Annotated in this window: 49 protein-coding genes, 1 pseudogene and 1 riboswitch; of the genes and pseudogenes, 17 read left to right on the top strand and 33 right to left on the bottom strand. The window is 68.6% G+C overall.

Translation table 11 applies throughout. The features are described 5' to 3' along the window. Positions 1 to 5 precede the first annotated feature (5 nt). On the top strand, positions 6 to 434 hold the full coding sequence (locus GON04_RS25435) for a barstar family protein (protein ID WP_157400925.1): 429 nt from the start codon (positions 6 to 8) through the stop codon (positions 432 to 434). A 258-nt stretch (positions 435 to 692) separates the two neighbouring features. Here the strand turns inward: GON04_RS25435 and rsmA are convergent, their stop codons facing one another. Genes rsmA through GON04_RS25420 form a run of 3 tightly spaced genes read right to left on the bottom strand, consistent with a single transcriptional unit; the run spans position 693 to position 5,200 of the window. After that, positions 693 to 1,451, bottom strand: coding sequence for a 16S rRNA (adenine(1518)-N(6)/adenine(1519)-N(6))-dimethyltransferase RsmA (gene rsmA, locus GON04_RS25430; protein WP_157400924.1), 759 nt, complete (start codon positions 1,449 to 1,451; stop codon positions 693 to 695). Next, positions 1,452 to 2,813, bottom strand: a complete 1,362-nt coding sequence (locus GON04_RS25425) for a peptidylprolyl isomerase (RefSeq protein ID WP_157400923.1) — start codon at positions 2,811 to 2,813, stop codon at positions 1,452 to 1,454. Between the two features lie 20 nt (positions 2,814 to 2,833). Next, entirely contained in the window at positions 2,834 to 5,200 is a 2,367-nt protein-coding gene (locus tag GON04_RS25420) for an LPS-assembly protein LptD (protein ID WP_157400922.1), read from the bottom strand. 71 nt (positions 5,201 to 5,271) lie between these two features. On the opposite strand from GON04_RS25420, the gene GON04_RS25415 reads away from it, so the two are divergent. From GON04_RS25415 to GON04_RS25405, 3 genes are read left to right on the top strand one after another with little or no spacing between them, the layout of a single operon-like run. After that, positions 5,272 to 6,369 carry an aminoglycoside phosphotransferase family protein gene (locus tag GON04_RS25415; RefSeq protein ID WP_157400921.1) on the top strand — a complete coding sequence of 366 codons (1,098 nt, stop codon included), beginning with the start codon at positions 5,272 to 5,274 and terminating at the stop codon, positions 6,367 to 6,369. 5 nt (positions 6,370 to 6,374) lie between these two features. Next, entirely contained in the window at positions 6,375 to 7,106 is a 732-nt protein-coding gene (locus tag GON04_RS25410; RefSeq protein WP_157400920.1) for a 16S rRNA (uracil(1498)-N(3))-methyltransferase, read from the top strand. After that, complete coding sequence (locus GON04_RS25405) at positions 7,103 to 8,281, top strand: MFS transporter (RefSeq protein WP_157400919.1); 1,179 nt, start codon at positions 7,103 to 7,105, stop codon at positions 8,279 to 8,281. Before GON04_RS25410 ends, GON04_RS25405 begins: the two co-directional genes overlap by 4 nt. Here the strand turns inward: GON04_RS25405 and GON04_RS25400 are convergent. Continuing rightward, the gene (locus GON04_RS25400) at positions 8,278 to 9,117 is read right to left on the bottom strand and encodes an alpha/beta fold hydrolase (protein WP_181653801.1); all 840 of its coding nucleotides are present in this window, start codon (positions 9,115 to 9,117) and stop codon (positions 8,278 to 8,280) included. The two genes, GON04_RS25405 and GON04_RS25400, sit on opposite strands and share 4 nt — an antisense overlap. Before the next feature lie 71 nt (positions 9,118 to 9,188). After that, complete coding sequence (locus tag GON04_RS25395) at positions 9,189 to 10,658, bottom strand: M20 family metallopeptidase (RefSeq protein WP_157400918.1); 1,470 nt, start codon at positions 10,656 to 10,658, stop codon at positions 9,189 to 9,191. Positions 10,659 to 10,837: 179 nt separating this feature from the next. On the opposite strand from GON04_RS25395, the gene GON04_RS25390 reads away from it, so the two are divergent. Both GON04_RS25390 and GON04_RS25385 read left to right on the top strand, forming a co-directional pair. After that, positions 10,838 to 11,611: a DUF72 domain-containing protein gene (locus GON04_RS25390; RefSeq protein ID WP_157400917.1), complete on the top strand. Its 774-nt coding sequence runs from the start codon at positions 10,838 to 10,840 to the stop codon at positions 11,609 to 11,611. 105 nt (positions 11,612 to 11,716) lie between these two features. After that, complete coding sequence (locus GON04_RS25385) at positions 11,717 to 11,911, top strand: DUF3606 domain-containing protein (protein ID WP_157400916.1); 195 nt, start codon at positions 11,717 to 11,719, stop codon at positions 11,909 to 11,911. Positions 11,912 to 11,915: 4 nt separating this feature from the next. On the opposite strand, the gene otnI is transcribed toward GON04_RS25385, so the two are convergent. The 6 genes from otnI to GON04_RS25355 form a co-directional block, all read right to left on the bottom strand. Next, positions 11,916 to 12,737, bottom strand: coding sequence for a 2-oxo-tetronate isomerase (otnI, locus tag GON04_RS25380; RefSeq protein ID WP_157400915.1), 822 nt, complete (start codon positions 12,735 to 12,737; stop codon positions 11,916 to 11,918). A 12-nt stretch (positions 12,738 to 12,749) separates the two neighbouring features. Further along, positions 12,750 to 13,760 (bottom strand): D-erythronate dehydrogenase, encoded by a 1,011-nt coding sequence (gene denD / locus GON04_RS25375; protein WP_157400914.1) that lies wholly within the window; start codon positions 13,758 to 13,760, stop codon positions 12,750 to 12,752. Positions 13,761 to 13,775: 15 nt separating this feature from the next. Further along, on the bottom strand, positions 13,776 to 15,116 hold the full coding sequence (gene chrA, locus GON04_RS25370) for a chromate efflux transporter (protein ID WP_157400913.1): 1,341 nt from the start codon (positions 15,114 to 15,116) through the stop codon (positions 13,776 to 13,778). Continuing rightward, positions 15,113 to 15,697: a methionine biosynthesis protein MetW gene (gene metW / locus GON04_RS25365; RefSeq protein WP_157400912.1), complete on the bottom strand. Its 585-nt coding sequence runs from the start codon at positions 15,695 to 15,697 to the stop codon at positions 15,113 to 15,115. Before metW ends, chrA begins: the two co-directional genes overlap by 4 nt. Further along, positions 15,694 to 16,824 carry a homoserine O-succinyltransferase MetX gene (metX, locus tag GON04_RS25360; protein WP_157400911.1) on the bottom strand — a complete coding sequence of 377 codons (1,131 nt, stop codon included), beginning with the start codon at positions 16,822 to 16,824 and terminating at the stop codon, positions 15,694 to 15,696. The genes metW and metX overlap by 4 nt, the downstream gene beginning before the upstream one ends. Before the next feature lie 121 nt (positions 16,825 to 16,945). Next, on the bottom strand, positions 16,946 to 17,512 hold the full coding sequence (locus GON04_RS25355) for a TMEM165/GDT1 family protein (RefSeq protein WP_157400910.1): 567 nt from the start codon (positions 17,510 to 17,512) through the stop codon (positions 16,946 to 16,948). A gap of 3 nt (positions 17,513 to 17,515) precedes the next feature. Continuing rightward, positions 17,516 to 17,703, bottom strand: a riboswitch (yybP-ykoY riboswitch). A gap of 115 nt (positions 17,704 to 17,818) precedes the next feature. On the opposite strand from GON04_RS25355, the gene GON04_RS25350 reads away from it, so the two are divergent. The 4 genes from GON04_RS25350 (at position 17,819) to GON04_RS25335 (ending at position 20,559) form a co-directional block, all read left to right on the top strand. Then, a complete protein-coding gene (locus GON04_RS25350; RefSeq protein ID WP_157400909.1) occupies positions 17,819 to 19,021 on the top strand; it encodes an ammonium transporter in 1,203 nt (400 codons plus the stop codon). Between the two features lie 59 nt (positions 19,022 to 19,080). Continuing rightward, on the top strand, positions 19,081 to 19,644 hold the full coding sequence (locus GON04_RS25345) for a sigma-70 family RNA polymerase sigma factor (RefSeq protein ID WP_157400908.1): 564 nt from the start codon (positions 19,081 to 19,083) through the stop codon (positions 19,642 to 19,644). Then, complete coding sequence (locus tag GON04_RS25340; RefSeq protein ID WP_157400907.1) at positions 19,641 to 19,844, top strand: zf-HC2 domain-containing protein; 204 nt, start codon at positions 19,641 to 19,643, stop codon at positions 19,842 to 19,844. The genes GON04_RS25345 and GON04_RS25340 overlap by 4 nt, the downstream gene beginning before the upstream one ends. Before the next feature lie 220 nt (positions 19,845 to 20,064). After that, positions 20,065 to 20,559: an RNA recognition motif domain-containing protein gene (locus tag GON04_RS25335; RefSeq protein ID WP_157400906.1), complete on the top strand. Its 495-nt coding sequence runs from the start codon at positions 20,065 to 20,067 to the stop codon at positions 20,557 to 20,559. 84 nt (positions 20,560 to 20,643) lie between these two features. On the opposite strand, the gene GON04_RS25330 is transcribed toward GON04_RS25335, so the two are convergent. The 6 genes from GON04_RS25330 to GON04_RS25305 all read right to left on the bottom strand — a co-directional run bounded on the left by GON04_RS25330 (position 20,644) and on the right by GON04_RS25305 (position 25,122). Continuing rightward, entirely contained in the window at positions 20,644 to 21,363 is a 720-nt protein-coding gene (locus tag GON04_RS25330; protein WP_157400905.1) for an FprA family A-type flavoprotein, read from the bottom strand. Beyond that, complete coding sequence (locus GON04_RS25325; protein ID WP_157400904.1) at positions 21,360 to 21,995, bottom strand: TetR family transcriptional regulator; 636 nt, start codon at positions 21,993 to 21,995, stop codon at positions 21,360 to 21,362. The genes GON04_RS25330 and GON04_RS25325 overlap by 4 nt, the downstream gene beginning before the upstream one ends. A gap of 170 nt (positions 21,996 to 22,165) precedes the next feature. Next, positions 22,166 to 22,939: an SDR family oxidoreductase gene (locus GON04_RS25320; protein ID WP_181653800.1), complete on the bottom strand. Its 774-nt coding sequence runs from the start codon at positions 22,937 to 22,939 to the stop codon at positions 22,166 to 22,168. Positions 22,940 to 22,955: 16 nt separating this feature from the next. Then, entirely contained in the window at positions 22,956 to 23,600 is a 645-nt protein-coding gene (gene lptC, locus GON04_RS25315) for an LPS export ABC transporter periplasmic protein LptC (protein WP_338051059.1), read from the bottom strand. Further along, positions 23,597 to 24,142 (bottom strand): HAD hydrolase family protein, encoded by a 546-nt coding sequence (locus GON04_RS25310; RefSeq protein WP_181653799.1) that lies wholly within the window; start codon positions 24,140 to 24,142, stop codon positions 23,597 to 23,599. Before GON04_RS25310 ends, lptC begins: the two co-directional genes overlap by 4 nt. 2 nt (positions 24,143 to 24,144) lie before the next feature. Then, the gene (locus GON04_RS25305; protein ID WP_157400903.1) at positions 24,145 to 25,122 is read right to left on the bottom strand and encodes a KpsF/GutQ family sugar-phosphate isomerase; all 978 of its coding nucleotides are present in this window, start codon (positions 25,120 to 25,122) and stop codon (positions 24,145 to 24,147) included. Between the two features lie 48 nt (positions 25,123 to 25,170). Here GON04_RS25305 and GON04_RS25300 point away from each other — a divergent pair, with 48 nt between their 5' ends. Next, positions 25,171 to 27,156, top strand: coding sequence for a cation:proton antiporter domain-containing protein (locus tag GON04_RS25300; protein ID WP_157400902.1), 1,986 nt, complete (start codon positions 25,171 to 25,173; stop codon positions 27,154 to 27,156). A 50-nt stretch (positions 27,157 to 27,206) separates the two neighbouring features. Here the strand turns inward: GON04_RS25300 and GON04_RS25295 are convergent, their stop codons facing one another. The 6 genes from GON04_RS25295 to rpmH all read right to left on the bottom strand — a co-directional run bounded on the left by GON04_RS25295 (position 27,207) and on the right by rpmH (position 32,233). Continuing rightward, complete coding sequence (locus GON04_RS25295; protein WP_157400901.1) at positions 27,207 to 27,944, bottom strand: hypothetical protein; 738 nt, start codon at positions 27,942 to 27,944, stop codon at positions 27,207 to 27,209. 145 nt (positions 27,945 to 28,089) lie between these two features. Beyond that, a complete protein-coding gene (gene mnmE / locus GON04_RS25290; RefSeq protein ID WP_157400900.1) occupies positions 28,090 to 29,469 on the bottom strand; it encodes a tRNA uridine-5-carboxymethylaminomethyl(34) synthesis GTPase MnmE in 1,380 nt (459 codons plus the stop codon). 83 nt (positions 29,470 to 29,552) lie between these two features. Beyond that, a complete protein-coding gene (gene yidC / locus GON04_RS25285) occupies positions 29,553 to 31,274 on the bottom strand; it encodes a membrane protein insertase YidC (protein WP_157400899.1) in 1,722 nt (573 codons plus the stop codon). Further along, on the bottom strand, positions 31,271 to 31,543 hold the full coding sequence (yidD, locus tag GON04_RS26970) for a membrane protein insertion efficiency factor YidD (protein ID WP_181653798.1): 273 nt from the start codon (positions 31,541 to 31,543) through the stop codon (positions 31,271 to 31,273). Before yidD ends, yidC begins: the two co-directional genes overlap by 4 nt. Further along, positions 31,540 to 31,767, bottom strand: coding sequence for a ribonuclease P protein component (locus GON04_RS27240; protein WP_338051058.1), 228 nt, complete (start codon positions 31,765 to 31,767; stop codon positions 31,540 to 31,542). The genes yidD and GON04_RS27240 overlap by 4 nt, the downstream gene beginning before the upstream one ends. A gap of 331 nt (positions 31,768 to 32,098) precedes the next feature. Further along, positions 32,099 to 32,233: a 50S ribosomal protein L34 gene (gene rpmH / locus GON04_RS25270; protein ID WP_027101598.1), complete on the bottom strand. Its 135-nt coding sequence runs from the start codon at positions 32,231 to 32,233 to the stop codon at positions 32,099 to 32,101. 183 nt (positions 32,234 to 32,416) lie between these two features. On the opposite strand from rpmH, the gene dnaA reads away from it, so the two are divergent. The 4 genes from dnaA to GON04_RS25250 all read left to right on the top strand — a co-directional run bounded on the left by dnaA (position 32,417) and on the right by GON04_RS25250 (position 39,399). Further along, entirely contained in the window at positions 32,417 to 33,829 is a 1,413-nt protein-coding gene (dnaA, locus tag GON04_RS25265) for a chromosomal replication initiator protein DnaA (RefSeq protein WP_157400897.1), read from the top strand. Between the two features lie 354 nt (positions 33,830 to 34,183). Continuing rightward, positions 34,184 to 35,290: a DNA polymerase III subunit beta gene (gene dnaN / locus GON04_RS25260; protein WP_157400896.1), complete on the top strand. Its 1,107-nt coding sequence runs from the start codon at positions 34,184 to 34,186 to the stop codon at positions 35,288 to 35,290. A gap of 209 nt (positions 35,291 to 35,499) precedes the next feature. Continuing rightward, positions 35,500 to 38,112: a DNA topoisomerase (ATP-hydrolyzing) subunit B gene (gene gyrB, locus GON04_RS25255; RefSeq protein ID WP_157400895.1), complete on the top strand. Its 2,613-nt coding sequence runs from the start codon at positions 35,500 to 35,502 to the stop codon at positions 38,110 to 38,112. Positions 38,113 to 38,472: 360 nt separating this feature from the next. Then, positions 38,473 to 39,399, top strand: a complete 927-nt coding sequence (locus GON04_RS25250; protein ID WP_338051057.1) for a DUF3800 domain-containing protein — start codon at positions 38,473 to 38,475, stop codon at positions 39,397 to 39,399. A 691-nt stretch (positions 39,400 to 40,090) separates the two neighbouring features. Here GON04_RS25250 and eno read toward each other — a convergent pair. Further along, a complete protein-coding gene (gene eno, locus GON04_RS25245) occupies positions 40,091 to 41,377 on the bottom strand; it encodes a phosphopyruvate hydratase (RefSeq protein WP_157400894.1) in 1,287 nt (428 codons plus the stop codon). A gap of 11 nt (positions 41,378 to 41,388) precedes the next feature. Then, positions 41,389 to 42,210 (bottom strand): annotated as a pseudogene (locus GON04_RS25240) (pyruvate kinase); the annotation flags it as partial. A gap of 663 nt (positions 42,211 to 42,873) precedes the next feature. Between GON04_RS25240 and GON04_RS25235 the strand changes: the two are divergent. Next, complete coding sequence (locus GON04_RS25235; protein ID WP_157400892.1) at positions 42,874 to 44,064, top strand: porin; 1,191 nt, start codon at positions 42,874 to 42,876, stop codon at positions 44,062 to 44,064. A gap of 344 nt (positions 44,065 to 44,408) precedes the next feature. Here the strand turns inward: GON04_RS25235 and GON04_RS25230 are convergent, their stop codons facing one another. The 8 genes from GON04_RS25230 to GON04_RS25195 all read right to left on the bottom strand — a co-directional run bounded on the left by GON04_RS25230 (position 44,409) and on the right by GON04_RS25195 (position 54,593). Further along, positions 44,409 to 45,716 (bottom strand): glycerate kinase type-2 family protein, encoded by a 1,308-nt coding sequence (locus tag GON04_RS25230; protein ID WP_157400891.1) that lies wholly within the window; start codon positions 45,714 to 45,716, stop codon positions 44,409 to 44,411. Then, the gene (locus GON04_RS25225) at positions 45,716 to 46,594 is read right to left on the bottom strand and encodes a sugar phosphate isomerase/epimerase family protein (protein ID WP_157401107.1); all 879 of its coding nucleotides are present in this window, start codon (positions 46,592 to 46,594) and stop codon (positions 45,716 to 45,718) included. Before GON04_RS25225 ends, GON04_RS25230 begins: the two co-directional genes overlap by 1 nt. 60 nt (positions 46,595 to 46,654) lie before the next feature. Continuing rightward, positions 46,655 to 49,426, bottom strand: coding sequence for a phosphoenolpyruvate carboxylase (gene ppc, locus GON04_RS25220; RefSeq protein ID WP_232533343.1), 2,772 nt, complete (start codon positions 49,424 to 49,426; stop codon positions 46,655 to 46,657). Positions 49,427 to 49,433: 7 nt separating this feature from the next. Continuing rightward, positions 49,434 to 50,402, bottom strand: coding sequence for a Bug family tripartite tricarboxylate transporter substrate binding protein (locus tag GON04_RS26960; protein ID WP_157400889.1), 969 nt, complete (start codon positions 50,400 to 50,402; stop codon positions 49,434 to 49,436). Positions 50,403 to 50,418: 16 nt separating this feature from the next. Next, entirely contained in the window at positions 50,419 to 51,438 is a 1,020-nt protein-coding gene (locus tag GON04_RS25210) for an amidohydrolase family protein (RefSeq protein ID WP_157400888.1), read from the bottom strand. Between the two features lie 7 nt (positions 51,439 to 51,445). Continuing rightward, positions 51,446 to 52,630 carry a dihydrodipicolinate synthase family protein gene (locus GON04_RS25205; RefSeq protein ID WP_157400887.1) on the bottom strand — a complete coding sequence of 395 codons (1,185 nt, stop codon included), beginning with the start codon at positions 52,628 to 52,630 and terminating at the stop codon, positions 51,446 to 51,448. An 11-nt stretch (positions 52,631 to 52,641) separates the two neighbouring features. Beyond that, entirely contained in the window at positions 52,642 to 53,805 is a 1,164-nt protein-coding gene (locus GON04_RS25200; RefSeq protein ID WP_157400886.1) for a Gfo/Idh/MocA family protein, read from the bottom strand. Between the two features lie 134 nt (positions 53,806 to 53,939). Beyond that, positions 53,940 to 54,593: a TetR/AcrR family transcriptional regulator gene (locus tag GON04_RS25195; protein WP_420821531.1), complete on the bottom strand. Its 654-nt coding sequence runs from the start codon at positions 54,591 to 54,593 to the stop codon at positions 53,940 to 53,942. 233 nt (positions 54,594 to 54,826) lie between these two features. Here GON04_RS25195 and GON04_RS25190 point away from each other — a divergent pair, with 233 nt between their 5' ends. Further along, on the top strand, positions 54,827 to 56,401 hold the full coding sequence (locus GON04_RS25190) for a Re/Si-specific NAD(P)(+) transhydrogenase subunit alpha (protein WP_232533360.1): 1,575 nt from the start codon (positions 54,827 to 54,829) through the stop codon (positions 56,399 to 56,401). Positions 56,402 to 56,469 lie beyond the last annotated feature (68 nt).

Below are 56,469 nucleotides of genomic sequence, written 5' to 3'. Positions count from 1 at the left end.
CGGAGATGGAAACACGCCTTCGCCCTGACATCGCCGACACGCCCCTCAAGGGCGTGCGCAGCAACATCGTGCAGTCGATCCGCGCGTTCCGCGTGCAGGACCTGCAGGATGGCGCGCGCGCCCTGGGCCAGCACTTCCTGTACGCCAACCTGGCCAACGCCCAGAGCAAGCAGGACGTGCTGGACCTGCTGGCGCAGCAGTTCATCCTGCCGGCCCATTTCGGCAAGAACTTCGACGCCCTGTACGACTGCATGACCGACCCCGTGCACAAATCGGGCCCGCAGCCCGGCTTCGTGGTCGTGCTCGAGCAGATCCCCGCCACGGCGAAGTTCGACAAGGAAGCGCGCGAGCAGCTGCTGGACATCTTCCGCGACACGGCGGACTATTGGGCCGACCGGAAGATTCCATTCCGCTGTTTCTATTCTTTTCTGTAGCCCGTTCTGCACAAGCTGGCCAAGCAGAACGGGCGACCGAGGCCCAGGGCACCGATGCCCCCACCGCAGCCCCCGCGGTGACCGAATCCGGCGAGAAGATGCCGACCGACAAGCTGGTCGATGTCTCGCCGCTGGCGCTGCGCATGAGCAGCCCCTTCAACGCCGGCTACTGGCTGGCGGCCGCCTGACGGCGCGACGGGACCCCTGCCCCGTACCAAGCCCCGCTCCGGCGGGGCTTTTTTCATGGCCGACGCCTGCTCAGAGCCGCTGGGCGAGGGCCAGGTACTCGTCCACCGGCACCTCCTCGGCGCGCCGCTGCAGGTCGAAGCTGCCGGCGAAGCCGCGCTGGTCCAGCCACTTGCCCAGCGTGTGCCGCAGCAGCTTGCGGCGCTGGCTGAAGGCGACCTGCACCAGTTCGGACAGGCGCGCCGTGTCGACCGCCACGAAGCTGGCGTGCGGCACCATGCGCACCACCGCGCTGTCGACCCTGGGCGGCGGGTCGAAGGCCTGCGGCGGCACCGCCAGCACGTCCTCCATCGCATAGCGCCACTGCAGCATCACCGACAGCCGGCCGTAGTCGGCGCTGGCGGGCGCGGCCACCATGCGGTCGACCACCTCCTTCTGCAGCATGAAGTGCTGGTCCTGCACCACGCCGATGTGATCGAGCAGGTGGAACAGGATGGGCGTGGAGATGTTGTACGGCAGGTTGCCCACCACGCGCAGCCGGGGCGCGCCCAGCGTCTGCGCCAGCGCGCTGAAGTCGACCCGCAGCACGTCGGACTCGACCACCTGCAGCTGCGGATGCTGGCGCAGGCGTGCGGCCAGGTCGCGATCGAGTTCGACCACCGCCAGCCGGCCGACCCGCTCGACCAGCGGCTGCGTCAGCGCTGCCAGGCCGGGGCCGATCTCCACCATGGGCTCGCCGGCGCGCGGGGCGATGGCGCGCACGATGGCGTCGATGATGGCGCTGTCGGCCAGGAAGTGCTGGCCGAAGCGCTTGCGCGGGATGTGTTTCAACTACTGCGGCGGGTCGCGGTACTCGACGTACGCGCGACCGCGCACCTCCTGCGACCACTGCAAGAAGGCCTCGTCCAGCTTCTTCTCGCGCACCAGGTTGCGCGCCAGCTCGCGCTGTTCGCGGGCCGACAGGGTGGCCTGGCGCCGCTCCAGCAGCTGGATCAGGTGGGCCCCGAAGCGCGACGTCATCGGCTCGGCGATCTGCCCTGGCTGCAGCGTGCCCAGGACCTCCTCGAACTCGGGCACGAACTGGCCCGGGTTGGTCCAGCCCAGGTCGCCGCCGCGCGACGAGCTGGCGTCCTGCGAGAACTCGCGCGCGAGCTGTTCGAAGGTGGCGGTGCGCGATTCGATGCGGCGCTTGTAGTCGGCCAGCCGCGCCCGCGCCGCCGCCTCGGTCAGCTGGGCGCCGGTGCGCAGCAGGATGTGGCGCGAATGGGTCTGGGTGACGGTGGCGCCGGGCAGGCCGGCCTGCCGCCGTTCGACCACCTTGAGCACGTGGAAACCGGCGCCCGAGCGGATCACCTCGCTTACGCCGCCCACCGACAGGCCCTGCACCGCGTCCAGGAACAGCTGCGGGTAGCGCTCGGCCGAGCGCAGTCCGAGCTGGCCGCCACTGGCTGCCGCCCCCGCTGCCTCCGAAAAGTCGCGCGCCAGGACGGCGAAGTCCTCGCCGGCCCGGGCGCGCCGCAGCACGTCGTCGGCCTTGGTGCGCAAGGCCTGCACCTGCGCCTCCGTGGCGTTCTCGGGCACCGCGACCAGAACCTGGGCCAGGTTCAACTCGGTCTGCGACAGGTCGCCGCTGCTGCCCTGCTGCTCGCGCAGGAACTGCTCGACGTCGTTGTCGGTGACGCGCACCCGCTGCTCCACCTCGCGGTCGCGCAGGCGCGACAGCAGCAGCTGGTTGCGCAGGTCCTCGCGGAACGAGGACTGCGAGATGCCGTCCAGGGCCAGCCGGCGGCGCAGCTCGGCGACGTCGACCTGGTTCTGGCGTGCGAAGCTCTGCTCGGCCTGGTCGATCGTGCCTTCGTCGACCCGGATGCCGTTGTCGCGCGCCAGCTGCAGCTGCGCGCGCTCGCTGATCAGGCGCTCGAGCACCATGCGATTGAGCTCGCCGCGCGATGGCAGCGGGGTGCCCTGCTGGGTCAGCTGCTGCTCGAAGCGCAGCAGGCGCGTGCGCACCTCGTTGTTGGTGATCGGCTCCGAATTGACCACGGCCACGATGAAGTCGGCAGCGCGGGGACCGGTCTCGGCCGCCGCCGGCCGGCCGCCCCCCAGCTGGGGAGAGGCGCGCAGCTGCGCGGCGGCGGGCAGCGCGAGCGCGGCGGCACCGGCGAGCAGGAGGGCGAAGGCACGTGGGGTCATGACAGGGGCGCAGTCTCTTCTCAGTCGTAGTTGCTGAACCGGCTCGGCTGGAGCACGTTGGGGTCGCGCAGGAGCTGGTAACGCGGGATATTCTGGCGCAGTGGCGTCACGACGCTGGATCCGAGCCGGCTGAAGCCCACAAACTCGATCTGGAACAGGATGCGGGTGGCGGCGGTGGTCACGGTGCTGGACAACCGCTCCAGCACCACGCGGCCGATCCAGCAGCAGGCGTCGTACTCCAGGCCGACCACCGCATCCACCAGCCGGCGGTCCTTCAGGCTCCAGTTCAGGCGTCCCACCGAGTACCAGCGATTCGGGCCCTGGCCGCGGCCGGGCCCGAGGTCCTGGCCCCGGTCGCCCCACAGGTCGTTGATCGGCCATTGCCAGCCGACGTCGACCTGTTCGCTGAAGTCGCGCTGCAGCCGGTAGGCCGCGCTCACCAGCCGGTAGTTGCTCGGGTTGTAGCGCCCGCCGATGGTGGTGCGCTCGGAGCGTCCGAGGTTGGGGTTGTACTGCAGCGTGGAGTCCAGCGACCACTTGGGGATCCAGTTCAGCGAGGCCCCCAGCAGCAGGTCGGACACGCGCTCGGTCACCGGCGCCACGCCCGGCAGCGTGACCAGCTGGTCCTGGAAGCGCAGGCGCTGGGCGAAGCCGAAGCGGGCCAGCTCGGCGCCGGTGTCCGGCTCGATCAGCCGGCTGGTCACGCCCAGCGTCAGCAGGTTGTTGTCGGCGATGCGGTCGTAGCCGCCGAACGGGTTCTCGGTGTAGATGGTCGCGAAGTTGAAGTCGTTGGCGGCCGAGTCGTAGTTGGGCAGCTGCGACTGGTCGCGGAACGGCGTGTAGACGTAGAAGGCGCGCGGCTCCAGCGTCTGCACCACGGCCCGGCCGAAGAAGGCGGCCGGGCGCTCGAACACCAGTCCGCTGTCCAGGCTGAAGGTCGGCACGGTGCGGGCGGCGGCGGTCTCGCCGTTGGCCAGCGGCGCATCGAAGGAGTAGGTGGCGCTGTGGACCTGGAAGCGGGGCGTGATGAACCAGCCGGGCGCCTGCCAGGGCCGCTCGATGCGGCCGAGCAGGAAGCTGCGCTGCGCGTTCGGCTGCAGGGTCAGCTCGCGCACCGAATTGAAGCGCGTGGTGTCGGCCTCCAGCGACGCCACCAGCCCGTGGTCCAGGTCGGGCCGGGCGTAGCGCGTGTACAGCTGCGGCATGCGGTCGTAGGGCGGCGTGATCGGCGCGGTGACGTCCTGCAGGGTCTGCCACTGCAGCGCGCGCGCGCTGGCGTACCAGTAGCCGCGGGCCCAGGCCAGGATGCCGTCGCTGGGGAGCAGGCGCTGCGTGAGCGAGGCGCTGCTGCGGGTGAAGTCGCGCCAGTAGTCGTCGTCGCTGACCCGGTTCAGGTTCAGGCTCAGCGCCGTCCGGCCGGCGCTGAGGGTCTCCTGCAGCACGCCATCGTGGCGGTAGCTGTAGCCCCAGCGCAGCCGGTCGCGCAGCTTGTCGCCCGGCAGCACGTTGGCCTGCAACTGGCCGTTGTAGCTGGGCTCCAGGTAGCGGAACTCGCCGCCCAGCTCGACGCCGCGCTTGCTCAGCACGCGCGGCAGCAGCGTCGCGTCGCGGTTCGGCGCGATGTTCCAGTAGTAGGGCTGGCGGTATTCGAAACCGCTGACGCTGTCGATGCCGAAGGTCGGCGGCAGGAAGCCGGACTTGCGCCGGTCGCTGAGCGGGAAGGTGATCTGCGGGATCGGCAGCACCGGCATGCTGAAGAACGTGAGCACCGCGTTGGTGGCGGTGCCGGTGTCCTCCTCGTCGTCCAGGCGGATGCTGGCGGCGCGCATGATCCAGTCCGGCGTCCAGCCGGGCAGGTCCTGCGGCCGGCAGGTGGTGTAGGTGGCATTGCGCACCACCGAGCGCTTGTCGTCGATGAAGTCGACGCGGTCGGCCTGGCCGTAGGCGCCGTTGCGCAGGAACTCGTAGCTGGGCTGGTTGAAGAAGCCCTCGAAGGCGTCGACCTTGAGCTCCAGCTGCGGGCCGCGGTAGACGTTGCCCTGGCGGTTGATGCGGACGTTGCCGCGCGCCTTGGCCAGATCGTCGGGCTGGTAGTACTCCAGCCGGTCGGCCTTGATGACCGTGTCACCCCGCCGCAGTTCGGCCCCGCCCTCGACGATGGTCTCGAAATCGGTGCGCCCGGTGACGCGGTCGCCCTGCACGAAGGTGGGCAGCTGGTCCTTCTGGGCCGCCGGCAGCTGCTCGCGCAACAGCGGCGTGCGGCGCAGCGGCACGCCCGCCGCATCCACCGACTCGGACTGGGCCAGCGCAGCGCCGCCATGCACCAGCCAGCACGCCACCAGTGCCAGGGGCGTGGGCGCGAAACGGTTGCGCGGAGTCGGTTTCAAGAGTTGGGAGTCGCAGGTTCGCGCAACAACATGGAAGCCGGCGCAGGGGGCGTTTGTAGAATGGATTATCCATGAGCGATCCCCTGTCCACCCCGGCGCCAGACGCCGGCGCCGGCCCGTCCGTGGCCTGGTCCGACCCCCAACGCGAGCGTGCCTTCCAGCAGTGGCTGGCGGCCGTTGCCGGCCCGCACCAGCTCGATCCGGCCAGCCTGCGCCCGGCGTCGGCCGACGCCAGCTTCCGCCGCTACCTGCGGATCGACGGCGCCGCCGGCAGCCGCATCATCATGGACGCGCCCCCCGACAAGGAGGACTGCCGGCCGTTCGTGCACGTGGCCCGGCTGATGACCGAGGCCGGCCTGCACGTGCCGCGCGTGCTGGCCTGGGATGAGCCGCAGGGCTTCATGCTGCTGGACGACCTGGGCCGGCAGACCATGATCGAGGTCGTCGATCCGCAGCAGCCGCTGGCCAACCTGCCGCTGTACCTGCGGGCGGTCGACGCCCTGGTCGGCTGGCAGCTGGCCTCGCGCCCCGGCGTGCTGCCGCCCTACGACGAGGCGCTGCTGCAGCGCGAGCTGGCGCTGTTCCCCGACTGGTACCTGGCCCGCCACCGCGGCGTCGCGGTCGAGGGCAAGCTGCGCGAGACGCTCGACGGCCAGTTCCGGCTCATCGTCCAGCGCAACCTCGCCGCCCCCACCGTCTACGTGCACCGCGACTTCATGCCGCGCAACCTGATGCTGCCGGCGGCCGCGGACGAGCCGCGCCTGGGCGTGCTGGACTTCCAGGACGCGGTGCACGGGCCGGTCACCTACGACATCGCCAGCCTGATGCGCGACGCCTTCCTCAGCTGGGACGAGGAGTTCGTGCTCGACGTGACGGTGCGCTACTGGGAGAAGGCGCGCAAGGCCGGCCTGCCGGTGGGCGAGGATTTCGGCGAGTTCTACCGCGCCGTCGAGTGGATGGGCCTGCAGCGCCACCTCAAGGTGGCCGGCATCTTCGCCCGCCTGACGCTGCGCGACGGCAAGCCGAAGTACCTGGCCGACACGCCCCGCTTCATCGCCTACATCCGCGCCACCGCCGGCCGCTACCGCGAGCTGGCGCCGCTGCTGCAGCTGGTCGACACCGTCGAGGGCACCGCGGCCCCCAGCGGCTACGCCTTCGGGCGCGTCTGAGCGCCATGCCCCGGCTGCACTGCCCCGGCCCGCTGGTGCCCGGACAGCTGCTCGACCTGCCGGCCACCGCCGCCCGCCACGTGCAGGTGCTGCGGCTGCAGCCGGGTGCGGCGCTGACCCTGTTCGACGGCAGCGGCGGCGAGTGGTCCGCGACCGTCGAGAAGATGGGCCGCACCGACGTCCGGGTCCAGGTCGGCGCCCACGCGGCCGTCGAGCGCGAGGCGGCGCGCGAGGTGCACCTGGCGCTCGGCATCCCGGCCAACGACCGCATGGACTGGCTGGTCGAGAAGGCCGCCGAGCTGGGCGTCGCCAGCCTGCAGCCGCTCACCAGCGAGCGCAGCGTGCTGCGCCTGCAGGGCGAGCGCGCCGAGCGCCGCCAGGCGCACTGGCAGGCGATCGCCGCCGCCGCCTGCGAGCAGTGCGGCCGCAACCGGGTGCCGCCGGTGCACGCGCTGGCCGACCTGGCCAGCTGGCAACCGGCGGTGGCGGCGCGCCACGTGCTGTCGTTCGCCGACGATGCGCGCCCGCTGGCGCAGCTGCTGGCCGACCGCGCGCCGCTGCTGCTGCTGTCCGGCCCCGAGGGCGGCCTGAGCCCGCGCGAGGAAGCCGCGGCGCGCGCCGCCGGCTTCCAACCGGTCACGCTGGGTCGGCGCGTGCTGCGCGCCGACACCGCCCCGCTCGCGGCCCTGGCCGCCTTGACGCTCGCCGGCCCCGGCGCAGGAGACGACACCCGATGAACCGCGCACTGTGGCTGCTGGCCGCCTGCCAGGGGCTGTACCTGACGAACAACATCGTCTTCATCGCCATCAACGGCCTGGTCGGGCTGTCGCTCGCGCCGCAGGCCTGGATGGCGACGCTGCCGGTGATGGGCTACGTGATCGGTGGCGCCCTGTCGACCGGCCTGATCGCGCGCAGCCAGCAGCGCTGGGGCCGCCGGCGCTCGTTCCAGGCCGGGCTGGCGGTCGCCGTGCTGGCGGCGCTGCTGTGCCTGTACGCGGCGACCAGCCGCAACTTCTGGCTGCTCTGCCTGGCCACGCTGGTGGCCGGCTACTACAACGCCAACGCCGGCCTGTACCGCTTCGCCGCCGCCGACCTGGTCGCGCCGGCCCAGCGCGAGAAGGCGGTCTCGCTGGTGATGGCCGGCGGCCTGCTCGGGGCCGTGCTCGGCCCCAACCTGGCCGCGCAGACCCGCGACCTGTTCCCGGTGCCGTTCGCCGGCGCCTACCTGGCGCTGGCCGGCGTCGGCCTGCTGTCGATGGGCCTGATGGCGTTCCTGCGCTTCCCGTCGCCCCCGCCCCGGGACACCCTGCCGGCCGGGCGGCCGCTGGCGGCCATCCTGCGGCAGCCGGTCTTCATCGTCGCCGCCGCCGCCGGCGCCCTGAGCTTCGGCGTGATGAACCTGCTGATGGCCGCCACCCCGCTGGCGATGCAGCAGTGCGGGCTGCCGTTCGCCAGCGCCGCGGTGGTGCTGCAGTGGCACGTGATCGGCATGTTCGCCCCCGGCTTCTTCACCGGCAACCTGATCAAGCGCTTCAGCGCCCTGCCGGTGATGGGCGTCGGCGTGCTGCTGAACGTGGCCTGCATCGCGGTGGCGCTGTCGGGCGTGGACCTGCACGAATTCCTGCTGGCGCTGTTCCTGCTCGGGGTGGGCTGGAACTTCCTGTTCACCGGCAGCACCACGCTGTCGCTGTCGACCTACCGGCCGGAGGAGCGCGACAAGGCCCAGGGCGCGCTCAACTTCTTCGTCATGGCGACGCTGGCCTGCACGTCGCTGGCCTCGGGCGTGCTGGTCACCACCCAGGGCTGGTCGCTGCTGAACTGGGGTTCGCTGGTGCCGGTGGCCGTCACCGCGCTGGCACTGGCCTGGCTGGCGCTGCGGCGGCGGCGCGAGGCGGTCGCGAAACCGGCCTAGTAGCGGTCGTCCAGCCAGCGCTGCAGCGCCTCGTAGACCTTGGACGATTCGGGCTCGTTGAAGATCTCGTGGTACAGCGGCTCGAAGCAGCAGCTGCGCACCACCGCATCCGGCGCCGCCTCGGCGAACGCGTGGCTGCCGGCCGGGTCGACCAGGCGGTCGGAGCCGGCGTACAGCAGCAGGGTGGGCACCGACCAGCCCGCCGCCTTGGCGAGCACGCGCTGGCCCTCGTCGGCGATGAAGCCGGCCAGCCGGGCGCTGATGCGGTCGTGCACCAGCGGGTCGGCCCGGTAGTCGCGCTGCACCTGCGGATCGCGCGAGAGCCAGCGCGGGTCGAGCCCGCTGCCCACCCGCAGGTCGGGCGCCAGCCGCGGCAGGGTGCTCAGCAGCAGGCGCTGCAAAGGCCCGAGCCGCGGGGCCAGCGCCGGCGACGAGAGCACCAGCCCGTCGACCGCACGCGGATGCTCGGCGGCATAGCTGGCCGCCACCAACCCGCCCATGCTGTGCCCGAGCAGGACCAGCGGCAGCTCGCGCGGCGTGCGGCGGCGGGTGCTGTCGACGATCTCGGCCAGGTCGTGCACCAGCCGCCTGGCCACCGTGACGCCGCCGCGCGGGCCGCCCGATTCGCCATGGCCGTAGTGGTCGTGGCCGCGCACCGCGAAGCCCCAGTCGTTGAGCCGCTGGGCCAGGCCGTCGTGGCGGCCGGCATGTTCGCCCAGCCCGTGGACGAGGATCACCACGCCGCGCTGGCGGCGCTCGTCCGCCGCCGGCCAGTCGTGCACGGCGATGTTGTCGCCGTCGCTGGCGGTAAAGGTCGACAGGGTGGAGCGGGACACGGATGAGCCTTGGGGGAGGCCATCTTGTCCCAGCCCGCTGCCGGGCCGCAAGCGGGCGAGTCCCGTCCTGCCTAGGGCATTCGGGCGATGACTTCGGCCACCGCCGCCGTCAGCCGCTTGGCATAGGGCACGTGCAGGAACTCGTTCGGGCCGTGCGCGTTGCTGCGCGGGCCGAGCACGCCGCAGACCATCATCTGCGCCGCCGGGAAGCCTTGGCTCAGCAGGCTCATCAGCGGAATGGTGCCGCCCTGGCCGATGTGCCCGCAGGGCGCGCCGAAGTGCGCCTGCGACGCCGCGTCCAGCGCCTGGCGGAACCAGGGCGCCGTGTCGGGCGCGTTCCAGCCGGTGGCGGCGCCGCCGGAGTCGAAGGTGACGACGGCCTGGTAGGGCGCGTTGTCCTCCAGCAGCGTCTTGAGCTCCTGCACCGCCGCCGCCGCGTCGACCAGCGGCGGCAGCCGCAGCGACAGCTTGAAGGCGGTGTACGGCCGCAGCACGTTGCCGGCATCCTGCAGTGCCGGGAAGCCGTCGGCGCCGGTGACCGACAGGGTCGGGGTCCAGGTGCGGTTCAGGAGCGCCTGCACCGGATCGGTGGTGGTGGGCAGCGCCGTCTGCACCGCCCCGCCGCAGTCGGCATGGGCCCAGGGGAAGCGCTTGTAGATCTCGTCGCCCAGGATCGCCGCCGTGGCGCGGGCCTGCTCGCGGCGCTCGGCCGGCACCTCGCAGTGGAAGCTGGCCGGCAGCAGGCGCCCGCTCTTGCTGTCCTCCAGGCGGTCGAGCACCTGGCGCAGGATGCGGAAGCTCGACGGCACCAGGCCCGAGGCATCGCCCGAATGCACGCCCTCGGTCAGGATCTGGACCTTCAAGGTGCCCGAGGCCATGCCGCGCAGCGAGGTGGTGAGCCACAGCTGGTCGTAGTTGCCGGCGCCCGAGTCGAGGCAGATCACCAGGCCGACGTCGCCGAGCCGCGTGCGCAGGGCGTCGACGTAGGGCAGCAGGTCGTAGGAGCCCGATTCCTCGCAGGTCTCGATCAGGCCGACGATGCGCGGGTGCGGCACGTTCTGCGCCTTGAGCGCCTGCACCGCGGCGATGCTGGCGTAGACCGCGTAGCCGTCGTCGGCGCCGCCGCGGCCGTACAGCTTGCCGTCCTCGTACTTGGGCGTCCACGGGCCGAGGTCGTGGCGCCAGCCGGTGAACTCGGGCTGCTTGTCGAGGTGGCCGTACATCAGCACCGTCTGGGCAGCGGGCCGGGTGGCGGCGATCTCGAAGAACAGGACCGGGGTGCGGCCGGGCAGGCGCACGATCTCCAGCGCCAGCCCCTCGACCTTCTGCGCCTCGACCCAGGCGGCGGCGTTGCGCAGCACGGTCTCCAGGTGGCCGTGCGCGGCCCAGTCCTGGTCGAAGCCGGGCGACTTGGCCGGGATGGCGATGTAGTCGGTGAGTTGGCGCACGATGTCGCCGTCCCACTGGCGGCTGGCGTGCGCCAGCGCCTCGCTGGCATCGAGCAGGGCGGCGGGCATTTCCTTGTGGAGCGGAGCGTTCATGGGGGCTGCGGAGGGCAAAACGCCACTCTACGCCGAACCGCCCGGACCGGCCAAGGAGGCGTACCATGGCCCGCCGTGCCGTCCACCACCGCCCGCGCCGCCCTCCCGTTCCGCGCGCCCCGCCGCGCCGGCTCGCTCGTCCGTGGCGGGGCCGCGGCAGCGGCCCGGGGGACCGCGCCATGACGGCGCCGCGCGTGCGGGTCGGCATCGGCGGCTGGACCTTCGAACCCTGGCGCGGGACCTTCTATCCGCCCGGCCTGCCGCACCAGCGCGAACTGCACCACGCCAGCCGCGTGCTGACCGCCATCGAGGTCAACGGCACCTTCTACAGCACCTTCACCCCGGCCACCTACGGCCGCTGGCGCGACGAGACGCCGGATGGCTTCGTGTTCACCCTCAAGGCGCACCGCTCGATCACGGTGCGGCGCGAGCTGGCCGGCGCGGGCGACGCGATCGCGCGCTTCCTCGGCTCCGGCGTCAGCGAACTGGGACCCAAGCTCGGGCCCATCGTGTGGCAGTTCCAGCCCACCAAGCGCTTCGAGCCGGCCGACTTCGAGGCCTTCCTGGCCCTGCTGCCGTCCAGCGTCGACGGGCTGGCGCTGCGGCACGTGCTGGAGGTGCGCCATGCCAGCTTCGCCGACCCGGCCTACCTGGCGCTGGCGCGCCGGCACGGCTGCGTGACGGTGCACACCGACTCGCCCAAGTACCTCCAGCTGGAGGATGCGCAGGCGCCGTTCGCCTACCTGCGCCTGATGCGCAGCGAGTCCGACCAGCCCACCGGCTACGCGCCGGCGGCGCTGGACGCCTGGGCCGCCGGTGCCCGCGCCTGGTCGAGCGGCCCGCAGGCCCGCGACGCCTTCGTTTTCTTCATCAACGGGGCCAAGGAACGCGCCCCCGCAGCCGCCCAGGCCCTGCTCCAGCGGCTGGGCTCCGAAGCCCTAGCGCCGAGCTAGTAGGAGCCGGATGACACCCGGTTTCGCCACCCGCGCTCAAGCCGCGCTTGGCGCCGGTGGCTCAATGGACCCCGTCAAAAAATATCGCAAACGGGAGTACAGGCCATGGCCTTCGTCTTCGACACGGTGCCCGCCAACCGGGGGCTGATCGACATGAACAATCCGCGCGAGGTCAGCTGGTGGACCAAGCGGTTCGCCTGCAACGAGGCGCAGCTGCGCGAAGCCGTGGAGCAGGTGGGTCCGAACGCCGCCCAGGTGGAACAGCTCCTGGACGGCCAGGAATACATCCTGACCGTGTGAGGGGTCAGGCGGCTGCCGCGCGCCAGCGCCGCAGCCAGTCCAGTCCGTCGCTGGTGCCACCGGCGGTGGCACCGCGCGCGGGCCGGTACTCGCAGCCGATCCAGCCCTGCCAGCCGCAGGCCTGCGCGACGTCGTCGATGACGCCGAACAGGAACGGGTAGTTCAGCTCGCCCAGGTCGGGCTCGTGCCGCTGCGGCACGCCGGCGATCTGGAAGTGGCCGACCCGCCCGGTCGGCAGGTACTGGCGGATCTTGGCGGCGAGGTCGCCCTCGACGATCTGGCAGTGGTACAGGTCCATCTGCACCTGCACGTTGGCCGCGCCGATCGCCGCCACCAGGTCGTGCGCATGGTCCTGCCGGTTCAGGAAGAAGCCCGGCATGTCGCGCAGGTTGATCGGCTCCAGCAGCAGGTTCACTCCGGCGCGCGCGGCCTCGGCGGCGGCCCAGCGCAGGTTGGCGACGTAGGTCGGTCGCAGCTCATCGCGCGTGCGGCCGGACGGTAGCAGGCCGGCCATCACGTGCACGCGCGGGCAGCGCAGCACCTGGGCGTAGCGCAACGCCTGCGCGATGCCGGCGCGGAATTCGTCCTCGCGCCCCGGCAGGCAAGCCAGGCCGCGCTCGCCGCCGTTCCAGTCGCCCGGCGGTGCGTTGAACAGCACCTGCTGCAGGCCGGCGGCCTGCAGCCGCTCGGCGATCACCTCGGGGGCGTGCTCGTAGGGAAACAGGTACTCGACGCCCTCGAAGCCGTCGCGCGCGGCGGCGGCAAAGCGGTCCAGGAACGGCAGTTCCGGGTAGAGCATCGACAGGTTGGCGGCAAAGCGGGGCATGGGGCTTCCGTGTCAGCGCAGCGCCAGCCGGACGGCGTCGGGGTTCTCGCGCGCGTAGTCGCGCACCACCTGCTCGAAGCTGGCGTCCGCCTTCAGGCCCAGGCCGCCGGCGCGATCCCAGCGGACGTTGCCCGGCCAGGTGCTCACCAGCTTCTCGATGGCCGGATCGGGTTGCCAATCCAGCAGGGCCGTGGCCTGCGGTCCGGCGACGGCTTCGAGGGCGGCCGCCATCTCACCGACCGTGATGAGGATGGAGGGCAGGTTCAGGCCGGTGAGGGAGCCCCAGTCGGCCGCCGGGGCCTCGGCGGCACGGATGACGCCTTCCACCGTGCGCGCCGGCGAGGCCAGCGCCACCGGCACGTCTCGCGCCACCGGCACCACGGCGCGCACGCCGGCCAGCGGCTCGCGCACGATGCCGGACAGGAAGCCGGAGGCGGCGCCGTTGGGGCGGCCGGCCCGCACGCTCACGGTCATCAGCCGGACGCTGCGGCCGCGGATGTAGCCCTTGCGGGTGTAGTCGGCGACCAGCTGCTCGCCGATGAATTTCTGGATGCCGTAGCTGCTCTGCGGCGTGGGCAGGGTGTCGTCGCGAATCGGGTCGGGCATGGGCTGGCCCGGCTGCTTGCCGAACACCGCCAGCGAACTGGCGAACACCAGCACCGGCTGCGAGCCGAGCGCGCGGCAGGCCTCCAGCAGCGCATGGGTGGTGGCGAAGTTGCTGCGCATGCCGAGGTCGAAGTCGGCCTCGCATTCGCCGCTGACCGCGGCCGCCAGGTGGAACACGGCGTCGGTGCCGGCGGCCGGCAGCTGGCGCGCGGTGACCAGCTCCAGCAGGTCGCCGCCGACGAAGCGCACCCGCGGGTCGGCGCGCAGATCGGCCGGTGGCTCGGCGCGGTCGGTCAGGGTGAGGGTGTCGATGGCGACGGCGGGCGCGCCGGCGAGGGACAGGCGGCCGGCCTGCAGCAGGGTGCGGGCGAGCCGCGCGCCCAGGAAGCCGCAACCGCCGGTGATCAGGATGTTCATGGGCGGAGGATAGCCTCAGGCCACGCCGGCCAGACGCAGGGCCAACCCTGCCACCGCGCAGCCGGCGATGACCGGCAGCACGCCGATGCGCCAGCGCAGCAGGGCCAGCGCCGCCAGCCCCGCCAGCACCAGTGCCACCCCGTCGACCGGGCCGCCGGCCTGGGGCCGGCCGATGTGGAGCACGAAGAACAGGGCCAGGCTGGCGATCACGCCCACCACCGCCGCCGTGATCGCCGTCAGCGGCGCCGTGAAGCGCAGCTGGCCGTGGGTGGACTCCACCAGCGGGCCGCCGGCCAGGATGAACAGGAACGAGGGCAGGAAGGTGAACCAGGTCGCCACGCAGGCGGCCAGGGCGGCGCCCGCGAACAGCGCGCCGGGGCCCAGCACCTGGTGCGTCCAGCCGCCCAGGAAGCCGACGAAGGCCACCACCATGATCAGCGGCCCGGGCGTGGTCTCGCCCAGCGCCAGGCCGTCGATCATCTGCGGGCCGGTGAGCCAGTGGAAGTGCTCGACCGCACCCTGGTAGACGTAGGGCAACACGGCATAGGCACCGCCGAAGGTGAGCAGGGCCGCCTTGGTGAAGAACCAGCCCATCTGCGCCAGGGTGGCCTCCCGGCCCTGCCAGGCCAGCAGCCCCGCCATCGGCAGCAGCCACAGCAGAGCGCCGACGCCGACCACGGCAGCCAGCCGGCTGCGGCGGAAACGGGCATGGGGCGGCGTCGGCGTGTCGTCGTCGATCAGCGCCGGCCCGTAGTGCCGGTCGGCCGCCGCGTGGCCGCCGCCGGCGTCGAACTGGGCCGGCCACCAGCGGCCGCCGAGCGCACCGACGGCGGCCGCGGCCAGCACCACGGCCGGAAACGGCAGCTGCAGGCCGGCGATGGCGACGAAGCTGGCGAGCGCGATCGCCCACAGCAGCGGCGAGCGCGCCGGGCTGCGCAGCGTGCGCCCGCCGATGCGCCACACCGCCTGCAGCACCAGGGCGGCGACGGCCGGCTTGATGCCGTAGAACAGGCCGGCCACCCAGCCGACGTGGCCGAACGCCACGTAGACCCAGCTCAGCGCGATCAGCAGCAGCAGCGACGGCAGCACGAACAGCGCCCCGGCGGCGATGCCGCCGCGGCTGCGGTGCAGCAGCCAGCCGATGTAGGTCGCCAGCTGCTGCGCCTCGGGGCCGGGCAGCAGCATGCAGTAGTTCAGCGCGTGCAGGAAGCGACGCTCGGAGATCCAGCGGCGCTGCTCCACCAGCTCGCGGTGCATGATCGCGATCTGCCCGGCCGGGCCGCCGAAGCTGATGCAGCCGAGTTTGAACCAGAAGCGCAGGGCAGCGCCGAACGGGACCGGCGCCGGCGTGCTCATCCCCGCTCGAACTTGAACACCGCCGTGCCGGCGCGCAGGTTGGGCAGCCGCCGCACCTCGCGGCCCTCCTGCAGCCCGAAGGCGTCCAGGATGGCCAGGTCGTTGCGGGTCGCCAGCACCTCGAAATCCTTGAAGGTGCCGACGCGGATGTTGGGCGTGTCGTACCACTGGAACGGCAGCCGCTTGGTGACCGGCATGCGGCCGCGCAGGACCGACAGCCGGTTCGGCCAATGGGCGAAGTTGGGGAAGGCGACGATGCCCAGCTTGCCCACCCGCGCGGTCTCGCGCAGCATGGTCTCGGCGTTGCGCAGGTGCTGCAGGGTGTCGATCTGCAGCACCACGTCGAAGCTGTCGTCGCCGAAGATCGACAGCCCCTCGTCGAGGTTGAGCTGGATGACGTCGACGCCGCGCTTCGTGCCGGCCAGCACGTTGGCGTCGGCGATCTCGATGCCGTAGCCGGTGCAGCCGCGCTCGCGCTGCAGCAGGTCGAGCAGGGCGCCGTCGCCGCAGCCCAAATCGAGCACACGGGCGCCGTGCGGCACCAGCCGCGCGATCGACTCCATGGTGGCGCGGTCGCTCATCGCCCCACCTCCTTGCCGATGCGGTCGAACCAGGCGCGCACCAGCGCCAGGTAGCGCGGGTCCTCCAGCAGGAAGGCGTCGTGGCCGTGCGGGGCGTCGATCTCGGCGTAGGTGCAGCTGCGCCGGTTGTCCAGCAGGGCCTTGACGATCTCGCGGCTGCGCCGGGGCGAGAAGCGCCAGTCGGTGGTGAAGCTCACCAGCAGGAAGTTGGCCGTCGCCGCCGCCAGCGCCTTGGACAGCTGGCCGTCGTGCCGGCGCGCCGGATCGAAGTAGTCGAGCGCGCGGGTGATCAGCAGGTAGGTGTTGGCGTCGAAGTACTCGCTGAACTTGTCGCCCTGGTGGCGCAGGTAGCTCTCGATCTGGAACTCGATGTCCTGGGTGGTGTAGTGGATGTCCAGGCCGTCGCGCAACTGGCGCCCGAAGCGCTCGTTCATCACGTCGTCCGACAGGTAGGTGATGTGGCCGATCATGCGGGCGATGCGCAGGCCGCGCCGCGGCACCACGCCGTGCTCGTAGAAGTGGCCGCCGTGGAAATCCGGGTCGGTGACGATGGCGCGCCGCGCCACCTCGTTGAAGGCGATGTTCTCGGCCGTCAGGTTGGGCGCGCTGGCGATCACGGCCGCGTGGCGCACCCGGTCCGGGTACTGCAGCGTCCACGACAGCGCCTGCATCCCGCCCAGGCTGCCGCCCATCACGGCCGCCAGCTGCCGCACCTGCAGCCGGTCCAGCAGGCGGGCCTGGGCGTCGACCCAGTCCTCCACCGTCACCACCGGGAAGTCGGCGCCCCAGACGCGGCCGGTGTCGGGGTTGACGTGCATCGGGCCGGTGGAGCCGAAGCACGAGCCCAGGTTGTTGACGCCGATGACGAAGAAGCGGTCGGTGTCGACCGGCTTGCCGGGCCCGATCATCGAGTCCCACCAGCCCTCCGAGTGGTCCTGGCCCGGATACACCCCGGCGACGTGGTGCGAGGCGTTGAGGGCATGGCAGACCAGCACCGCGTTGGAGCGGTCGGCATTGAGCGTGCCGTAGGTCTCGTAGGCGAGGTCGTAGCCGTGCACCGCGGCGCCGCTGCGCAGCGGCAGCGGCTCGACGAAATGCATGGCCTTCGATTCGGCGATCAGCGTCATGGCAACAAAAAACCCGGCTCGCTGCAGAACGAGGCCGGGTTTGACGCGGGGCTTCGTCTTTAGCTGAACTTGTTGAGCGCCCGCAAGCGGAAGCAAATCGGCGCTGTGAGCGGGCAGTATATCAACCGGCACCCAGCAGGGCGGCCGCCCCGAGGACCAGGAAGATCACCGCCGACACCAGGTGCACCAGCCGGATCGGCACCCGGCGCACGATGCGGTCGCCGAACCAGACCACCGGTGCGTTGGCCAGCATCATGCCCAGCGTGGTGCCGGCCACCACCGAGGCCCAGGCGCCGAAGCGGGCGGCCAGCATGACGGTGGCGATCTGCGTCTTGTCGCCCATCTCGGCCAGGAAGAACGCCACCAGCGTGGTCGCAAAGACGCCCAGGCGGCTGCCGCCGGCCGGCGCGTCGTCCTCGTCGAGCTTGTCGGGCACCAGCATCCAGGCCGCCATGGCGAGGAAGGAGGCGCCCAGGATCCAGCGCAGGGTCTGCGGCCCCAGCCAGTCGGTGATCCAGGCGCCGACGGCGCCGGCCAGCGCGTGGTTGGCCAGGGTGGCCACCAGGATGCCGGCGACGATGGGCCAGGGCTTGCGGAACCGGGCGGCCAGCAGCAGCGACAGCAGCTGCGTCTTGTCGCCCATTTCGGCGAGGGCCACCAGCCCGGTGGAGACGAGGAAGGCTTCCATGGAGAACTCCGGCCGGGGCGACGGACGCACCAATGACTGCGCAGCGCCCCGGCCATACAGGAGGGCTGCGCAGTCAAAGGTCTCGCCAAACCGAAGTCGCGGGCGCCATGGGCGCGAGGCCCAAGTCTGTTGACGCACGCCCCTTCCCCTTGCGGGAAGGGAGGCTACTCCCCAATGACAGCCACCATTGTACCCGGCCAGAGGAATCGCACTCTTCTGGCGCGTTTATTGCTTAGCTTTGGTGCGCATGCGGCCGGATCGGTCCATGCGCACCAAAACAAAGCAGTTTCATCCGGAGTACCCCCCATGGAAGCACTCAAACAGGGCTCGGACGCCCTGTTCATCCTGCTCGGCGGCATCATGGTGCTGGCCATGCATGCCGGCTTCGCCTTTCTCGAACTGGGCACCGTGCGCAAGAAGAACCAGGTCAACGCCCTGGTCAAGATCCTCAGCGACTTCGCCGTCTCCACGGTGGCCTACTTCCTGGTCGGCTACAGCGTCGCCTACGGCACCAGCTTCCTGGTCGGCGCCGACCAGCTGGCGGCCCGCAACGGCTACGAACTGGTGAAGTTCTTCTTCCTGCTCACGTTCGCCGGCGCCATCCCGGCCATCATCTCGGGCGGCATCGCCGAGCGGGCCCGCTTCGGCCCGCAGCTGGCGGCCACCGCGGTCATCGTCGGCGTGGTCTATCCGCTGTTCGAGGGCGTGGCCTGGAACCGCTCGTTCGGCATCCAGGACTGGATCCAGGCCGCCACCGGCGCCGACTTCCATGACTTCGCCGGCTCGGTGGTGGTGCACGCGGTGGGCGGCTGGATCGCGTTGCCGGCGGTGCTGCTGCTGGGCGCACGCAGCAACCGCTACCGCAAGGACGGCGCCGTCTCGGCCCACCCGCCGTCCAACATCCCGTTCCTGGCGCTGGGCGCCTGGATCCTCACCGTGGGCTGGTTCGGCTTCAACGTGATGAGCGCCCAGACGATCGACAAGATCTCCGGCCTGGTCGCCGTCAACTCGCTGATGGCGATGGTGGGCGGCACCCTGGCCGCGCTGGCGCTGGGGCGCAACGACCCCGGCTTCGTCCACAACGGCCCGCTGGCCGGCCTGGTGGCGGTGTGCGCCGGCTCCGACCTGATGCACCCGCTGGGCGCGCTGGCGGTCGGCGGGGTGGCCGGGGCAGTGTTCGTGGTGATGTTCACCATCGCCCAGAACCGCTGGAAGATCGACGACGTGCTGGGCGTCTGGCCGCTGCACGGGCTGTGCGGGCTGTGGGGCGGGCTGGCCGCCGGCATCTTCGGCAGCAAGGCGCTGGGTGGCCTGGGCGGCGTGAGCCTGGGCGCGCAGGCGCTCGGCAGCCTGCTGGGCGTCGGCTGGGCGCTGCTCGGCGGCTTCGCGGTCTACGGCGTGCTCAAGCTGGTGGTCGGCCTGCGCCTGTCGCAGGAGGAGGAGTACGAGGGCGCCGACCTGGCCATCCACCGCATCGGCTCCACGCCCGAGCGCGAAGCCACCTGGTGAGGCGCCCGGCAGCCGGCGCGCGCTGGGACTAGCATCCGCTCCGGCCCCGCTGACCGCCCATGCCGTTCGAACTCGACGTCGCCGAGCACCGCAGCTACCTGCTGCGCTATGCGCGCCTGCAGCTGCGCAACGACGCCTGGGCCGAGGACGCGGTGTCCGAAACCCTGCTGGCGGCGCTGTCCCGGCCGCAGGCCTTCGACGGCCGTTCGCAGCTGCGCACCTGGCTGGTCGGCATCCTCAAGCACAAGGTGATCGACTGCCTGCGCAGCCGCCGGCGCGAGGTCGCGCTGGACAGCGAGGAGGGCGATGGCAGCGCGGAACTGGAGGCGCTGGTGTTCCGGGCCGACGGCCACTTCGCCGCCCCGCCGGCCGACTGGGGCGATCCGGAGCGGGCGCTGGCGTCGCGCCAGTTCTTCGAGATCCTGGAACTGTGCGTGCAGAAGCTGCCGCCGGCGATGGCCCGCGTGTTCCTGATGCGCGAGTGGCTGGAGCTTTCCAGCGACGAGATCTGCAAGGAATTGGCGCTAACGCCGACCAACCTCTATGTCCAGCTGCACCGGGCCCGGCTGCGCCTGCGCGAGTGCCTGGACCTGAACTGGTTCCACACCCCGTCCGCCCCATGATCCTGCGCCGCACCTGCAAGGAAGCCGCCGCCCTGCTGGTGGCACGCGAAGACCGCGCGCTGTCGCTGCCCGACCGGGTGGCGTTGCGGCTGCACCTGGCTGCCTGCGAGGCCTGCCCGCGCTTCGCGCGCCAGCTTCAGCTCATGCGTGAGGCGTTCGGGCGCTGGCGCCAGCAGGCTGGCGACGACGCCCCTGGCTGATGCATTCGCTCACAAACATCCTGCCCTTGCCGGCAAAAAGCGCGGGGCGCGTGGGCTTGCCCCCCTTGCGTGACGCCCGGGTATCTGCTCCATAATGACTCGACGTGGATTCGCAGTGCCACGCGGTTTGCGGTGAACAGGTCACTTTCGCTTCTGGTTTTGATGCGTTTTCGGGACTCCATCGCTTTCGTTCAATCGGTTTTTTCAGGAGTCCCAGCAGATGGGCAACAAACTTTACGTGGGTAACCTGCCCTACTCGGTGCGCGACAGCGACCTCGAGCAGGCATTCAGCCAATTCGGCGCCGTCACCAGCGCCAAGGTCATGATGGAGCGCGACACCGGCCGCTCCAAGGGCTTCGGATTCGTCGAGATGGGCAGCGATGCCGAAGCGCAAGCTGCCATCAACGGCATGAACGGCCAGCCGCTGGGCGGCCGTAGCGTGGTGGTCAACGAAGCGCGTCCGATGGAATCGCGTCCGCGCACCGGCGGCTACGGCGGCGGTGGCGGCGGCTACGGCGGCGGTGGTGGCGGCGGCGGCTACGGTGGTGGTGGCGGCGGTGGCGGCTACGGCGGCGGCGGCGGTGGTGGCCGCAGCGGTGGCGGCGGCTACGGCGGCGGCGGCGGTGGCCGCAGCGGTGGTGGCGGCGGCGACGGCGGCTTCCGCAGCCCGTACGGCTCCGGCCCGCGCGGCGGCGGCAACCGCGGCGGTTACTAAGCACTGCGCGATCCCGGCGCCGCACCCAGGCGCCGAACGACAAAAGCCCGTCCCCGGACGGGCTTTGTCGTTTCCGGCCCGCCGTCAGTGGGCCAGTGCCGTCCCCAGGCTGCGCAGCAGGGCGGCGCCATCGCCCTTCCAGGCACTGCCGTGCATGCAGGCCAGCAGCGAGGGCTCCAGCCGGGCCAGCTTCTCGACCATCGTCTGCGCATCGCGGCTGTGGGAGAAGTAGTCCATCTCGCGCCGGAAGGCCTCGCTGGGGCCCAGGATGTCGTGCGTCACCAGCGCCACGTCGCCGGTGCCCGGCTGGGTGAACAGGTCGCCGCAGAACAGCGTGCCGGTGGTGCGGTCGAACAGGTAACCGCATTCCCAGCCGTGCGGCAGGTGCGGCGTGTCCTGCCACACCAGCTGGTGCCGCCCGAGGTCGAGCACCTGGCCATCGTCCAGGGCCACCGGCTCGACGTCCACCAGGTCGCTGATCGAGACCATGGCCGCCACACGGCCGCACACCGGCCGGGCCTGCGGCGCCAGCGCCAGGAAGTCGGGCAGGGCGCCGCACTCGTCGGCTTCCACGTGCGAGAAAGCGATGTAGCGCAGCTGGTCGACCGGCAGCACCTTCTCGATCTGCTCGCGCACCTGGCCGAACAGCTTCTTGGGCCCGGTGTGGAAGAGCAGGGGCCGCTCGTCCACCACCAGGTACTGGTTGAAGGAGAACCCACCCGGGAACTGGCTCGGCGGGACTGGCACGCTGATGCGCCAGATGTCCTGGCCGACGGGTTGGATGGAGGCAAGCGGTTCGGTCATGGGGCAGGCTTTCGTGTCGGACGCGCGGGGGTCGCTGCAGGCTGCGGTCCGGTGACAGCCAGCAGGAGTTCAGCGGTGGTGCGCCGCACCGCGGCGCGCGGCAGGCCGTGGTGGCGCACCAGGCCGTGCCAGAAATCGAAGTCGAGCAGCGCCTGCCAAGCGGCCGCGATGCGGTCCGGCTCGGCCAGCCCGGGCGCGCAGCGCAGCAGCACGGCGCGGCACAGCCCGGTCAGCTCGGCCCGCTGCGTGTCGGCAAAGCGCGCCACCGCGTCGAGCGTCCGGTGCTCGCCCCATGCCAGCCAGGGCTCGTAGTAGGCGTGCAGCCGGTCCATCGCCTCGACCAGATCGGCCACGGCGGCCGCCAGCTCGGTGTGCGCCAGGATGCGCTCGGCCGGCAACGGCGGGGCACCGCGCGCCGCGTGGCCGGTGCAGGCCGGGATCAGGCTGTCGTAGTCGGGGAAGTGCTTGTAGACGGTCGGCAGCGACACCCCGGCCTCCTGCGCGATGGCGGCCCAGCTGGTGCCCTGGGCACCGCGCAGCGCGTGCAGCCGCGCCGCCGCCGCCGCGATGCGGTCCTTCAGCGCGGCCTGCTGCTGCAGGCGGGTTTCGCTGTGGTAGGCGCGGGGTGCCATCGGTCGTCTCCTGAATTGAATTCAATTTAGATCAACGCAATTCAATGACAAGCTCAGCCGGGGACGGGTTTGGCAGGCGCCGACGAACGGCGCGCCGGCCCGGCCGCCCGTGCCGGCGGCACCGTCGCGTCTGTTGGTGGTGGTCGGGGCCCGCCGCGCGGGCGGCGCGCTCAGCCGCCTTGGCGGTGCTTGCGCGGACGGCCGGCCAGCAGGCGGTCGAACAGCGGGTCGGGCAGCAGGCGCAGCAGCTTGGCGACCACGCCCATCGGCCAGGGAATGACGCGGTAGCTGCGGCCGGCCGCGATGGTGCGGAAGGCCTGGTCGGCGAACGCCGGCGGCGCCATCAGGAACGGCATGCGGTAGCGGTTCTGGCGCGTCAGCGGGGTGTCGATGTAGCCCGGGCTGATGGTCACCACCCGCACCCCGGCCGGGCGCAGCTCGCCGCGCAGGCTCTCGCAGTAGGCGATGACGGCGGCCTTGCTGGCGCAGTAGGCCCCATGGCCCGGCAGGCCGCGGATGCCGGCCACGCTGGCGATGCCCACCAGCGTGCCGGCGCGTCGCGCCGCCATGGCCGCGATGAAGGGATGGAAGGTGGCCGCCAGGCCGACGTTGTTGGTGGCGAAGGTGCGCGCGATCACGTCCAGGTCGGCGCGCTCGGCGCTGTCGACGCCGAGGCTGATGCCGGCGTTGGCGATCACCACGTCGGGCAGCCCCTGGCTGGCGAGGCACTGCCGCCCGGCCGCCACGATGCTGTCGGTTTCGGCGACGTCGGCCGCGTAGATGCGGCAGCGCCCGGGATCGATGCCCTGCTGCGCCGCCCAGGCCTGGATCTCGCCACTGCGCCGCGCCGCCAGCGCCAGCGACCAGCCGGCCTGGTAGTAGCGCCAGGCCAGGGCCTGGCCGATGCCGCTGGAGGCGCCGGTGATGAATACCAGCCCGCTCACGCGCGCGTCCCGCGTCTCATGGCGCCGGCTTGCGGCCCTGGGGCATCAGCACCCCGCGCACGCGGCCGCGCAGGTCCATCACCCGGTCGAGGTTGTCGTAGTCCATCTGGTCGGCGATGAAGCGGTCGGTGCCGCGGATCAGCGTCACCGGCAGGTGCGACTTCACCCGCTCGGTGTTGACGAACACGTGCAGGAACTCGCCGCGGAACTCCATCCGCGGCGTGTTCGTGTCCGGCAACGCGTCGCGCACCACGACCGCGTCGCCCATCAGCTGGGCCTCGCTGCCGTCGCCGTTGCTGATGCCCTTGCGCGCCGTCGCCACCGTCACCGCGCCCTTCTCGTCGTAGGAGCGGATGCGCACCTGGTCGATCTCCAGCGTGTCGGTGTCCGGGTAGTGGCGCGCCTCGGTGCCGAAGATCTCGCTCTTGAGCCGCCCGGTGGGGTCGTAGGTCTTCACCGAGAAGCCGCGCATGAAGTAGTCGGGATCGTGGGTCGGCGTCTTCTGCGCATCGGAGGCGCCGAAGAAGGTCGGCGTGTTGCTGGCCAGCCAGTAGGTGCCCAGGGCCAGCAGCCCCATCAGGATGACCGGCAGGTAGATGGCCAGCCGGTCGCCGGTGGCGCGCAGCCACTGCCAGCCGGCGACGGCGCGCGCCTTGTTCACGCGTAGCGGTCCAGCAGCTGGACGTAGCGCCCACTGGCCACCAGCAGCAGGTCGCAGAACTCGCGCGCCGCGCCATGGCCGCCGGCGGCGCTGGTGACGTAGCGGGCCTGCGCCTTCACCTCGGCATGGGCGTTGGCCGGCGCGGCCGCGAACGCGCAGCGGCGCAGCACCGGCAGGTCGGGCCAGTCGTCGCCGATGGCCGCGGCCTGCGACCAGCCCAGGCCGAGCGCCGCCAGCGTCTTCTCGGCCGCCGGCGCCTTGTCCTCGGTGCCGTAGTGCACCTGGTCGATGCCCAGCGCCGCCAAGCGAGTCCGCAGCGGCGCCGAGTCGCGCCCGGTGATCACGGCCGGCGTGATGCCGGCGCGCTGCAGCAGCTTGAGCCCGAGCCCGTCGAGGATGTGGAAGCGCTTGAGCGACTCGCCGGCCTCGGACAGGTAGAGCCCGCCGTCGGTGAGAACGCCGTCGACGTCGAAGAACGCCACCCGCACACCCTGGGCGGCGAGCAGCAGGTCGGGCGGGAAGGTCAGGGCCGGCGCAGCCACCCTCAGATCACCTTCGCGCGCATCAGGTCGTGCGTGTTGACCGCACCGATCAGCACGCCGTCGGCATCGACCACCAGCGCGCTGGTGATGCGGTACTGCTCCATGAGTTCGGCCGCCTCGGCGGCCAGCGCGTCCTGGCGGATGGTGCGCGGATGGGTGTGCATCACGTCGCGCGCCAGCACGGTGCGCAGGTCGACGCCCTTCTCGATCAGCCGGCGCAGGTCACCGTCGGTGAAGATGCCCAGCACCCGGCCGCCGGCGTCGACGATGGCCGAGGCGCCCAGGCCCTTGGCGCTCATCTCGCGCATCAGTTGCGGGAAGGGCGTGTCGGGCGGCACGCGCGGCACGTCGGCGCCGGTGCGCATGACGTCCGACAGGTGGGTGAGCAGCTTGCGGCCGAGCGCGCCACCCGGGTGCGAGCGCGCGAAGTCCTCGCTGCGAAAGCCCCGGGCGTCGAGCAGCGCCACCGCCAGCGCATCGCCCAGCGCGAGCTGGGCCGTGGTGCTGGCGGTCGGCGCCAGGTTGAGCGGGCAGGCCTCCTGCTCGACGCCGCTGTCGAGCACCATGTCGGCGTGCCGCGCCAGCGTCGACTGCGCATTGCCGGTCATGGCCACCAGCGGCACCCCCAGGCGCTTGAGCACCGGCAGGATGACGGTGATCTCCTCGCTCTCGCCGCCGTTGGAGATCGCCAGCACCAGGTCGATCGCCTGGATCATGCCGAGGTCGCCGTGGCTGGCCTCGGCCGGGTGCACGAACAGCGCCGGCGTGCCGGTGGACGCCAGCGTGGCGGCCACCTTGCGGCCGATGTGGCCGCTCTTGCCCATGCCCATCACGACCACACGGCCCGGCACGTCGAGGATGGCCTGGACGGCGCGCGCGAACGTCTCGCCGGTGCGCTGCTTGAGCCCCAGCACCGCCTTGGCTTCGATGTCGAATGTCTCCTGGGCCAGGCGCAGCGCCTGGGCGGGGTCGAATGGCATGGGCGGATTCTAGGGGGGTGCCCGTGGCCCTGCCTTAGCATCGGGACCATGTCCACGCTGGAACTCACACTGCTTTACCTGTTGGCCGCAGTGCTGGGCGTGGTGGCCTGCCGCTCTCTCAAGCTGCCGCCGATGCTCGGCTACCTGGTGGTCGGCGTGGTCATCGGCCCGAACGCACTGGCGCTGGGCGAGAACGCCGAGGGCGTGCGCTACCTGGGCGAGTTCGGGGTGGTGTTCCTGATGTTCGTCATCGGGCTGGAGTTCAACCTGCCCAAGCTGCGCGCCATGCGCAGCCACGTGTTCGGCCTCGGCCTGTTCCAGGTCGTGCTCACCGTGCTGATGGGCATTGCCGGCAGCCTGTTCCTGGCGGCGCTGGCGCCCACCCTGTGGAAGATGGACTGGCGCACCGCACTGGCCCTGTCGGGCGCGCTGGCGATGAGCAGCACCGCCATCGTGGTCAAGCTGGTGGCCGACCGGCTCGAGCTCGAGTCGGAGCACGGCAAGCGGGTGATCGGCGTGCTGCTGTTCCAGGATCTGGCCGTGGTGCCGCTGCTGGTGCTGATCCCGGCGCTGGGCAGCAAGCCGGAGACGATGCTGGCGGCGCTGGGCGTCGCGGCGCTGAAGGCCGTTGCGCTATTGGCCATCCTGCTGACCGGCGGCCAGAAGCTGATGCGCTGGTGGCTCACCATCGTGGCACGGCGCAAGAGCGAGGAACTGTTCGTCCTGAACCTGCTGCTGATCACGCTCGGCCTGGCCTGGATGACCGAGCACGCCGGCCTGTCGCTGGCGCTGGGCGCCTTCATCGCCGGCATGCTGATCTCGGAGACCGAATACAAGCACCAGGTCGAGACCGACATCCGGCCGTTCCACGACGTGCTGCTGGGCCTGTTCTTCATCAGCATCGGGATGATGCTCGACTGGCGGCTGGTGGCCGATCGCTGGGCGCTGGTGCTGCTGCTGCTATCCGCGCCGGTGCTGTTCAAGCTGGCCCTGGTCACCTGGCTGGCCCGGCAGTTCGGGGCCACCACCGGCGTGTCGCTGCGCACCGGCCTGTACCTGGCGCAGGCCGGCGAGTTCGGCTTCGTGCTGCTCACCCTGGCGCAACAGAACGCCCTGGTGCCGCCGCAGCTGCTCAACCCCATCCTGGCCAGCATGGTGCTGTCGATGCTGGCCACGCCCTTCATCATCCTGTACAGCAACCGCATCGTGATGAAGCTGGTGGCGGGCGAATGGCTGCAGCAGTCGCTGCAGATGACCACCATCGCGCGCCGCTCGATCAACGCCAACAAGCACGTGATCATCTGCGGCTACGGCCGCTGCGGCCAGAACCTGGCCCGCATGCTGGAGCGCGAGCGCATCCCCTACATGGCGCTGGACCTCGACCCCGACCGGGTGCGGCAGGCCGCCGCCGCCGGCGACTCGGTGGTGTTCGGCGACGCGGCCCGGCTGCAGGCGCTGATGGCCACCGGCCTGGCGCGCGCCAGCGCGGTGGTCGTCACCTACCTGGACGTGCCCGGCGCCCTCAAGGTGCTGGCCCACACGCGCGCACACGCGCCGCAGGTGCCGGTGATCGTGCGCACCCAGGACGACCACGACCTCGAGAAGCTGCAGGACGCCGGCGCCACCGAGGTGGTGCCGGAGGCGCTGGAGGGCTCGCTGATGCTGGCCAGCCACGCGCTGGCGCTGGTGGGCGTGCCGATGCGGCGCGTCATCCGCATCGTGCAGGACCAGCGCGACGCCCGCTACAACCTGCTGCGCGGCTACTTCCACGGCGCCGACGACGACACCGTCGACGAGCTGCAGCAGGAGCGGCTGGCCACCGTGACGCTGCCGCTGGGCGCGCGCACCATCGGCACCCCGCTGGGGATGTTCGCGCTGCACGCCATGGGCGTGCGGGTCATGAGCCTGCGGCGCGCCGACGGCAAGGCGGCGCCGCTGGAGACCGATCCGCGCCTGGAAGGCGGCGACACGCTGGTGCTGTCGGGCCGGCCGGAACCGCTGGCCGTGGCCGAGGAGAAGCTGCTGGCCGGCTGACCCGGCGGCGCGTCAGTGCCGGCCGCCGGCCGGCGTCTCGGGGCGAAGCCTCAGCGCAGGTCGCCGTACTGCGAGCTGCTCAGCGAGGGCGGACGGCGCTGCTCCTGCGGCAGCTCGGTGTCCTCGTAGCCGGTGAGCAGGGCGTAGTTCTGCGTTGCCTCCGGCTCGGGCCGCACCGGCCGCTGCAGGCCGGCCGCCAGGGCCTGGCGGAACGCGGCCACCTCGTCGGCGTCGATCGGGTCGAAGGGCGAACGCGCCGGCGCCGCCGGCTTGGCCGGCTTGGCCGGCGCACTGGCCGCGGGCGTTGCCACCGCGTGCGGCGCGGCTGGCTTAGCGGCGTCGGGTGCGAGCGGCCGCACCGGGCTGGCCTGCAGCCCCACGGCCACGTGCTCGTTCTGGCGCCAGTAGACCGCCTTGACCACGATGTCGTCGCGCGCCTTGGCGGCCTGGGCGATGGTGGCCTCGATCTCGGCCAGCGCCGAGGCCCTGGTGTCGGCGCTGCCGGCCAGGTCGATCATCACCAGGAACAGCCGGCCGCGCTTGTCGAGCGACAGCACCTTGAACTTGTAGCTGGAAGACAGCACGCCGGCCCGGTTCATGCACTCGCGCACCACCGCGTAGAGACGCTCGCGGTGCGCCAGCCGCTCGCTCTTGCGGTTGGCCGCCAGGCCCAGGGCCTGGACCTCGGCCCGACCGAGCGGGCGGGTCGCCTCGGTGCGCGACAGGCCCGAGGTGGGCGGAGCGGCGTCCGCCGGTTGGCGGCGCGAGAACCAGCTGAGCAGGGACATGCAACCTTCCGTTCGACGCGCCGCCCGGGGACACCGGCGACAGCGGGCCGGGGGCACGGTTGCGGACCAGTGTAGTGGCCGGGTTTGCGGCCGGCGCCGGGCCGGGCGCTGCGCGGCAGGCGGCGGGCGACGTGCGGTCAGCCCGTCACTTTCCGATACAGAACTTCGAGAAGATCACCCCGAGCAGGTCGTCGGCCGTGAATTCGCCGGTGATCTCGCTCAGCGCGTTCTGCGCGAGGCGCAGTTCCTCGGCCAGCAGGTCCAGCGCCTGGCCGCCGCCGGCCAGGTGGGCGGCGGCTTCCATCAGGTGGCCGTCGACCCGCCGCAGGGCCTGCAGGTGGCGCGCGCGGGCGATGTACACCCCTTCGGGCGCCGCCTGCCAGCCGGCCACCTCCAGCAGCCGCTGGCGCAAGGCCTGCAGGCCGTCGCCCAGCTTGGCCGACAGCCGCAGGCCCTCGGCCGGCACCGCCGCAGCGGGTGCGGCATCGGCCTTGTTCCACAGCTGCAGCACCGGGACCGCGGCCGGCAGGTGCTCGCGCAGGGTGGCCAGCAGCCGGGCGTCGGCGGCGCCGTCGGCCGCGTCGCCGCTGCGCGTGAGGTCGTGCAGGAACAGCACGGCGTCGGCGCCGCGGATCTGCTCCCAGGCGCGCTCGATGCCGATCTTCTCCACCGGGTCGTCGCTGTCGCGCAGGCCGGCGGTGTCGATCACGTGCAGCGGCACGCCCTCGACCTGGATGGTCTGGCTCACCACGTCGCGGGTGGTGCCCGGGATCGGCGTCACGATGGCCAGCTCGGCGCCGGCCAGCGCGTTCAGCAGCGAGCTCTTGCCGGCGTTCGGCTGGCCCGCGATCACCACCTTGATGCCCTCGCGCAGCAGGGCACCCTGGCGCGCCCGCTGCAGCACGCCGGCCAGCGTGGCCTGCAGCCGGTCGAGCTGCCCCTGGGCGTCGGCCTTCTGCAGGAAGTCGATCTCCTCCTCGGGAAAGTCCAGCGTCGCCTCGACCAGCATGCGCAGCTGGATCAGCGCGTCGCGCAGCTGGTGGATCTCGCGCGAGAAGGCGCCGGCCAGCGAGCGGCCGGCACTGCGCGCGGCCGCCTCGGTGCTGGCGTCGATCAGGTCGGCGATGGCCTCGGCCTGGGCCAGGTCGATCTTGTCGTTCAGGAAGGCGCGCTGGGTGAACTCGCCCGGCTCGGCCACCCGCAGCCCGAGCGCCGTGCCGGCCTCCAGGCAGCGTGCCAGCAGCAGCTGCAGCACCACCGGCCCGCCGTGCGCCTGCAGCTCCAGCACGTCCTCGCCGGTGTACGAGTGCGGGGCCGGGAAGTGGATCGCCAGCCCCTGGTCGATCGGCGAGCCGTCGGCGGCGCGGAACGGCAGGTAGGTCGCCTCGCGCGGCCGGAGCGCGCGGCCGCACACCGCATCGACGATCGCCTGCACGCTGCGCCCCGACACCCGCACGATGCCGACCGCGCCGCGCCCGGGCGCGGTGGCGATGGCGGCGATGGGGTCGGCGGTGCGCGGCAGCATCCCCCGATGCTAGCCGCGCGCCGGATCGCGCCAGGACGGACGCGGCGCAGAAAAAAGGGCCGCATCGCGCGGCCCTTCGGGGGTCAGGTCCTGCCGAACTTGGGCAGGTTGAACTCGGGTGGCACCCCCATGCGGGTGTTGATCAACCACTGCTGCGCGATCGACAGCACGTTGTTGGTGATCCAGTACAGCACCAGGCCGGCCGGGAAGAAGAAGAACATGACCGAGAACGCCAGCGGCATGATCCACATCATCTTGGCCTGCATCGGGTCGGGCGGCGCGGGGTTGAGCGCCGTCTGCAGCATGGTGGTGAGCGTCATCACCACCGGCAGGATGAAGTAAGGATCGGGCGCGGCCAGGTCGCGGATCCAGCCGATCCAGGGCGCGTTGCGCATCTCCACCGTGGACAGCAGCACCCAGTACAGCGCGATGAACACCGGGATCTGGACCATGATCGGGAAGCAGCCGCCCAGCGGGTTGACCTTCTCCTCCCGGTAGATCTTCATCATCTCCTGCTGCATCTGCTGCGGGTTGTCCTTGTAGCGCTCGCGCATGGCCATCACGCGCGGGTTGATGGCCTTCATCTTGGCCATGCTCTGGTAGCCCTTGGCCTGCAGCCAGTAGAACGAGATCTTGATCAGCAGCACCAGGGCCATGATCGACCAGCCCCAGTTGCCGATGAAGGAGTGGATCTTGTCGAGCAGCCAGTACAGCGGCTTGGCCAGGATGGTGAGCCAGCCGTAGTCCTTGACCAGGTCGAGGCCGGGCGCCACGTGCTCGAGCATCTTCTCTTCCTGCGGGCCGGCGAAGAACCGGGTCTCGACGGCCTTGCTGGCGCCGGGCGCCAGGGCGTCCACGCCGGTGATCATGCCGACCGCGTACAGGTTGTTGTCGACCTTGCGGGCGAACAGCTGGCGCTTCACACCGTCGGGCAGGATCCAGGCGCTGGCGAAGTAGTGCTGCACCATGGCCACGTAGCCGCTGCTCGACTCCTTGACGAAGTCGGCCTTGTTCTTCTCGATGTCGCCGAAGTCGATCTTCTGGTACTTCTTCTCTTCGGTGTAGACCGCCGGGCCGGTGAAGGTGGAATAGAACGACGACTCGCCGGGCAGCTTGTTGCCGTCGCGCACGATCTGCAGGTACAGCTGCGGCGACACGGCCGCCGTGCCGGTGTTCACCACCTCGTGCTTGACCGCCACGTCGTAGGCGCCGCGCTTGACCGTGTAGGTCTTCACCAGCTTGACGCCGTTCTTCTCGGGCGACTCGAAGCGCACCGACAGCTCGCGCGCACCGTCCTTGAGCTGGCGCTCGCCGCTGGCCGTCATCACCGTCTTGTGGTTGGGGAAGTCACCGCCGATCAGGCCGGTCTGGGCGACATAGACGCGGTTGGCGCTGTCGTCCAGCAGCACGTAGGTGCTGGTGACCTTGTCGGCCGAGGAATCGGCCGCGACCTTCAGCAGCTCGGTGCCGACCAGGGAGCCGCCCTCGGTGTCGAAGGTCAGACGCAGCAGGTCGGTGGTGACCGCGAACCGCTCGCGCGGGGTGGCGGCCGGCGCGGCCGCTGCCGGGCCGCCGGTGGGCGGCACCGCCGGGGCGGTGGCGGCGGGCACGGCGCTGGGCACCGGTGCGGCGCCCGACGGCACGACGGGCGCCGAGGCCTTGCCGGCCGGCGCCGTGGCCACGGCCTTGTTCGACTGCGGGAAGAAGGTGGCCGGCTTGCCGTTGTGCACCTGCCATTGGTCCCACAGCAGCACCATGGAGAAGCCGAAGATCACCCACAGGACGGTGCGGCGAATGTCGTTCATGAAGACGTCTTTTGGTTGGAGGCGGCCAGGAAGCGGCGGAACAGGGCCGGCGGCTGCGCCGGCACCTCGTCGACGCCGCCGGCGCACCAGGGATGGCAGCGGGCGATGCGTGCCACCGTGAGATAGCTGCCGGCCGCGGCGCCGTGGCGCTCGAGGGCATGCAGTGCGTAGGCCGAGCAGGTGGGCGTGAAGCGGCAGGCCGAGCCGATCCAGGGCGACAGCAGCAGCCGGTAGCCGCGGACCAGGCCCACCAGGGCGGCGCGGATCACCGCCGGACCCCGGCGAACAGCCGCTGCAGCTCGAGCCGCACGGCCTTCTTCAGTTCGGGCGAGGTGGCGCTGCGGAACAGCGTGCGGTCGAAGCCGGCGCGCAGCCGCACCACATGCGCGGCAACGGGCAGCTCGGCTTCGACGTCCTGGCTCACGGTGTAGATCTGGCGTTTGATGGCGTTGCGGGTGACGGCGCGGCGGGCCCAGCGCTTTGGAACGATCACGCCCAGCCAAGGTTCCGTGCGCACAGCAAACAGGGCCGTCGAACCTTTGGTTCGCGGCCCTGCGGGCAGTCCATCAAGGCGACCTTCGGTCGCAGCCGCTTCGGACCGCGGCCCTGGGGGCTGCACTGACGAGCGACCTTGGGTCGCGGGCTGCTCCGGCGAAGGCTCTGACGAATCAACCGGACGCCTGACGATGTCCAGTGAAGCCGCGTGCAGCGCAAAGTGCTCTGTGCGGCTGACGGTGCGGCCCGCGGCCATGACGGCCTCGAACTGCGCCCGGGTCTTCAGCCGCTGCACGGGCAGTGCCTGCCGCTAGCCGCCCGCAGGCGACTCAGACGGCCAGGCGCTTGCGGCCCTTGGCGCGGCGGGCGTTGATCACGGCACGGCCGCCGCGGGTCTTCATGCGGACCAGGAAGCCGTGGGTGCGAGCGCGGCGCACTTTCGAGGGTTGGTAGGTGCGTTTCATGTTGGTGCTTTCCGAGGAACCCACGATTATCGCTGATTTGCGCCACCCCAGCAAGGAACGGGGTGCGTGTCAAGACGTTGCGAGGCCCCCGCGCCCCGCAAAAACCCGGTGTGGATAACGCCTTGAGAACTTACAATGCAGCGTTTGCGCGCATGAAAACTATCCACAAGGTGACGGAGGGGTATGAGTGAGGGGTTCAGCGACAGCCTGGCCGCCGGCGGCGCCCTGAACGCGGGCGGTAGCCTGTGGCAGGCCTGCATGGACCAGCTGGCCCAGGAGTTGCCCGAACAGCAGTTCAACACCTGGATCAAGCCCCTCGCCGCCAAGGTCTCCGACGACTTCAGCAAGGTCACGCTGTTCGTCGCCAACCGCTTCAAGCTCGATTGGGTGCGGGCCCAGTACGCCGGCCGCATCGCTGCCACGCTGGAGAAGATCTACGGCCAGCCGGTGCAGCTTGAGTTAGCGCTCGCTCAGCGCGAAAGCCCCGCCAAGACTTACGCCGCGCCCACCCAGGCAGAGCTGATGCCGGCTGCCGAACCGGCCGACATCGCCGACGACAACCAGTCCGGCCAGTTCAAGAACCGGCTCAACACGGCGCTCACCTTCGACACCCTGGTGGAGGGCACGGCCAACCGCATGGCGCGCGCCGCGGCCATGCACGTGGCCGGCATGCCGGGCCAGCTCTACAACCCGTTGTTCATCTACGGCGGCGTCGGCCTGGGCAAGACCCACCTCGTCCATGCTGTGGGTAACAAGCTGCTGGCCGACCGCCCGGGCTCCAAAGTTCTCTACATCCATGCCGAGCAGTTCGTCTCGGATGTGGTCAAGGCCTACCAGCGCAAGACCTTCGACGAGTTCAAGGACAAGTACCACTCGCTCGACCTCCTGCTCATCGACGACGTCCAGTTCTTCGCCAACAAGGACCGCACCCAGGAGGAGTTCTTCAACGCCTTCGAGGCCCTGCTGGCCAAGAAGAGCCACATCGTGATGACGTCGGACACCTATCCCAAGGGCCTGGCCGACATCCACGAACGGCTGGTCTCGCGTTTCGACTCGGGCCTGACCGTGGCCATCGAGCCGCCCGAGCTCGAGATGCGCGTGGCCATCCTGATCAACAAGGCCCGCGCCGAGAGCGCCGAGATGCCCGAGGAAGTGGCCTTCTTCGTGGCCAAGAACGTGCGCTCCAACGTGCGCGAGCTCGAAGGCGCCCTGCGCAAGATCCTGGCCTACAGCCGCTTCAACCAGAAGGACATCTCCATCCAGCTGGCCCGCGAGGCGCTGCGCGACCTGCTGTCGATCCAGAACCGGCAGATCAGCGTCGAGAACATCCAGAAGACGGTGGCCGACTACTACAAGATCAAGGTCGCCGACATGTACAGCAAGAAGCGGCCGGCCTCCATCGCCCGCCCGCGCCAGATCGCCATGTACCTGGCCAAGGAGCTGACGCAAAAGAGCCTGCCCGAGATCGGCGAACTCTTTGGCGGCCGCGACCACACCACCGTGCTGCACGCGGTGCGCAAGATCGCCGCCGAGCGCCAGACCGTCACCGAGTTGAACCAGCAATTGCACGTGCTGGAACAGACGCTCAAGGGCTGACCGCGATGGCCTGCCGTCGCCCCGTCGCAGCGCCCGCCAGCACCCCCGTCGGCCGCCGGCCGGGCACGGCCTCCCTCCACGTCATTGCGGGCTCGACCCGCAATCCATCCCCGGTTGCCCGCGCCACCCGGTGCGCGTTGCAGGCCCTGGTTCTCGGCACGCCCCGGAGATGGATGCCGGGTCGAGCCCGGCATGACGGCGTTGCGGGCGCAAGCACCCCTGCCAGCGGCGTCGCGGGCACGGCAAGTGCTTGATGAAAAAGGGGAAAATGGCGTTTGTCCAGCGCGGACGCGCTCCCTGCCCAGCGACTACCACCCTTCGATAAAGAATGCATAAGAGGAACAGAGGAAGACCATGATCGTCCTGAAGGCCACCCAAGACAAAGTGCTCTCGGTCCTGCAGTCGGTTGCGGGCATCGTGGAGCGCCGGCACACCCTGCCGATCCTGGCCAACGTGCTGATTCGCAAGACGGGTGAACAGGTGCAGCTGACGACCAGCGACCTCGAGATCCAGATCCGCACCACCGCCGACGTCGGCGGTGACACCGGCAGCTTCACCACCACCGTGGGCGCGCGCAAGCTGATCGACATCCTGCGCACCATGCCGGCCGACCAGACCGTCAGCCTGGAGTCCAGCGCCAACAAGCTGCTGCTCAAGGGCGGCAAGAGCCGCTTCACGCTGCAGACCCTGCCGGCCGAGGACTTCCCGCTGGTGCAGGAGGCGGCCTCGTTCGGCCCCGCCTTCAGCGTGCCGCAGAAGACCCTGAAGGACCTGCTGGCCCAGGTGTCGTTCGCGATGGCGGTGCACGACATCCGCTACTACCTCAACGGCATCCTGTTCGTCGCCGAGGGCAAGCAGCTGTCGCTGGTGGCCACCGACGGCCACCGCCTGGCCTTCGCCAGCGCCACGCTCGACAAGGAAGTGCCCCGCCAGGAGGTGATCCTGCCGCGCAAGACCGTGCTGGAGATGCAGCGCCTGCTGTCCGACGCCGAGGGCGCCATCGAGATGCAGTTCGCCAGCAACCAGGCCAAGTTCTCGTTCGGCGGCATGGAGTTCGTCACCAAGCTGGTCGAGGGCAAGTTCCCCGACTACAACCGCGTGATCCCGAAGAACCACAAGAACTCGGTCACGCTCGGCCGCGCGCCGCTGCTGGCCAGCCTGCAGCGCACCGCCATCCTGACCAGCGAGAAGTTCAAGGGCGTGCGCCTGAACATCGAGCCGGGCACGCTGCGCGTGGCCAGCAACAACGCCGAGCAGGAAGAGGCGGTCGACGAGCTCGACATCGACTACGGCGGCGACGCCATCGAGATCGGCTTCAACGTCACCTACCTCATCGACGCGCTGGCCAACATGGACCAGGACATGGTGAAGATCGAGCTGGCCGACAGCAACAGCTCGGCCCTCGTCACCAATCCGGAAGACGCCAACTTCAAGTACGTGGTGATGCCGATGCGGATTTGACCGGTCCGGACCGCGCGGCGCCCACCGCCGCCCACGCCCCCTCGCACCTCCGTCATGCCGGGCTCGACCCGGCATCCATCTCCGGGAGGTGGAACGGGCAGGGGATGGATGGCGGGTCAAGCCCGCCATGACGCGGAAATGAGCCGACATGACAGGACCCGCCGAAGCCGGCGGGTTCCGTCCTTCAAGAGATCGAGAGAGTTGCCTGTATGTCTGACCCGAACCAAGTGAACACCGGCCCCGCGGGCGAGGAAAGCTCCAACTTCCAGCCGACCATCGACACCAACCAGGCCGGCGCCAGCGCCGCCTACGGCGAGTCGTCGATCCAGATCCTGGAAGGGCTGGAGGCCGTGCGCAAGCGCCCGGGCATGTACATCGGCGACACCTCCGACGGCACCGGCCTGCACCACCTGGTGTTCGAGGTGGTCGACAACTCCATCGACGAGGCCCTGGCCGGCCACTGCGACGACATCGTGGTGACCATCCACAGCGACAACTCGATCAGCGTGGTGGACAACGGCCGCGGCATCCCCACCGGCATCAAGATGGACGACAAGCACGAGCCCAAGCGCTCGGCCGCCGAGATCGCCCTGACCGAGCTGCACGCCGGCGGCAAGTTCAACCAGAACAGCTACAAGGTCTCGGGCGGCCTGCACGGCGTGGGGGTCAGCTGCGTCAACGCACTGTCGAAGATGCTGCGCCTGACGGTGCGCCGCGAGGGCAAGGTGCACGTCATGGAGTTCAGCCGCGGCTTCCCGCAGAACGCCGTCACCGAGCTGCGCGACGGGGTGGAAGTGCGGCCGATGCAGATCCTGGGCGACACCGACAAGCGCGGCACCGAGGTGCACTTCCTGCCGGACACCGAGATCTTCAAGGAGAACAACGACTTCCACTACGAGATCCTGTCCAAGCGGCTGCGCGAGCTCTCGTTCCTGAACAACGGCGTCAACATCAAGCTGGTGGACGAGCGCTCGGGCAAGAGCGACGACTTCTCGGGCGCCGGCGGCGTCAAGGGCTTCGTCGACTTCATCAACAAGGGCAAGACCGTCCTGCACCCGAACGTGTTCCACGCCATGGGCGACCGCCAGAGCGACCAGAACACCAACATCGGTGTCGAGGTGGCCATGCAGTGGAACAGCGGCTACAACGAGCAGGTCCTCTGCTTCACCAACAACATTCCGCAGCGCGACGGCGGCACCCATCTCACCGGCCTGCGCGCCGCGATGACCCGCGTCATCAACAAGTACATCGACGACACCGAGCTGGCCAAGAAGGCCAAGGTCGAAGTCACCGGCGACGACATGCGCGAGGGCCTGACCTGCGTGCTGAGCGTCAAGGTGCCCGAGCCCAAGTTCTCCAGCCAGACCAAGGACAAGCTGGTCTCCAGCGAGGTGCGCGGCCCGGTCGAGGACGTGGTGGCCCGCACGCTGGGCGACTTCCTGCAGGAGCGGCCCAACGACGCCAAGATCATCGTCGGCAAGATCATCGAGGCGGCGCGCGCCCGTGAGGCGGCGCGCAAGGCGCGCGACATGACGCGCCGCAAGGGCGTGCTCGACGGCATGGGCCTGCCGGGCAAGCTGGCCGACTGCCAGGAGAAGGACCCGGCGATGTGCGAGATCTACATCGTCGAGGGCGACTCCGCCGGCGGCAGCGCCAAGCAGGGCCGCGACCGGAAGTTCCAGGCCATCCTGCCGCTGCGCGGCAAGATCCTGAACGTGGAGAAGGCGCGCTACGAGAAGCTGCTCACCAGCAACGAGATCCTGACGCTGATCACCGCGCTGGGCACCGGCATCGGCAAGGCCGGCACCGCCAACAGCAACGGCAAGGGCGACACCGACGACTTCAACGTCGCCAAGCTGCGCTACCACCGCATCATCATCATGACCGACGCCGACGTCGACGGCGCCCACATCCGCACGCTGCTGCTCACGTTCTTCTACCGCCAGATGCCCGAGCTGGTGGAGCGCGGCCACATCTACATCGCGCAGCCGCCGCTGTACAAGGTCAAGGCCGGCAAGGAGGAGCTGTACCTCCAGGGCCAGAGCGACCTCGACAGCTTCCTGCTGCGCATCGCGTTGAACGGCGCCAGCGTCAGCACCGGTGGCGACAACCCCACCGTCATCAACGGCGAGACGCTGGCCGAACTGGCGCGCAAGCACCAGGTCGCCGAGGCCGTCATCGCCCGGCTGGCCAACTTCATGGACCGCGAGGCCCTGCGCGCCATCGCCGACGGCGTGCACCTGAACCTCGACACGGTGCAGGAAGCCGAAGCGGCCGCCATCGCGCTGCAGACTAAGCTGCAGGAACTGGACAAGGTCAGCAACGCCACCCCGGCCGAAGTGGCCAGCGAGTTCGACGCCCGCACCGACAAGCCCATCCTGCGCATCAGCCGCCGCCACCACGGCAACGTGAAGTCCAGCGTCATCACGCAGGACTTCGTGCACGGCGCCGACTACAAGGCCCTGGCCGAAGCCGCCGACACCTTCCGCGGCCTGCTGCACGAGGGCGCGCGCGTACTGCGCGGCGAAGGCGAGCGCCAGAAGGAAGAGAAGGTGAACGACTTCCGCCAGGCCATGCGCTGGCTGATCTCGGAAGCCGAGCGCTCCACCGCCCGCCAGCGCTACAAGGGCCTGGGCGAGATGAACCCCGAGCAGCTGTGGGAAACCACCATGGACCCCAACGTGCGCCGCCTGCTGAAGGTGCAGATCGACGACGCGATCGAGGCCGACCGCGTGTTCACGATGCTGATGGGAGACGACGTGGAGCCGCGCCGGGACTTCATCGAGACCAACGCCCTGCGGGCGGCGAACATCGACGTCTGAGTGAGTTGTCGAAGCGCGCAAAGATTTGCCGAAGTTCGTGTCTAACTTTTGCCGCTCTTCAGAAGGCGACCAAATGTTAGTATGCACACACTACCGCGCTGGGCCGCTCCTCTTTAGAGCTGGGCCTTCGAGGGGGCATTTCTCGGGATATGGGTCGAGCCTTCCGGGATACCCCGCGGACATGGCCGTCTCCCCCATGCCACTCCGCGCGTCGGCAGCCCCTGGCCTATTTCGACGAGTTCCGTCGGATGGGCGACGAGGTACCGCGCGGCACGGACTTCATCGAGAGCAAACCGCATTCGCCCTGACAAATGACGTTGCGCGGGGCAGTGTAGGTAGGCCCAAAACGTGAGAAAGCGCGTGGCAAAAGCTGAGAATGACGCTCAGTTCTCCAGCGCTGTCACCGACAGTAAGCGCTCACACCAATACCAGACTGAGGTTGCGCAGCAGTTTGCGCTGTTCGAATCGGAGCGACCGGGTCCAGCGGAGATCGCCGGTGCGGCGCCCCCTCCAGGAAAGTTCAGCAACTTCATCGTCTATGTTGACGAGAGCGGTGATCATGGCTTGACCACGCTGGACACGAACTATCCCGTGTTCGTCCTCGCGTTCTGCGTGTTCTACAAGAGGCACTACAGCGAAAAGGTGCTGCCCTCGCTCCACAAGTTCAAGTTCAACCATTTCGGGCACGACTTGGTTGTTCTGCACGAACATGAGATTCGGAAGGAGAAGGGGGACTTCCGATTCTTCTCAAGTCGGCAGCACAAGAACAAGTTCTTGACCGAGCTGACCGACATCATCGAGGCCAGCAACTTCATCTTGATAAGCTGCGTGATCGACAAGGCCAAGCTCCGCGAACGTGGGGAGGCCAACAATCCATACCACGTAGCTCTTGGGTTCTGCCTCGAGACCCTCTACGAGTTCATGCAAGAGAAAAGGCAGGACGGTGCGCTGACCCACGTTGTCGTCGAGTGCCGTGGCAAACGCGAAGACGCCGAACTCGAACTGGAATTTCGACGCATGTGCGACGGCGCAAATCGTTTAGGCCGAGCACTACCGTTCGACATCATCTTTGCCGACAAGAAGGTGGACTCGCCTGGCCTGCAGCTGGCAGACCTCGTTGCGCGCCCAGTCGGAATGAACTATCTCCGGCCTAGCCAAGAGAACCGAGCATTCGAGGTTCTCAAGCGCAAGTTCTACTGCAGCGGTGGCCGGGCGAATGTCGGAGAGGGCTTCGAAAATTGGGGGTTAAAGGTTTTCCCGCCGCCACAAAGCGAAAAGCCCCGATGAAGCTCACCGAGGCTATGACGCCGACCGGGCACTCCCAGTCCACTTGAATCAAGTATAACGACTTTCAAAGGCAGGATGCAACTGCTCCGGAACTCAGCCGAGCCGGGGCCCCGGCCAGCGCTAGCAGCTAGCCTACTCGCTTCGTGCGGTTGTGTTCAAGTTCAGTACTGCAGGATGCGGCGCTCAGCTGCACCTTGAGCGGCCGCCAGGTCTGGCCCGGGGCACCCTTACTACGGGCGCGGCAGCAAGGTCCCGTTGAATGGGCCTCCCACGACCATGCCGCCTTTGCCTCCCGGCAAGAGAGTGCCGTTAAGTGGACCGCCGACAACCATCCCGCCTCCTCCAGCCGGAAGGAGGGTGCCGTTGAGGGGACCTCCAACAACCATTCCACCTTTTGGACCAGGGAGCATCGTCCCATTGAGAGGACCGCCGACCACCATCCCCCCCAGCAAATGCGGAGTGGTGCAAACAGCACGCCCCCAAAATGGTGTCGTCGAAATCCGAGTTTGAACTCTCGTACCCCTCCCATTGGCTAGCGCCACGGTACGCGATGATTATCGCGAACGTGGCAGGGCTGCTCGCACCAACGCCACGCCGGCCAAAGCTGCTAAGCACCCAAGGGACGACTGCCCCGAAAGTCCCCTATCAATCTCCGACGACAATCCAACCCCAAGATCGACGTCAGCGATGCTCAAGACCGCTGAGAGCGAATAGCCGCTGATCCAGCGAAGCTGACATCCGGTCCGAGCTCCGCTTCGATAAGCAGAAGCCGGTTGTACTTGGCGATCCGATCCGAGCGGGACAGTGAGCCTGTCTTGATCTGATTGGCCGCAGTGCATACGCTCAAGTCGGCAATCGTGGTGTCTTCCGTCTCTCCCGATCGGTGCGAGACCACCGAGGCATAGCCGGCCGCTGCCGCCACGGAGATCGCCGCCAGTGTTTCGGTGAGCGTGCCGATCTGGTTGGGCTTGATCAGGATGGCGTTTGCAACGCTGCGCTGAATGCCATGCCGGAGGATTTCGGTATTGGCGACGAACAGGTCGTCGCCCACCAGCTGCACCCGCCCGCCCAGCTTTGCGGTGAGCAACTCCCAACCATCCCAGTCGTCTTCCGCCATGCCGTCCTCGATCGTCACGATAGGGTAAGCGTCAACCCAGCGGGCCAGGTAGTCGACGAACTGGGCTGAATCGAAGCGCTTGCGCTCCGAGGCGAGTTCGTACAGCCCGTCGCGGTGGAACTCCGAACTCGCCACGTCCAGGCCCAGGGCGATGTCCGTGCCGGGGTTGAACCCGGCCTGCGCGATGGCGGCGAGGATGACTTCGATCGCAGCTTCATTCGACGGAAGGTCGGGCGCGAATCCGCCCTCATCGCCGACGGACGTGGCCAGGCCACGCCCCTTGAGCAGGCCCTTGAGCGCGTGGAACACCTCGACCCCCCAGCGCAGCGCCTCCGATAGGCTGGGCGCGCCGACCGGCACGATCATGAATTCCTGCATGTCGACGCTGTTGTCGGCGTGGGCGCCGCCGTTGATGATGTTCATCATCGGCATGGGGAGGCGCGGCGCGCGATTCCCGGCCAGATGCGCATACAGCGGTCGACCGGCGGACGCGGCCATCGCCTTGGCCGCAGCCAGCGACACCGCGAGGATGGCGTTGGCCCCCAGCCGTGACTTGGTGGGCGTGCCATCCAGTTCGATCATCAGGCGATCCAAAGCAGGCTGGTCTTCGGCCGCGCGTCCAACGAGTGCCTGCCGCAATTCGCCGTTGGCGTTCGCCACCGCCTTGAGCACCCCCTTGCCGCCGTAGCGCTTGGCATCGCCGTCGCGCAGTTCGATGGCTTCGCGGGCGCCCGTCGAAGCGCCGGAGGGAGACGCTGCGTAGCCGTGGGACCCGTCGGAGAGCAGCACTTCCGCTGCCACGGTGGGATTGCCGCGCGAGTCGAGGATCTCGAAGGCGCGGACGTTCTGGATACTGGCCATGGATGGCTCCTTCAGTTCATCTGCGCGATGCGCAGCAGGTTAGTCGTGCCGGGGGTGCCGAAAGGCATGCCGGCGGCGATCACGACGGCCCGGCACGGATCGGCGAAGCCCAACTGCGTGACGGTCTTGAGCGCCACTTCCGTCATCTCGTCGACGCTCATCACGTCGTGGCACAGGAATGGGTTGACGCCCCAGACCAGCGCCAGACGACGCGCCGTGGAACGACGGGGCGTCATGCCGATGATCGGCACCCCTGATCGTTCGCGCGCCATGCGCAGCGCCGAGGCGCCCGAGCTGGTGTAGGCCACCATTGCCGCCAAATCCAACAGACCGGCCACGGAGCGCGCCGCCAGGCCGATCGCGTCCGGGATGTTGACGCCGGGCGGGGTGTGGCCGGCCTCGATCGCGTCGCCGTAGTAGGGATCGGCCTCGGTTTGGCGGACGATCGCGTCCATCATCGCCACCGATTCCACCGGGTACTTGCCCGAAGCCGATTCGGCGGACAGCATCACGGCGTCGGCACCGTCGTAGATGGCGGTGGCAACATCCGAGGCTTCGGCGCGAGTGGGCACGGGCGCGCCCACCATCGACTCGAGCATCTGCGTGGCCACGATCACCGGCTTGCCCAGGCGCCGGCAGGCCCGCACGATCCGCTTCTGGATGGCCGGCACTTGCTCGGCGGGCATCTCGACGCCCAGGTCGCCGCGCGCCACCATCACCGCGTCGGTTTCGGCCAGGATCGCCTCCAGGCTCAGGATAGCGGCCGGCTTCTCCAGCTTGGCGACGATGCCGGCGCGGCCCTGGATGATGGCTTTGGCTTCGAGGATGCTCTCCTTGATCGCATCTACCGGGCGCCGCCGCTGCAATTGACGGCTTGGGACTTGCGCGGGAGTAGCAGGTACCGGCTTAACAACGGGCTCTCTTCATGCGCGCGGGGCTGTCAAGGCGACGGTCTTACTCCTTTGCACGGACCGCATCGCTCGCCACACCACCGGCGAAGTCCGTCCTCTTCCGTGCGACGACGACACATGCCGCATCTCGCATTCAACTTCGCCGGGAACAAAGCCGCAAAGACATAGAAACCGGGCAGTCTTGATCGCCTCTGGGCCGGGTCGCGGAACACCGCGGGCAGTAGTCATGTGAGAAATCCCTTTACCTTGTCGATCTGGGTGTGGCATTCGTTCAGCACCCTACCGCGCAGGGCGCGTCAAGGCTGGAGTGCATTGGAGACCCCGGAGACCGCACCGGGTGGCCCCCTAAGCCACGCTCTGCTTGGAAGCAACATCACTGCCGCACACCCCGCGCCAGTGGCCGTTACTCACTATCGGTGAATTATCAGGGTAAATAGGCGCTGCACAACCCGCAATGCGCGCCAGAAGTCTGCAACAATTCACTGTTCGTGAATCATCCGGTGAGCGCCCGCGGGAAGGCCCCCTCAGCGGTCGACCAGCGAACAAGCAATCAGCAAACAAGCGCCTTTCCCTGGAGAAACCTGAATGAAAAGAACCTTGGTCGCCACGGCCACGCTGGCCTTGACCACCCTCGCTGCGCATGCGCAGTCGTCAGTCACCCTCGGTGGCATTCTGAAGGAAGGGGTTGCCAACACCCGCTTCTCCAATGCTCCGGCGCCCGCCGTAAACGGCAGCAACACGGCGCTTATCGATAGCGGCTCCTCACGCATCCTGATCAGTGGAACCGAGGACTTGGGCGGGGGACTGGCGGCCTTTTTCCAGATCGACTCTCGCTTCCGTATGGACGACGGCACCGCCGGCGCCAGCCGGCTGGGCAGCGGCAACACCTTCATCGGCTTGCGCGGCGGCTGGGGTGCGTTCCAAGCTGGTCAGATGGACACCCACTACTGCACGAGCGTCAACGACGATATCGCCGGCAACGGTACCGCCATTGCCCTGCAAGCGTCCAGCTGCGCCCTGCAAGGGTTCGTGAACGGTTCGGGCGGCGCTGGCCGTTCGATCGCCGTGACCTCGCGTTCGCAGAACACCTTGCGCTACGTCACGCCCAACCTGAGCGGCTTCACTGGCCAGGTTTCGTACAGCTTCAACCCCTACGGTTCCGAGCGTTCGGTCGCCGCCACCACCCCCCGTGGTAGCGCTGCCCAGCTGGGCCTGAACTACGACCAGGGCCCCCTGGCTGTCCGCTTCTCGTACTACCGTCACACCGCCAACGGAGGCACGGTTGCCACGACCGGCGACAACGCCGCCACGGGTACCGCCGCTTCGCAACGCGCCTACACCCTGGGCGCTGGCTGGGACTTCGGCATCGCCAAAGTCGGCCTGACCTACGACCGTTCCGAGCTGCGTGACCTGACCGCTGCCGCTTCGCCCTCGGTGGCTGGCGTCGGCACCGCCCAGCGCACCACCTGGATCCTACCGGTCACCGTCCCGCTGGGCACCGGCTCCTTGATCGCCAGCTACGCACGCGCGAGCGACACGAAGCTGGGTACGGGGGCCACCGTCGCCAGCTCCGGAGCGCGGCATCTGTCCGTGGGCTACAACTATCCGCTCTCGAAGAGAACGTCCGTCGGCGTATCCATCACGAGACTGGACAACGGCTCGGCAGGTGTCTATCAGCTGTACACCAACTCGTCCTTCGGCAACTCCGGCACGCCCGTCGTCGCGGCGGGGCAGGACCAACGACTGACCTACGTCGGCATTCGCCACGTTTTCTAAGAGTCAGGGGCGCCAGTCGCCACAACAAGTTCCAAGGTTCGGGCCCGCTGTCGCGGGCCCTTTTTTAAGAACGTCGCGCGCTTGCCAGGATATGCCGCGCGCGCATTCCTATTGCTCGCGACCATGGTACGGTTCCAACGGCATCGTCCGTGCGTCGGCCCGAACTCGCGGCACTCGAGAAACGCCCGAGCCAGGCGCTGGTCTCGCGCGCGTCAAAGCACTCATCGCCTAGCGCAGTCCCGTCCTAGGGATCGACTTCGAAAAGAGGGGGTCAGTTGCGTAGTAAGCAGCAAGGCGCTGCGCTTCACATAGTGTGCCGCAGCGAAGCCTGCGGCTTGAAACAACTACGCGATGAGGACGGAACGGAAGTCATTCACGTTGGTGAAAGTCGGGCCGGTGACGACGAGGTCATCGAGGGCGTGGAAAAATCCATAGGAGTCGTGCGCAGCAAGGGCGTTATCGATTCGCAACCCCAACGCAGCTGCGCGGTGCAGGGTATCTGGGGCGACGAAGGCCCCCGCATTGCTTTCGACGCCGTCGATCCCGTCTGTGTCCGCCGCCAGCGCCCAGATTCCGGTCCGTCCTTGAAGTGCCTGGGCGATCCCAAGGGCGCACTCGCCGGCACGGCCACCTCGCCCCGATTTTTTGGAATCGTGCGGGCGCACGGTCACTGTCGTTTCCCCGCCCGAGAGGATCACGCATGGGGTCGCAAAGGGCAATCCATGCATCCGCACGGACTGCGCGATCGCTGCATGGACTTTTCCGACCTCACGCGCTTCCCCCTCGATTGCGTCACCCAGGATGTGCGCCGGCACGCCGAGCTCCCGCGCCACCCGCGCAGCCGCCTCCAGAGAGCTGCGGGGGGTGGCAATCACGTGCACCTCATGCCCAGAGAACCGGACGTCGCCCGGCTTGGGAGTCTCGGAACGGCCGGAGTCGAGCAGAGCTCGAATCCGTGCAGGGATGTCGATGTTGTGGCGTCGGAGCACCTCTAGCGCGTCCTGACAGCTCGTTGAGTCGGCAATGGTGGGCCCACTGGCAATGACCGCCGGATCGTCACCAGGAACATCGCTGATCGCCAGAGTGACCACCTTGGCGGGATAGCAAGCGAGTGCCAAGCGGCCACCCTTAACCGCCGACAGGTGCGTGCGCACACAATTCATCTCCCCGATGGACGCGCCAGACAAAAGCAGCTGGCGCGTGATCTGCTGCTTGTGGCCTAGGTCGATCCCGGCGGCAGGACTGCACAGGAGCGCGGAGCCACCGCCGGAGACAAGGAAGATGACGAGATCGTTGGCCGTAAGGTCGCTTGCGAGGTTCAACATCCTTTGCGCAGCGAGCAAACCAGCGGTATCCGCCACCGGGTGAGCGGCCTCGATGCCCTCGATCCGTCGCGTCGCCGGAGTGGGCGGCGTGTGGTCGTAGCGGGTGACAACCAGTCCTGACAGAGGCTTGTCGCACGGCCAGAGGGCTTCTAACGCCTGCGCCATCGCGGCGGCTGCCTTACCTGCGCCCAGAACCAGAGTCCGCCCAGAGGGCGGCTGCGGCAGATACTCGCGCATGTTGTGCGCGGGAAGCGCGCGCTCGACGGCGGCACGAAAGAGTTCAGTGAGGAACCTCTTGGGCTGAATCCCTTGCGGCAGATGGGACATCACACGCTCGACATGTGACGCTCGATGCAGGTGCTCAGCACCTCCTCGTGAGGCCGCTTCCACCAGTTGTCGCGCGAGAAAATCTCTACTTCGCTGTAACCGGCGAAGCCCTGGGCCTCCACCCATGCGCGAATACGCGGAATGTCGATGACGCCGTCGCCCATCATGCCGCGGTCGTTCAGCAGATCCTGGGTAGGCGTCAGCCAATCACACACGTGGAAGGCCAGCAGCCGACGTCCTCCGGCGCGTTCGATCTGCTGCTGCAGCTTCGGATCCCACCATGTGTGGTACACATCCACCGCGACGCCGATGCTGCCGCTCCGGTAGGGATCCAGTTCATCGCAGATGTCCAGGGCCTGTTCCATCGTGTTGACGCAGGCGCGGTCCGCCGCGTACATGGGGTGCAAAGGCTCAATCGCGAGTGGCATCGATGCGGTACGGGCGTACTCGAGGAGCTCGCCGATCCCGTCAACCACCTGGCCGCGCGCGAGGCCTATGTCCTTGTGCGCGGCTTTTCCCGCCAACGCTCCGGGCAGCGCTCCAACCACGAGGACCAGGCATGCTGCACGCAATTCCGCGGCCTCTTCGACAGCACGGCGGTTGTCCTCACGAGCGAGTTTCAACCCCTCGGCATCGGTGGCCGTGAACATGCCTCCACGGCAGTAGCCCGAGAGGGACAGCTCTAGATCCTTCACCATCCTTGACACGCTGGACAGCCCGATCGCGGCGACCTGGTCGCGCCAGGGTGACACAGCGCGGATGCCCCGCCGGGCGCACGCCTCCAGGATGGCGGGCAGTGGAAGCTCCTGGCCGGCGCTCTTGCGAACGGTAGCGGTGTTGATGGAAAGCCACCGGTGGTCGCGCGAAAAATCGCGCAAGGGATTGCTGAACATGGTCTTGGAAGGTGAGGACAACAGAACAGCGCCGCTGCGGCGCGTTCAACCCGTATTGCGAACGCCTGCTGCGATGCCGTTGATGCACAAGTGGATGCCGCGCTGAGCGCGCTCGTCGGAGCTATCCGCGCGGCGCCGGCGCAGCAGTTCCACCTGCATGTGGTGAAGAGGATCGATGTAGGGAAACCGATGGGTCACGGAGCGCGCCAGCGCTGGATCTCCTGCAAGGCGCTCAAGTTCGCCCGTGATGGTTTCCAGTGCGCACACCGAACGTTCCCATTCGCGCTTAATCTCGCCGAAGATCTTCTCGCGAAGGTCCACGTCCGGAACCAGCTGCGCATACTGCGAAGCCAGGCCGAGATCCGTCTTTGCCAGCACCATGTCGATGTTGGAAAGCAGCGTACGAAAGAATGGCCAGTCGCGGTACATGTCGCGCAGCAGCTTTGTACGGGCAGCAGCGTGCTCGCCGTTCTGCACGAACGCATCTACCGCCGAACCGAATCCGAACCATCCGGGCAGCGCGAGGCGACACTGCCCCCAGCTGAAGGTCCAGGGGATCGCCCGCAAATCTTCGATGCGCTGGTTCGCCTTGCGGGAAGGCGGGCGCGAGCCGATGTTCAGTTCGGCGATTTCACGAAGCGGTGTCGCGGATAGGAAGTAGTCCGCGAACCCCGGCGTCTCGTACACCAAGTGGCGGTACGCCTTCATGCTCGCATCCGAGAGATCGGATGCGGCCTTCAGGAACTCCGAAGACGGCGGATTGGGCGGATGCAGCAGCGTTGCTTCCAGCATGGCTGCAACCAGCGCTTCCAGGTTCTGTTTGCCGATGGCGGGGTTGCCGTACTTGGAAGCAATCACTTCCCCCTGTTCGGTCAGGCGCAACTGACCATTGACCGTTCCAGGCGGTTGCGCCAGGATGGCTTGGTAGCTCGGGCCGCCACCGCGGCCGACCGTACCACCGCGCCCATGGAACATCCGTAGACGAACACCAGCTGCCATGGCGGGTTCGGCGAACAACCGCGCGAGCCGGACTTCGGCTTGGTACAGCTCCCAATTGCTGGTGAAGATTCCACCGTCCTTGTTGCTGTCGCTGTAGCCGAGCATGACCTCCTGCTCGCCGCCGGAGCGGCGGACCATGTCCGCAATGCCAGGCAGAGAATAGAACTCGCGCATGACCTGGTCGGCCATCCGAAGGTCGGCGATCGTCTCGAAGAGTGGCACCACGACGAGATCGCACGTCGCCTCGCCATCCAGCGCCCCGCGCAGCAGGCCCGTTTCCTTTTGCAGCAACAGCACTTCGAGCAAGTCGCTCACGGCCTCCGTGTGGCTGATGATGCAGTGGCGGATTGCCCCGGCTCCAAATCGGCCACGCAACTCGTAGGCAGCTTCGAAAATAGCCAGTTCAATGAGCGCCTCGGCACCATAGTTCGCGCCGGTGACACGCAGCGGCCGGGCGTCAGTGAGCATCCGAATCAGGATGCGCCGCTTGGCATCCTCATCAAGCGCGGAGTAGTCGGCTTCGACGCGCGCATGCCGCAGGAGTTCTGCGACCGCGAGCTCGTGCTGCTCGGAATTCTGCCGCAAGTCCACCGTCGCCAGATGGAATCCGAAAACCTCCACAGCTCGCATGAGCGGGCCAAGGCGCCGGCGCACCAGTACGTCACCGTGGTGAGTTTCGAGCGACTCGCGCATCGTGGAGAGATCCGCCAGCAGATCCTCAAAGAAGTCGTAGCACGCGCCCATTGACGGCATTGCGACCTTGCCCGTCAGCTGCTGCAGTGTGGCTGTTAGGCGATGGCTGATGGCGTCGATCGCCCGCCGGTACGGCTCGTCGCGGCGATGCTCTTCGCCGTCCTTTGCGCTGTCGGCCAGTGCTTGCAGCGCCGGCGTGACCTGGACCAGAACGTCCGACAGCGACAGCTCCTCGCGCAAGCGGCCCAACTGCGCAAGGTAGTGTCGCAGCACGATCTCGCCTTGCCGTCTCAGTGCGTACCTCAGCGTCTCGGCAGTCACGTTCGGATTGCCGTCCCGGTCCCCGCCGGTCCACTGCCCCATACGAAGGAAACTGGCCACCGGCCGCCCAAGTTCGCGCTCCACCTGCTCGTAGATCTGTGGAACCACCTGCAGGAAGGTGCACCGGTAGTAGCTCAGCGACGTCTCAATCTCGTCGAAGACGCTGAGCTTGGAGAACCTGAGAAGTCGCGTCTGCCACAGCTGCAGCACCCGCGCGCGCACGTTCTCCTCATTGTCGGCCAGCTCCTGCGCGGCCACTTCGTCGGCGGCCCACATCCTCATGCAAAGGGCGTCTCGCTCCTCCAGGAGGCGGGCGATGTCGCGCTCTGCATCGAGGATGGACTGGCGTTGCACCTCAGTGGGATGGGCGGTCAGCACCGGCGACAGGCAGGCCTGCGCCAAAGAGCGCGCGACGACCTCAGGCCCCACACCAGCTTCGCGCAGGCGAGCCAGTGCAGCGGCGAGGGTCGCTTGCTGCAACTGGCCCGATCCCTCCTTCATTGCACGCCGGCGGAGCTGGTGCCTGTCTTCGGCCAGGTTGGCTAAGTGGCTGAAGAAGGTAAACGCGCGGATTACCTTGACGGCGACAGCACTGTCCATTGCGCCGACCAGCTCACGCAGGCTCTGCGCTTCAACCGCGCTCCCCAGCCGCGCGGCAACCGCATGCTGGCGGATGCTCTCCACCAGCTCGAAGACCGCGGCCCCTTCCGTCTGCTGGATAACCTCCCCGAGTATGCGGCCCAGGAAGCGGACGTCCTGCAACAAGGAATGGTCCTTGTCTTCTAGGTGAATGGATGCGCCCATCGGTCGATCACTCGGCAGTGATGTTCGCGTCTTTGACGATGCGCGAGTAGGTGGCCAGTTGGCCGGTGAGGAAGTTCGCGAACTGGTCGCCAGCGAGCACCTTGGCGTCGAAGTTCTGGGGCGCGAGGCGTTCATTGACGGCCTTCGACGCCATTGCCTTCTGCACGAGCCCCTCGAGCTTCTTCGCGATCGGCTCGGGGAGGCCTTGCGGCGCCCACAGGCCGTACCACGACAGCATCTCGAAGTCAGGATAGCCGGATTCAGCGACGGTAGGCACGTTCGGCAGCGCGGCGATACGTTTCGCCGTTGTCACCGCCAATGGCTTGAGCTTGCCCGAGGAGATGTGGGCGGCTGAGGACGGAATCGCATCGATCATTCCACTGATCTGGCCTCCCAGCGCGTCGTTGAGTGCCCCGGCGGTCCCCTTGTAGATGATGATGGGGATCTCCAGACCGCCTGCCTTCTTCAATGCCTCTTGCGCCAAGTGCATAGGAGAGCCAAGCGCCGAGGTGCCAAAGGAGTACCTTTTTGGATCCTTTCGAGCCAGCTCCATGAACTCTTTGAGGTTCTTGGCAGGCACGGACGGGTGTACGGTGAGCACCATCGGCACCGATCCGAGCATCGCTATCGGGCGGAAGTCCCGGATCGGGTCGTAAGGCACGCGCCGGTTGATCAGTGCGTTGGCAAGCAACGTCGGCGACTGCACCAGCAGGGTGTAGCCGTCCGGCGAACCCTTGGCTACCAGGTCGCTACCGATCGCACCGCTGGCGCCTGCGCGGTTGTCGACGATGAACTGGGTGCCTGTCTGCTCGCTGAGGCTCTGGGCGAGAACCCGGGCCACGAGATCGACAGTTCCGCCTGCCTGGTATGGCACCACGATGCGCACCGGCTTGTCCGGCCAGGCCTGGGCCGACGCGGGGGCGGTGAAGCCCAGGACAGCCGCAAGCGCGAGCGCGAAGAGAGCGAGTCGTTTCATCCTTGTCTCCTTGATTTCAGCAATCGCATGGAAGCTTCAGCAGGCGAAGCGCGTTTCGGAAATAAATACCTTCTTGATCCGACTTGCTCAAACCGAGTTCGTCGATCGCTCGGGGGATCGTGCGCAAGAACATGGGTCCGCCTTCCGGGTCGAACGGACAGTCGGTGGCAAAGACCACCTGCTCAGCACCGAAGAATTCCAGGCCGCACCGAATGCCGCTCTTGCCGCCAGCCAAGGCAGTATCGGCGTAGAACTTGCGGAAGTAGTCGATGGGACGCTTTGCCATGCGCTTGAGCATCCCCTCGTAGTCCTCGTCCGAAGTCCGGCTGCCGAACTGGTCCAGGCCTGGCCCGACGCGGCCATCGAAGAAGGGGATCATCGCGCCCATGTGGTGCGTGATCACCTTCATCTCCGGCAGGCGATCGAAGAACCCCGAGAACACCATGCGAGTCATCGCTGCACTCGTCTCATAGGGCCATCCGAAAGTCCACCAGATCTCGTACTTGGACTTCTTTTCACTGGCGTAATCCGGCATGCCCGCCCCCCGGGCAGGGTGCATCCAGATCGGCACGTCGTAGCGCTTCACCGCAGCCTCGAAGATCGGCCAGAACTCTTCGTCGTCGAGCGGACGGCCATTTACGTTTGTGAAGACCTGGATGCCGCGGGCGCCGAGCTGCGTGATGGCACGCTCCATTTCTTCCAGTGCAGCCGGCACGTTGTTCATCGGCAGCGATGCCACGAACGCCGGGAACTTGTCTGGATGGTCATCGCGGATCTGCGCCATGCAGTCGTTGGCCAGGCGCGCCATCGCGGGGGATTCTTCAGGCCCGGCGATCATCTCGATGGGCGGGTTTGAGAGCGTCAGCAACTGTTGATAGCCGGGGAAGCTCTCCATCATCTTCAGTCGCGCGTCCAAGTCGTAGAGGACGGGGATGGTCAGCCATCGCTTGATGGCAGCCTTGTCCTTGGCCATGTCGGCCATCTTGTCGAAATAGGGGCGCGGGAGGATGTGGGCGTACGCGTCGATTCGTCTCATAGGTGTTTCATTCGATGCCATGCAGGGCCAGCAGTGTCTTCATGCGCCGAGCTGCCGCATCGGGTAGCTCCAGCAAGTTGGCTGCATCGGCCAGGCGAAACAGCTCCGCGAGGTGCGGCAGGCTGCGTGTGCTTTGCTGGCCACCTACCATGGTGAAGTGCTTCTGGTGACCGTTGAGCCAAGCCATGAACACGACGCCCGTCTTGTAGAAGCGGGTCGGGGCCTGGAAAATGTGGCGCGACAGCGGGACCGTGGGCCCCAGGATGGCGTGAAAGCGCTCGACGTTGCCCTGGGCCAGTTCGCCGAGGGCGGCAGCAGCCGCGGGCGCGATGGCGTCGAAGATGCCCAGTAGTGCGTCGCTCTTGCCGTGCGTGGGTTCGCTGCCAAAGCCGTCGCCGGCGATCAGCTCGGCGTAGTTGAAGTCGTCGCCGGTGTACATGCGCACGCCCGCGGGCAGGCGCCGGCGCATGGCGATTTCCTTGTCCTTGTCGAGCAGGGAGATCTTGATGCCGTCGACCTTGGACGGATTCGCGGCGATGACGCCCAGCGCAGTGTCCATGGCGCGGTCGGCGTCCGAACTGCCCCAGTAGCCGGCCAGTGCGGGATCGAACATGTCGCCCAGCCAGTGCAGGACGACGGGCTGCTTCGCCTGCGACAGGATGCGGCCGTAGACCCGTTCATAGTCGGCGGGCGAGGTCGCCACGCGCGCCAGCGCCCGGCTGGCCATCACGATCAGCTTGCCTCCGAGCTTTTCGATGGCCGCCATCTGCTCTTCGTAGGCGCGGATTACGTCGTCGACGCTCCTCGCGTTTTCCACGGCGAGGTGGTCCGTACCGCAGCCAGAGGCGACCAACGCGCCCGGAACGTCACGCGCCGCATCCAGCGAGCGCCGGATCAGCTCCAGCGAGGTAGGCCAGTCCATGCCCATGCCGCGCTGCGCGGTGTCCATGGCTTCGGCGACGCCGAGGCCAAGTTTCCACAGATGCTGGCGGTAAGCAATGGTGGCGTCCCAGTCGACCGCGCAATCCAGCCAGGGATTCACCGCAGCGAGCGGGTTGGCCACCACGTGCGCCGCCGAATACGCGATGCGATTGAACTTCACACCAACGGCGGGCTTCGTTGGAGGAGTCCCGCGAATGCTGTACGTCTCCAGCGCGCCCGCAGCAGTCGGTAGCTTCAAGGTCAGAGCCATGACTCCGCTCCTCAGAAGCCCAGGGAAGGCACGTCGACGAAGCGGCGTTCCTTCCAGCTTTGCAGCGCGGCTTCCACCAGCTGCACGCCCTTGGCACCTTCGGGCAGGGTCCACTTGTACGGCTCGTTCTCGACGACGTGCCGGATGAAATGCTCCCACTGAATCTTGAAGCCGTTGTCGTAGAACTGCGAGTCCGGCACTTCCTGCCACTGCTCGTGGAAGTTCATGGTCTGCTTGACGTCCGGGTTCCACACCGGGCGCGGCGTGTTGACGCGGCTCTGCGCCTTGCACTCGGTCAGCGTGGCGACGGCCGAGCCGTGGGTGCCATCGACGTGGAAAGTCACCAAGTCGTCGCGGTTCACGCGGGTGGCCCAGGACATGTTCAGCTGCGCGACCACGGGTTCACCGCTGTGGCCCACGAGTTCCGCGATGGCGTAAGCTGCGTCGTCGGCGGTCGCCTTGTAGGGCTTGCCGGCTTCGTCCCAGCGCTCGGGGATGTGCGTGGCGCCCAGGCAGGAGATGGACTTCACCTCGCCGAACAGGTTATCCAGCACGTAGCGCCAGTGGCACATCATGTCCAGGATCATTCCGCCGCCGTCTTCGGCGCGGTAGTTCCAGCTCGGACGCTGGATCGGCTGCAGGTCGCCTTCGAACACCCAGTAGCCGAATTCGAGCCGCACGCTCAGCATGCGGCCGAAGAAGCCGGCGCGGCGCAGCATGTCGAGCTTGCGCAGGCCGGGCAGGAACAGCTTGTCCTGCACGGCGCCATGCTTCAGGCCGGACTTTTCGGCGACCTTGGCGATCTCCACGGCCTCGCCCAGGGTGGTGGCGATGGGCTTCTCGCAGTACACGTGCTTCTTCGCGCGCAGCGCCTTGGCCAGCAACTTGGGACGCATCTGCGTTGTGCCGGCGTCGAAGAACACCGTGTCGTCGGGGTTCGCCAGGGCGGCGTCGAGGTCCGTGCCCCAGCGGCCAATGTTGTGCGCCTTGGCCAAGGCCTCGATCTTTTCGGCGTTGCGGCCGATCAGGATCGGGTCCGGCATTACCTTGTCGCCGTTGGACAGCGTCACGCCGCCCTGGTTGCGGATGGCGACGATGGAGCGGATCAGGTGCTGATTCATGCCCATACGGCCGGTGACGCCGTGCATGATGATTCCGAGACGTTGGGTGCTCATTGGGGGCTCCGGGAAGGGCGGCGCAAAGGCCGGGCCGCCTGCGGCAAAACGAACGAACAAACGACGCTCAATTCACGATTGGTGAATTATGGGCCAAAAAAAGGGAGGCGCGCAACCCCCCTCCTGCTGCTCCGTCAGCGCACCACGTAGGCAGTCACCACCTCGACGATGTGCACCATCCGCTGTGTCAGCAGCTTCGGCGAGGCCAGGTCGCGGTCGAATCCGACCGACAGCGTGTGGATGTTGGAGAGATAGAAGTACGCGCAGCCTGCGATGGTGATGTACAGCTGCATGGGGTCGATGCCCTCGCGAAACAGGTTCTCCTTTTGTCCGCGGGCGATGATGTCCGAGAGCGTCTGGAGCAGTGGCGAGTTGAGCTCCCGGATCCTGGGCGCTGCAGCGAGGTGCCGTGCCTTGTGCAGGTTCTCGCTGTTAAGGAAAGTGATGAACTCGGGGTGCGCGATGTAGTAGTCCCACGTGAATTCGACCAGCCGACGTAGTGCTGAAAGGGGCGGCAAATCCTGGAGGTGCAGGTAGAGCTGCGCGTCTCGGATCTCCGCGTACACGGCCTCCAGCACGGCGGAAAACAGTCCGTCTCGGTCCTTGAAGTAGTAGTAGACCAGGCGCTTGTGGACGTTTGCTTCCGCGGCGATGCGCTCCACCCTTGCCCCGCCCAGCCCGTGCTCGGAAAACTCCTTCCGCGCTGCGGCCAAGATCGCGCTTCGTGACCGCTCTGCGTCCCGTGTTTTCGCGCTCGGATCGGCCTTGTTCTTCGTCTTGGTGTTCACCATCCGGGAATGGTAAGGGTTAGTAAGGCTTTTCCAAGGAAGAGCTCCCATCGTGGCAGTCGGACATAGACTTGCTACTATTCACCAAGAGTGAATTAAGGCGTACACTTCGGTCAAGTTTTTCCTGCGGCCACCACCAGAGCTTTTTGGAACTCCCGTTCATGACGACTGCTGTTGCCCCAGCAACTGTGCTTCGCACCCGAGCCACCTCTGCACACAGGAGTAGCGAAGCGCTGCTAATCGGAGTCCCAAAGGAAATCGCGCCCGGTGAAAAGCGCGTCGCCACCGTCCCCGCCGTGGTGGAGAAGCTCGTCAAGCTCGGTTTTTCCGTCGCCGTGCAGAGCGGTGCCGGCGATGCCGCGAATTTTCCTGACGACGCCTACCGCGCCGCCGGCGCCCAGATCGTGCCGGACGCCGCCGCGCTGTGGAGCGGCTCCGACATCGTGTTCAAGGTGCGGCCGCCGACCGCGCAGGAGGTCGGCCTGCTGCGCGAGGGCGGCATGCTGGTCGGCTTCGTGTGGCCGGCGCAGAACCCCGAGCTGATGCAGCAGCTGGCCGCGCGCCGGGCCACGGTCCTGGCCATCGACGCGCTGCCGCGGCAGCTGTCGCGGGCGCAGAAGATGGACGCGCTGACCTCGATGGCCGGCATCAGCGGCTACCGGGCGGTGATCGAGGCGGCCAACGCCTTCGGCCGCTTCTTCAATGGCCAGGTCACGGCCGCCGGCAAGGTGCCGCCGGCCAAGGTGTTCATCGCCGGCGCCGGTGTTGCCGGCCTCGCCGCCATCGGCACCGCGGCCAACCTGGGCGCCATCGTGCGCGCCAACGACACCCGGGCCGAAGTCGCCGACCAGGTGAAGTCGCTCGGCGGCGAATTCGTCAAGGTCGACTACGAGGAAGAGGGATCGGGCGGCGGCGGCTACGCCAAGGTGATGAGCGAAGGCTTCCAGCAGGCGCAGCGCGCGATGTACGCGCAGCAGGCCCGGGAAGCCGACATCATCATCACCACCGCCCTGATCCCGGGCAAGCCGGCCCCCAAGCTGATCACCGCCGACATGGTGCAGACCATGCAGCCGGGCAGCGTCATCGTCGACATGGCGGCCGAGCAGGGCGGCAACTGCGAGCTCACCGTGCCCGGCGAGGCCGTCGTCCGGCACGGCGTCACCATCGTCGGCTACACCGACCTGGCCAGCCGCCTGGCCAAGCAGTCCTCCACGCTGTACTCGACCAACCTGCAGCGGCTGGCCGAGGAGCTGTGCAAGGCCAAGGACGGCGTCGCCGTCGTCAACATGGACGACGAGGCGATCCGCGGCCTGACCGTGATCAAGGACGGTGCGGTCACCTGGCCCGCGCCGCCGCCCAAGGCGCCGGCCGTCGCGCCGCAGAAGCCGGCCGCCACGATGCCTCCCGCGCCGAAGGGCCACGGCCCCGGCGAGCCGATGTCGGCCCAGTCGCTGGCCATCACCTTCGGCGTCGGTGCGCTGCTGTTCCTGCTGGTGGGCCTGTATGCGCCGGCGTCGTTCCTGGCCCACTTCACCGTGTTCGTGCTGGCCTGCTTCGTCGGCTACATGGTGATCTGGAACGTGACGCCGTCGCTGCACACGCCGCTGATGAGCGTGACCAACGCGATCTCCTCGATCATCGCGATCGGCGCGCTGGTGCAGGTGGCGCCGCCCGTCGGCGGCGCCGGCGCCAGCCGGCCCGCCCAGCTGATCCTGGGTCTGGCGGTGTTCGGGCTCGCCCTGACGGCCGTCAACATGTTCGGCGGCTTCGCGGTGACGCGACGCATGCTGGCGATGTTCCGCAAGTAACCGAAGGCGAAGCACATGTCCTCCAGCCTCGCCACCATTTCCTACATCGGCGCCACCATCCTGTTCAT

Source organism: Ramlibacter pinisoli (assembly GCF_009758015.1).
Classification (GTDB): Bacteria; Pseudomonadota; Gammaproteobacteria; order Burkholderiales; family Burkholderiaceae_C; genus Ramlibacter; species Ramlibacter pinisoli.
Note: the sequence above shows the minus strand (reverse complement) of the source record. Positions and strands in the feature narration are given on the sequence as shown.

What these genes read in the sequence shown, in the direction of transcription:
- GON04_RS25435 (WP_157400925.1), top strand. Translation starts at nt 6, where the DNA reads ATGGAAACACGCCTTCGCCCTGACATCGCCGACACGCCCCTCAAGGGC.
- GON04_RS25425 (WP_157400923.1), bottom strand. Translation starts at nt 2,813, where the DNA reads ATGACCCCACGTGCCTTCGCCCTCCTGCTCGCCGGTGCCGCCGCGCTC.
- GON04_RS25415 (WP_157400921.1), top strand. Translation starts at nt 5,272, where the DNA reads ATGAGCGATCCCCTGTCCACCCCGGCGCCAGACGCCGGCGCCGGCCCG.
- GON04_RS25410 (WP_157400920.1), top strand. Translation starts at nt 6,375, where the DNA reads ATGCCCCGGCTGCACTGCCCCGGCCCGCTGGTGCCCGGACAGCTGCTC.
- GON04_RS25405 (WP_157400919.1), top strand. Translation starts at nt 7,103, where the DNA reads ATGAACCGCGCACTGTGGCTGCTGGCCGCCTGCCAGGGGCTGTACCTG.
- GON04_RS25395 (WP_157400918.1), bottom strand. Translation starts at nt 10,658, where the DNA reads ATGAACGCTCCGCTCCACAAGGAAATGCCCGCCGCCCTGCTCGATGCC.
- GON04_RS25390 (WP_157400917.1), top strand. Translation starts at nt 10,838, where the DNA reads ATGACGGCGCCGCGCGTGCGGGTCGGCATCGGCGGCTGGACCTTCGAA.
- GON04_RS25385 (WP_157400916.1), top strand. Translation starts at nt 11,717, where the DNA reads ATGGCCTTCGTCTTCGACACGGTGCCCGCCAACCGGGGGCTGATCGAC.
- otnI (WP_157400915.1), bottom strand. Translation starts at nt 12,737, where the DNA reads ATGCCCCGCTTTGCCGCCAACCTGTCGATGCTCTACCCGGAACTGCCG.
- denD (WP_157400914.1), bottom strand. Translation starts at nt 13,760, where the DNA reads ATGAACATCCTGATCACCGGCGGTTGCGGCTTCCTGGGCGCGCGGCTC.
- chrA (WP_157400913.1), bottom strand. Translation starts at nt 15,116, where the DNA reads ATGAGCACGCCGGCGCCGGTCCCGTTCGGCGCTGCCCTGCGCTTCTGG.
- metW (WP_157400912.1), bottom strand. Translation starts at nt 15,697, where the DNA reads ATGAGCGACCGCGCCACCATGGAGTCGATCGCGCGGCTGGTGCCGCAC.
- metX (WP_157400911.1), bottom strand. Translation starts at nt 16,824, where the DNA reads ATGACGCTGATCGCCGAATCGAAGGCCATGCATTTCGTCGAGCCGCTG.
- GON04_RS25355 (WP_157400910.1), bottom strand. Translation starts at nt 17,512, where the DNA reads ATGGAAGCCTTCCTCGTCTCCACCGGGCTGGTGGCCCTCGCCGAAATG.
- GON04_RS25350 (WP_157400909.1), top strand. Translation starts at nt 17,819, where the DNA reads ATGGAAGCACTCAAACAGGGCTCGGACGCCCTGTTCATCCTGCTCGGC.
- GON04_RS25345 (WP_157400908.1), top strand. Translation starts at nt 19,081, where the DNA reads ATGCCGTTCGAACTCGACGTCGCCGAGCACCGCAGCTACCTGCTGCGC.
- GON04_RS25340 (WP_157400907.1), top strand. Translation starts at nt 19,641, where the DNA reads ATGATCCTGCGCCGCACCTGCAAGGAAGCCGCCGCCCTGCTGGTGGCA.
- GON04_RS25335 (WP_157400906.1), top strand. Translation starts at nt 20,065, where the DNA reads ATGGGCAACAAACTTTACGTGGGTAACCTGCCCTACTCGGTGCGCGAC.
- GON04_RS25330 (WP_157400905.1), bottom strand. Translation starts at nt 21,363, where the DNA reads ATGACCGAACCGCTTGCCTCCATCCAACCCGTCGGCCAGGACATCTGG.
- GON04_RS25325 (WP_157400904.1), bottom strand. Translation starts at nt 21,995, where the DNA reads ATGGCACCCCGCGCCTACCACAGCGAAACCCGCCTGCAGCAGCAGGCC.
- GON04_RS25305 (WP_157400903.1), bottom strand. Translation starts at nt 25,122, where the DNA reads ATGCCATTCGACCCCGCCCAGGCGCTGCGCCTGGCCCAGGAGACATTC.
- GON04_RS25300 (WP_157400902.1), top strand. Translation starts at nt 25,171, where the DNA reads ATGTCCACGCTGGAACTCACACTGCTTTACCTGTTGGCCGCAGTGCTG.
- GON04_RS25295 (WP_157400901.1), bottom strand. Translation starts at nt 27,944, where the DNA reads ATGTCCCTGCTCAGCTGGTTCTCGCGCCGCCAACCGGCGGACGCCGCT.
- mnmE (WP_157400900.1), bottom strand. Translation starts at nt 29,469, where the DNA reads ATGCTGCCGCGCACCGCCGACCCCATCGCCGCCATCGCCACCGCGCCC.
- yidC (WP_157400899.1), bottom strand. Translation starts at nt 31,274, where the DNA reads ATGAACGACATTCGCCGCACCGTCCTGTGGGTGATCTTCGGCTTCTCC.
- rpmH (WP_027101598.1), bottom strand. Translation starts at nt 32,233, where the DNA reads ATGAAACGCACCTACCAACCCTCGAAAGTGCGCCGCGCTCGCACCCAC.
- dnaA (WP_157400897.1), top strand. Translation starts at nt 32,417, where the DNA reads ATGAGTGAGGGGTTCAGCGACAGCCTGGCCGCCGGCGGCGCCCTGAAC.
- dnaN (WP_157400896.1), top strand. Translation starts at nt 34,184, where the DNA reads ATGATCGTCCTGAAGGCCACCCAAGACAAAGTGCTCTCGGTCCTGCAG.
- gyrB (WP_157400895.1), top strand. Translation starts at nt 35,500, where the DNA reads ATGTCTGACCCGAACCAAGTGAACACCGGCCCCGCGGGCGAGGAAAGC.
- eno (WP_157400894.1), bottom strand. Translation starts at nt 41,377, where the DNA reads ATGGCCAGTATCCAGAACGTCCGCGCCTTCGAGATCCTCGACTCGCGC.
- GON04_RS25235 (WP_157400892.1), top strand. Translation starts at nt 42,874, where the DNA reads ATGAAAAGAACCTTGGTCGCCACGGCCACGCTGGCCTTGACCACCCTC.
- GON04_RS25230 (WP_157400891.1), bottom strand. Translation starts at nt 45,716, where the DNA reads ATGTCCCATCTGCCGCAAGGGATTCAGCCCAAGAGGTTCCTCACTGAA.
- ppc (WP_232533343.1), bottom strand. Translation starts at nt 49,426, where the DNA reads ATGGGCGCATCCATTCACCTAGAAGACAAGGACCATTCCTTGTTGCAG.
- GON04_RS26960 (WP_157400889.1), bottom strand. Translation starts at nt 50,402, where the DNA reads ATGAAACGACTCGCTCTCTTCGCGCTCGCGCTTGCGGCTGTCCTGGGC.
- GON04_RS25210 (WP_157400888.1), bottom strand. Translation starts at nt 51,438, where the DNA reads ATGAGACGAATCGACGCGTACGCCCACATCCTCCCGCGCCCCTATTTC.
- GON04_RS25205 (WP_157400887.1), bottom strand. Translation starts at nt 52,630, where the DNA reads ATGGCTCTGACCTTGAAGCTACCGACTGCTGCGGGCGCGCTGGAGACG.
- GON04_RS25200 (WP_157400886.1), bottom strand. Translation starts at nt 53,805, where the DNA reads ATGAGCACCCAACGTCTCGGAATCATCATGCACGGCGTCACCGGCCGT.